The organism is Massilia timonae, from assembly GCF_001866515.1.
GTDB classification, from domain to species: Bacteria; Pseudomonadota; Gammaproteobacteria; order Burkholderiales; family Burkholderiaceae_D; genus Telluria; species Telluria timonae.
Window position 1 is genome coordinate 2,138,107 of record NZ_JRYB01000001.1, and the last position, 55,945, is coordinate 2,194,051.

At 65.7% G+C, this 55,945-nt stretch carries 55 protein-coding genes (2 of these 55 running past the window's edge); 28 read left to right on the forward strand and 27 right to left on the reverse strand.

Features of this window, described 5'->3' with window-relative positions:
- Together LO55_RS09235 and LO55_RS09240 are read left to right on the forward strand one after the other, a co-directional pair.
- Positions 1–341, forward strand: the final stretch of a protein-coding gene (locus LO55_RS09235; protein ID WP_005664935.1) for a DeoR/GlpR family DNA-binding transcription regulator. It extends 436 nt beyond the left edge of the window; only the last 341 of its 777 coding nucleotides appear in the window; its start codon lies off the left edge, out of view; its stop codon occupies positions 339–341.
- Positions 338–1,486, forward strand: a complete 1,149-nt coding sequence (locus tag LO55_RS09240; RefSeq protein ID WP_005664937.1) for an MFS transporter — start codon at positions 338–340, stop codon at positions 1,484–1,486. Before LO55_RS09235 ends, LO55_RS09240 begins: the two co-directional genes overlap by 4 nt.
- Here the strand turns inward: LO55_RS09240 and thpR are convergent.
- The 7 genes from thpR to hda form a co-directional block, all read right to left on the reverse strand.
- A complete protein-coding gene (gene thpR / locus LO55_RS09245; RefSeq protein WP_071363732.1) occupies positions 1,476–1,988 on the reverse strand; it encodes an RNA 2',3'-cyclic phosphodiesterase in 513 nt (170 codons plus the stop codon). The two genes, LO55_RS09240 and thpR, sit on opposite strands and share 11 nt — an antisense overlap.
- Positions 1,989–1,998: 10 nt before the next feature.
- Positions 1,999–2,865, reverse strand: coding sequence for a 3-methyl-2-oxobutanoate hydroxymethyltransferase (gene panB, locus LO55_RS09250; protein ID WP_370659604.1), 867 nt, complete (start codon positions 2,863–2,865; stop codon positions 1,999–2,001).
- A 76-nt stretch (positions 2,866–2,941) separates the two neighbouring features.
- Positions 2,942–3,289 (reverse strand): DMT family protein, encoded by a 348-nt coding sequence (locus tag LO55_RS09255; RefSeq protein WP_005664942.1) that lies wholly within the window; start codon positions 3,287–3,289, stop codon positions 2,942–2,944.
- Positions 3,290–3,301: 12 nt separating this feature from the next.
- Positions 3,302–3,775, reverse strand: a complete 474-nt coding sequence (folK, locus tag LO55_RS09260) for a 2-amino-4-hydroxy-6-hydroxymethyldihydropteridine diphosphokinase (RefSeq protein WP_071361236.1) — start codon at positions 3,773–3,775, stop codon at positions 3,302–3,304.
- Positions 3,772–5,160: a polynucleotide adenylyltransferase PcnB gene (gene pcnB, locus LO55_RS09265; RefSeq protein ID WP_071361237.1), complete on the reverse strand. Its 1,389-nt coding sequence runs from the start codon at positions 5,158–5,160 to the stop codon at positions 3,772–3,774. Before pcnB ends, folK begins: the two co-directional genes overlap by 4 nt.
- On the reverse strand, positions 5,153–5,827 hold the full coding sequence (locus LO55_RS09270) for an HAD family hydrolase (protein ID WP_071361238.1): 675 nt from the start codon (positions 5,825–5,827) through the stop codon (positions 5,153–5,155). The genes pcnB and LO55_RS09270 overlap by 8 nt, the downstream gene beginning before the upstream one ends.
- Positions 5,824–6,507, reverse strand: coding sequence for a DnaA regulatory inactivator Hda (gene hda, locus LO55_RS09275; protein WP_071361239.1), 684 nt, complete (start codon positions 6,505–6,507; stop codon positions 5,824–5,826). The genes LO55_RS09270 and hda overlap by 4 nt, the downstream gene beginning before the upstream one ends.
- A 179-nt stretch (positions 6,508–6,686) precedes the next feature.
- Here hda and purM point away from each other — a divergent pair, with 179 nt between their 5' ends.
- Complete coding sequence (gene purM / locus LO55_RS09280) at positions 6,687–7,730, forward strand: phosphoribosylformylglycinamidine cyclo-ligase (RefSeq protein WP_071361240.1); 1,044 nt, start codon at positions 6,687–6,689, stop codon at positions 7,728–7,730.
- Between the two features lie 60 nt (positions 7,731–7,790).
- On the opposite strand, the gene LO55_RS09285 is transcribed toward purM, so the two are convergent.
- From LO55_RS09285 to LO55_RS09305, 5 genes are all read right to left on the reverse strand, one after another.
- Positions 7,791–9,821, reverse strand: coding sequence for an alpha/beta hydrolase family protein (locus LO55_RS09285; protein WP_071361241.1), 2,031 nt, complete (start codon positions 9,819–9,821; stop codon positions 7,791–7,793).
- A 110-nt stretch (positions 9,822–9,931) separates the two neighbouring features.
- Positions 9,932–11,992: a sodium:solute symporter family protein gene (locus tag LO55_RS09290; RefSeq protein ID WP_071361242.1), complete on the reverse strand. Its 2,061-nt coding sequence runs from the start codon at positions 11,990–11,992 to the stop codon at positions 9,932–9,934.
- Positions 11,989–12,312, reverse strand: coding sequence for a DUF4212 domain-containing protein (locus LO55_RS09295; protein ID WP_071361243.1), 324 nt, complete (start codon positions 12,310–12,312; stop codon positions 11,989–11,991). Before LO55_RS09295 ends, LO55_RS09290 begins: the two co-directional genes overlap by 4 nt.
- Positions 12,290–13,873 carry a sensor histidine kinase gene (locus tag LO55_RS09300; protein WP_083415269.1) on the reverse strand — a complete coding sequence of 528 codons (1,584 nt, stop codon included), beginning with the start codon at positions 13,871–13,873 and terminating at the stop codon, positions 12,290–12,292. The genes LO55_RS09295 and LO55_RS09300 overlap by 23 nt, the downstream gene beginning before the upstream one ends.
- Positions 13,870–14,604 (reverse strand): response regulator transcription factor, encoded by a 735-nt coding sequence (locus LO55_RS09305; protein WP_005664960.1) that lies wholly within the window; start codon positions 14,602–14,604, stop codon positions 13,870–13,872. The genes LO55_RS09300 and LO55_RS09305 overlap by 4 nt, the downstream gene beginning before the upstream one ends.
- A gap of 202 nt (positions 14,605–14,806) precedes the next feature.
- Here LO55_RS09305 and recA point away from each other — a divergent pair, with 202 nt between their 5' ends.
- The 6 genes from recA to LO55_RS27180 all read left to right on the forward strand — a co-directional run bounded on the left by recA (position 14,807) and on the right by LO55_RS27180 (position 20,466).
- Positions 14,807–15,883 (forward strand): recombinase RecA, encoded by a 1,077-nt coding sequence (gene recA, locus LO55_RS09310; protein WP_071361244.1) that lies wholly within the window; start codon positions 14,807–14,809, stop codon positions 15,881–15,883.
- 72 nt (positions 15,884–15,955) lie between these two features.
- A complete protein-coding gene (gene recX / locus LO55_RS09315; RefSeq protein ID WP_071361245.1) occupies positions 15,956–16,417 on the forward strand; it encodes a recombination regulator RecX in 462 nt (153 codons plus the stop codon).
- A 541-nt stretch (positions 16,418–16,958) separates the two neighbouring features.
- Complete coding sequence (locus tag LO55_RS09320) at positions 16,959–17,522, forward strand: DUF2889 domain-containing protein (protein ID WP_005664964.1); 564 nt, start codon at positions 16,959–16,961, stop codon at positions 17,520–17,522.
- A 67-nt stretch (positions 17,523–17,589) separates the two neighbouring features.
- Positions 17,590–18,759: an ADP-forming succinate--CoA ligase subunit beta gene (gene sucC, locus LO55_RS09325; protein WP_005664966.1), complete on the forward strand. Its 1,170-nt coding sequence runs from the start codon at positions 17,590–17,592 to the stop codon at positions 18,757–18,759.
- Positions 18,760–18,777: 18 nt separating this feature from the next.
- A complete protein-coding gene (gene sucD, locus LO55_RS09330; protein WP_005664967.1) occupies positions 18,778–19,659 on the forward strand; it encodes a succinate--CoA ligase subunit alpha in 882 nt (293 codons plus the stop codon).
- Positions 19,660–19,962: 303 nt separating this feature from the next.
- Positions 19,963–20,466 carry a pilin gene (locus tag LO55_RS27180; protein WP_071361246.1) on the forward strand — a complete coding sequence of 168 codons (504 nt, stop codon included), beginning with the start codon at positions 19,963–19,965 and terminating at the stop codon, positions 20,464–20,466.
- 54 nt (positions 20,467–20,520) lie between these two features.
- Here the strand turns inward: LO55_RS27180 and LO55_RS09340 are convergent, their stop codons facing one another.
- Together LO55_RS09340 and LO55_RS09345 are read right to left on the reverse strand one after the other, a co-directional pair.
- Entirely contained in the window at positions 20,521–22,590 is a 2,070-nt protein-coding gene (locus tag LO55_RS09340; RefSeq protein ID WP_071361247.1) for a S9 family peptidase, read from the reverse strand.
- A 136-nt stretch (positions 22,591–22,726) separates the two neighbouring features.
- On the reverse strand, positions 22,727–23,182 hold the full coding sequence (locus LO55_RS09345) for a fasciclin domain-containing protein (protein WP_071361248.1): 456 nt from the start codon (positions 23,180–23,182) through the stop codon (positions 22,727–22,729).
- Positions 23,183–23,488: 306 nt separating this feature from the next.
- Between LO55_RS09345 and LO55_RS09350 the strand changes: the two genes are divergently transcribed.
- The gene (locus tag LO55_RS09350) at positions 23,489–24,418 is read left to right on the forward strand and encodes a MerR family transcriptional regulator (RefSeq protein ID WP_071361249.1); all 930 of its coding nucleotides are present in this window, start codon (positions 23,489–23,491) and stop codon (positions 24,416–24,418) included.
- Here LO55_RS09350 and LO55_RS09355 read toward each other — a convergent pair.
- From LO55_RS09355 to moaC, 4 genes are all read right to left on the reverse strand, one after another.
- A complete protein-coding gene (locus LO55_RS09355; RefSeq protein ID WP_005664975.1) occupies positions 24,415–25,125 on the reverse strand; it encodes a flagellar brake protein in 711 nt (236 codons plus the stop codon). The genes LO55_RS09350 and LO55_RS09355 overlap by 4 nt on opposite strands.
- A gap of 182 nt (positions 25,126–25,307) precedes the next feature.
- The gene (locus tag LO55_RS09360; protein ID WP_071361250.1) at positions 25,308–25,703 is read right to left on the reverse strand and encodes a VOC family protein; all 396 of its coding nucleotides are present in this window, start codon (positions 25,701–25,703) and stop codon (positions 25,308–25,310) included.
- 33 nt (positions 25,704–25,736) lie between these two features.
- Positions 25,737–26,072 carry a hypothetical protein gene (locus tag LO55_RS09365; protein ID WP_071361251.1) on the reverse strand — a complete coding sequence of 112 codons (336 nt, stop codon included), beginning with the start codon at positions 26,070–26,072 and terminating at the stop codon, positions 25,737–25,739.
- A 117-nt stretch (positions 26,073–26,189) separates the two neighbouring features.
- Positions 26,190–26,696 (reverse strand): cyclic pyranopterin monophosphate synthase MoaC, encoded by a 507-nt coding sequence (moaC, locus tag LO55_RS09370; RefSeq protein ID WP_071361252.1) that lies wholly within the window; start codon positions 26,694–26,696, stop codon positions 26,190–26,192.
- A 101-nt stretch (positions 26,697–26,797) separates the two neighbouring features.
- Here moaC and LO55_RS09375 point away from each other — a divergent pair, with 101 nt between their 5' ends.
- Positions 26,798–28,369, forward strand: a complete 1,572-nt coding sequence (locus LO55_RS09375; protein WP_071361253.1) for a M48 family metallopeptidase — start codon at positions 26,798–26,800, stop codon at positions 28,367–28,369.
- A 1-nt stretch (position 28,370) separates the two neighbouring features.
- Here the strand turns inward: LO55_RS09375 and LO55_RS09380 are convergent, their stop codons facing one another.
- Genes LO55_RS09380 through LO55_RS09390 form a run of 3 tightly spaced genes read right to left on the reverse strand, consistent with a single transcriptional unit; the run spans position 28,371 to position 30,171 of the window.
- Positions 28,371–28,958, reverse strand: coding sequence for a DUF2946 family protein (locus tag LO55_RS09380; RefSeq protein WP_071361254.1), 588 nt, complete (start codon positions 28,956–28,958; stop codon positions 28,371–28,373).
- Positions 28,959–29,942 (reverse strand): YheT family hydrolase, encoded by a 984-nt coding sequence (locus LO55_RS09385; RefSeq protein WP_071361255.1) that lies wholly within the window; start codon positions 29,940–29,942, stop codon positions 28,959–28,961. It abuts the gene before it with no gap.
- Between the two features lie 34 nt (positions 29,943–29,976).
- Complete coding sequence (locus LO55_RS09390; RefSeq protein ID WP_005664989.1) at positions 29,977–30,171, reverse strand: zinc-finger domain-containing protein; 195 nt, start codon at positions 30,169–30,171, stop codon at positions 29,977–29,979.
- Between the two features lie 257 nt (positions 30,172–30,428).
- On the opposite strand from LO55_RS09390, the gene LO55_RS09395 reads away from it, so the two are divergent.
- The 11 genes from LO55_RS09395 (at position 30,429) to LO55_RS09445 (ending at position 41,550) form a co-directional block, all read left to right on the forward strand.
- The gene (locus tag LO55_RS09395) at positions 30,429–31,181 is read left to right on the forward strand and encodes an AzlC family ABC transporter permease (RefSeq protein WP_071361256.1); all 753 of its coding nucleotides are present in this window, start codon (positions 30,429–30,431) and stop codon (positions 31,179–31,181) included.
- Complete coding sequence (locus tag LO55_RS09400; protein WP_071361257.1) at positions 31,174–31,518, forward strand: AzlD domain-containing protein; 345 nt, start codon at positions 31,174–31,176, stop codon at positions 31,516–31,518. Before LO55_RS09395 ends, LO55_RS09400 begins: the two co-directional genes overlap by 8 nt.
- A gap of 39 nt (positions 31,519–31,557) precedes the next feature.
- Complete coding sequence (locus tag LO55_RS09405) at positions 31,558–32,760, forward strand: phosphoglycerate kinase (protein ID WP_071361258.1); 1,203 nt, start codon at positions 31,558–31,560, stop codon at positions 32,758–32,760.
- Between the two features lie 59 nt (positions 32,761–32,819).
- The gene (gene pyk, locus LO55_RS09410) at positions 32,820–34,268 is read left to right on the forward strand and encodes a pyruvate kinase (protein WP_071361259.1); all 1,449 of its coding nucleotides are present in this window, start codon (positions 32,820–32,822) and stop codon (positions 34,266–34,268) included.
- Positions 34,269–34,392: 124 nt separating this feature from the next.
- Positions 34,393–35,457, forward strand: a complete 1,065-nt coding sequence (fba, locus tag LO55_RS09415) for a class II fructose-bisphosphate aldolase (RefSeq protein WP_071361260.1) — start codon at positions 34,393–34,395, stop codon at positions 35,455–35,457.
- Between the two features lie 112 nt (positions 35,458–35,569).
- On the forward strand, positions 35,570–36,466 hold the full coding sequence (locus LO55_RS09420) for a phosphoribosylaminoimidazolesuccinocarboxamide synthase (protein WP_071361261.1): 897 nt from the start codon (positions 35,570–35,572) through the stop codon (positions 36,464–36,466).
- A 4-nt stretch (positions 36,467–36,470) separates the two neighbouring features.
- On the forward strand, positions 36,471–36,968 hold the full coding sequence (purE, locus tag LO55_RS09425; RefSeq protein WP_071361262.1) for a 5-(carboxyamino)imidazole ribonucleotide mutase: 498 nt from the start codon (positions 36,471–36,473) through the stop codon (positions 36,966–36,968).
- A gap of 5 nt (positions 36,969–36,973) precedes the next feature.
- A complete protein-coding gene (locus LO55_RS09430) occupies positions 36,974–38,158 on the forward strand; it encodes a 5-(carboxyamino)imidazole ribonucleotide synthase (protein ID WP_071361263.1) in 1,185 nt (394 codons plus the stop codon).
- Between the two features lies 1 nt (position 38,159).
- Positions 38,160–39,191: an L-threonylcarbamoyladenylate synthase gene (locus LO55_RS09435; RefSeq protein ID WP_071361264.1), complete on the forward strand. Its 1,032-nt coding sequence runs from the start codon at positions 38,160–38,162 to the stop codon at positions 39,189–39,191.
- Positions 39,192–39,450: 259 nt separating this feature from the next.
- On the forward strand, positions 39,451–40,812 hold the full coding sequence (locus tag LO55_RS09440; protein ID WP_071361265.1) for an SGNH/GDSL hydrolase family protein: 1,362 nt from the start codon (positions 39,451–39,453) through the stop codon (positions 40,810–40,812).
- Between the two features lie 54 nt (positions 40,813–40,866).
- Complete coding sequence (locus tag LO55_RS09445) at positions 40,867–41,550, forward strand: OmpW/AlkL family protein (protein WP_083415270.1); 684 nt, start codon at positions 40,867–40,869, stop codon at positions 41,548–41,550.
- A gap of 50 nt (positions 41,551–41,600) precedes the next feature.
- Here LO55_RS09445 and LO55_RS09450 read toward each other — a convergent pair whose 3' ends face one another.
- A complete protein-coding gene (locus tag LO55_RS09450; protein WP_229410114.1) occupies positions 41,601–43,706 on the reverse strand; it encodes a putative bifunctional diguanylate cyclase/phosphodiesterase in 2,106 nt (701 codons plus the stop codon).
- A 297-nt stretch (positions 43,707–44,003) separates the two neighbouring features.
- On the opposite strand from LO55_RS09450, the gene LO55_RS09455 reads away from it, so the two are divergent.
- From LO55_RS09455 to LO55_RS09465, 3 genes are all read left to right on the forward strand, one after another.
- Complete coding sequence (locus tag LO55_RS09455; protein ID WP_229410115.1) at positions 44,004–46,262, forward strand: carbohydrate binding family 9 domain-containing protein; 2,259 nt, start codon at positions 44,004–44,006, stop codon at positions 46,260–46,262.
- Positions 46,263–46,414: 152 nt separating this feature from the next.
- Complete coding sequence (locus tag LO55_RS09460; protein ID WP_071361268.1) at positions 46,415–46,849, forward strand: nuclear transport factor 2 family protein; 435 nt, start codon at positions 46,415–46,417, stop codon at positions 46,847–46,849.
- A gap of 35 nt (positions 46,850–46,884) precedes the next feature.
- Entirely contained in the window at positions 46,885–47,232 is a 348-nt protein-coding gene (locus LO55_RS09465) for a hypothetical protein (RefSeq protein ID WP_071361269.1), read from the forward strand.
- A gap of 73 nt (positions 47,233–47,305) precedes the next feature.
- Here LO55_RS09465 and LO55_RS09470 read toward each other — a convergent pair whose 3' ends face one another.
- Complete coding sequence (locus LO55_RS09470; protein WP_071361270.1) at positions 47,306–49,264, reverse strand: phosphatase PAP2 family protein; 1,959 nt, start codon at positions 49,262–49,264, stop codon at positions 47,306–47,308.
- Between the two features lie 127 nt (positions 49,265–49,391).
- Between LO55_RS09470 and LO55_RS09475 the strand changes: the two genes are divergently transcribed.
- Positions 49,392–50,216 (forward strand): oxygenase MpaB family protein, encoded by an 825-nt coding sequence (locus LO55_RS09475; protein WP_229410116.1) that lies wholly within the window; start codon positions 49,392–49,394, stop codon positions 50,214–50,216.
- Here LO55_RS09475 and LO55_RS09480 read toward each other — a convergent pair whose 3' ends face one another.
- Positions 50,217–51,410, reverse strand: coding sequence for an acyl-CoA dehydrogenase (locus LO55_RS09480; protein ID WP_071361272.1), 1,194 nt, complete (start codon positions 51,408–51,410; stop codon positions 50,217–50,219).
- 156 nt (positions 51,411–51,566) lie between these two features.
- Positions 51,567–52,076: a flavin reductase family protein gene (locus tag LO55_RS09485; RefSeq protein ID WP_005665021.1), complete on the reverse strand. Its 510-nt coding sequence runs from the start codon at positions 52,074–52,076 to the stop codon at positions 51,567–51,569.
- A 145-nt stretch (positions 52,077–52,221) separates the two neighbouring features.
- On the opposite strand from LO55_RS09485, the gene msrA reads away from it, so the two are divergent.
- The gene (msrA, locus tag LO55_RS09490; protein ID WP_005665023.1) at positions 52,222–52,764 is read left to right on the forward strand and encodes a peptide-methionine (S)-S-oxide reductase MsrA; all 543 of its coding nucleotides are present in this window, start codon (positions 52,222–52,224) and stop codon (positions 52,762–52,764) included.
- A 39-nt stretch (positions 52,765–52,803) separates the two neighbouring features.
- Here the strand turns inward: msrA and LO55_RS09495 are convergent, their stop codons facing one another.
- Positions 52,804–54,024, reverse strand: coding sequence for a class I SAM-dependent methyltransferase (locus tag LO55_RS09495; RefSeq protein ID WP_005665025.1), 1,221 nt, complete (start codon positions 54,022–54,024; stop codon positions 52,804–52,806).
- Between the two features lie 62 nt (positions 54,025–54,086).
- Positions 54,087–55,298, reverse strand: a complete 1,212-nt coding sequence (pdxH, locus tag LO55_RS25785; RefSeq protein ID WP_083415272.1) for a pyridoxamine 5'-phosphate oxidase — start codon at positions 55,296–55,298, stop codon at positions 54,087–54,089.
- A 111-nt stretch (positions 55,299–55,409) separates the two neighbouring features.
- On the opposite strand from pdxH, the gene tcdA reads away from it, so the two are divergent.
- Positions 55,410–55,945, forward strand: the 5' portion of a protein-coding gene (gene tcdA, locus LO55_RS09505) for a tRNA cyclic N6-threonylcarbamoyladenosine(37) synthase TcdA (protein WP_071361273.1). Its footprint extends 367 nt past the window's final position; the window shows 536 of its 903 coding nt (coding positions 1–536); it begins with the start codon at positions 55,410–55,412; the stop codon falls past the right edge of the window.

Consider the following 55,945-nt stretch of genomic DNA (forward strand, 5'->3'; position numbering starts at 1 on the left):
ACGAGGGCGCGGTGATCGGCGCCGCCACCCTGGCCGAGGTGCAGCGCCTGCGGCCCGACCTGGGCGTGGTGGGCGTGTGCGCGCTCGACCCCGCGCGCGGCCTGGCTGCCTCGAATCCCGAGGAAGCGGCGCTCAAGGGGGCCATGCTGGCCGCGAGTGCGCGGCGCGCGGTCGCCGTCCTCAACGAACGCTTCGACGACCGCGCGCCTTTCCTGTTCGGCGCGCTGGACCAGATCGACCACCTGGTGCTGGAGGCCGATGCGCCGCCTGCCGCCATCGCCTCGCTGCGCGAACGCCATCCCGCGCTCGACATCAAACTCACCGACAAGGCCCCGGCATGACCCACGTCTCCACCATCGAACGACGCAGCATCGAAGCCGGCCGCTGGGCCATCTCGACCGTCTTCCTGCTCAACGGCGCCGGCATCGGCCTGTGGGCCGCCCACGTGCCGACCGTGCAGGCGCGCATGGGCATCGATACCGGCATGCTCAGCCTGGTGCTGCTGACGATTGCCGGCGGCGCCCTGATGGCGATGCCGCTGATGGGCGGCCTGACTGGGCGCTGGGGCACGCGCCGCATGGTGCTGCTGTCGGGCTTCGCCTTCGCCCTGATGACGGCCGTGATCATGAGCATGCCGAACCTGCCACTGCTGTTCGTGGCGGCCTTCCTGTTTGGTGTGTCCAACGGGGCGCTGGACGTGGCCATGAACGCCAACGCCAGCGAGGTCGAGACCGCGCGCGGCCTGCCCACCATGTCGTCGTTCCACGGCTTCTTCAGCCTGGGCGGCCTGTTCGGCGCGAGCCTGGGCGGGGTGCTGGTCGGCCAGGGCCTGGGGCATGGCGAAGGCGCGCTGATGGTGGCGCTGGCGACCGCCGTGGCGCTGGCCCTGACGGCCCCGCGCGTGCTGGGCTTCGCGGCGCACGCGAGCGGCAGCCACTTCATGCTGCCGCGCGGCGCCGCCCTCGGCCTGGGCCTGCTGGCGCTGCTGTGCTTCGCGGTCGAAGGCGCGCTGGTCGACTGGAGCGCGCTGCTGCTGGAGGAGCGCACCGGCGCCTCGCCGGCATCGGCGGCGCTGGGCTACTCGGCGTTCTCGATCGCGATGGCGGCCTGCCGCTTCGCCGGCGACCGCATCATCCTGCGCGTCGGCGCGATGAGGGTGATGGTGATCGGCGGCCTGGCCATGTTCGCCGGCCTGGCGCTGGCGGTCCTCAGCACCAATTTCGTGCTGTCGAGCTGTGGCTTCGCCCTGGTCGGCCTGGGCGCGGCGAACGTGGTGCCGCTGCTGTTCGGCGCCGCCGCGCGCATCCCCGGCATGCATCCCGGCGCGGGCGTGGCGGCGGTGGCCACGCTGGGCTATGGCGGCCTGTTGCTGGCGCCGCCGGTGCTGGGCTGGGTGGCGGTGCACTCGAGCGTGATGGTGGCGCTCGGCGCGCTGTCGCTGTCGGGGATCGTGATCGCGCTGAGCGCGCGAGTGCTCAAGCGCTGATGTACTCGCGCAGCACGGTGTAGACGCCGCCCTGCGATTCGACCAGCGCGTACCTGTCGGCCTGCCAGGCGATCGGCGGACCATCCTGCGGCACGGCGACGCCGCCGGCGCGGCGCGCCATGGTGACGTGCGGCCGATAGCTGCGCTGTTCCGGCTGCAGGCCGAGGCCGACCAGCGCATCCGCCAGCCGCGCGTGCAGTGCCAGCAGTGCGGGTGGCTCTGCGAAGGGTTCGAGCACCGCGATCCCGTGCGGCCACAGCACGGGTTTGCCGAGGTCGAGCCGGAACGGCACGAACGGCACTGAAAATCCATCGAGGAGTTCGGGCAAGCGTTCGGAGGGAACGTCGCCCAGGAAGTGCAGGGTGAGGTGCAGCTTGTCGGCATGGACCGGCGTTGCGCCGCGTGGCCACTGCCAGGCATCGCGCCGCTCGCGCAGCTGCCCGCGTATCGTGGCCGAGGGCCACAGGGCCAGGAACAGACGCGATGTCTTTTGCTGGCCCATGATGCTCACCTTAGAAGCAGTGCTCCGGCGCCGGGAAGCTGCCGTCCTTCACGGCCGCCACATAGGCCATGACCGCCGCGTCGATGCTGGTCTGGCCATCCATGAAGTTCCTTACGAAGCGCGCCTTACGGCCCGGGAACACGCCCAGCAGGTCGTGCATCACCAGCACCTGGCCCGAGCAGTCGGGACCGGCGCCGATGCCGATGGTCGGCACCGACAGCAGCTCGGTGACTTCGCGGCCCAAGGCCGCCGGCACCGCCTCGAGCAGCACCACGGCGGCGCCGGCCGCCTGCAGCGCCAGCGCGTCGTTCTTCAGGCGCTCGGCGCCTTCGCCGGTCTTGCCCTGCACCTTGAAGCCGCCCAGCTGGTGCACGAACTGCGGGGTCAGGCCGATGTGGGCGCACACCGGAATGCCGCGCTCGACCAGCAGGCGCACGGTGTCGGCCAGCCAGGCGCCGCCCTCGATCTTGACCATGTGGGCGCCGGCGCGCATCAGCTGCACCGCGCTGTCGTAGGCCTGCTGCGGGTTGCCGTAGCTGCCGAAGGGCATGTCGGCCAGCACCAGCGCGTTCTTGTTGCCGCGCGCGACCGACGCCGTGTGATAGACCATGTCGGCCACCGTCACCGGCAGGGTCGAATCGTGGCCGGCGCACACCATGCCCAGCGAATCGCCGATCAGGAGGATCTCGACGCCGCAACGGTCCATCAGCGAGGCGAAGCTGGCGTCGTAGCAGGTCAGCATCGCGATCTTGTCGCCGGCAGCGCGCTTGGCGAGCAGCGCGGGAACGGTCACGGCCTTCGGCAACGCGGGCACCGGCGCCGGCGCCGTGGCGGCGCCGGTCGTGGCCATATCGTTACCCTGCAAATAAGAGCTCATACAAATCCTTTGGTAAAACTGGAACGTCCAGATCCGCGTAGTGTAATGCGGCGCCCGCGAACCTGCAGGTAAATGGTCAGGACCGGAAGATGAAATACACCGCGCCGACCAGGCACAGGCCCGCCCAGACGTAGTCCAGCTTGAACGGTTCGTTCATGTAGAACATCGCGAACGGCACGAACACGGTCAGGGTGATCGCCTCCTGCATGATCTTCAGCTGCGCCAGCGAGAACTGGGTGTGGCCGATGCGGTTGGCCGGCACCTGCAGCAGGTATTCGAACAGCGCGATGCCCCAGCTGATCAGGGCCGCCACGTACCAGGCGCGGTGCTGCAGGCCTTTCAGGTGGCCGTACCAGGCGAAGGTCATGAAGACGTTCGACAGGATCAGGAGGCCCGTGGTCTGGGCCCAGACGGGCAGGTTCATGGGTGCGCTTTCCTACGCGAGCTTGGCGATGGTCTGGCCGGCCACCAGCGCCGCGAAATTGCGCGCCGGGCCGTGGCCGGGAATGTCGATGTCGGGGGCGATCTCGAGCAGCGGCTGCAGCACGAAGGCGCGTTCATGCATGCGCGGATGCGGCACCGTCAAGGTCGGGCTGGCGATGACCTCGTCGCCGTACAGCAGCAGGTCGAGGTCGAGCGTGCGCGGCGCGTTGCGGTAGGGCCGCTCGCGGCCATGGGCCTGCTCGATGTCCTGCAGCGCGGCAAGCAGGTCGTGCGCCGCCAGCGTGGTGTCGATGCAGGCCACGGCATTGATGTAGTCGTCGCCGCCCGAATCGACCGGGGCCGTGCGGTACAGGCTCGAGGTGTGCAGCAGCGTGCTGCCGTGGAGCCGCGCCAGGCGCGCCAGCGCGTCGAGCACGTTCGCCTGCGCGTCGCCCAGGTTGGCGCCGATCCCGACCCAGGCCTTCATTCCTCGCTACCACCTGCTGCCGGCGCCGGGGCGCCTTCGCCACTGGATTTGCGCGGGCCACGACGCGGCCGACGCTTCTTCGGCGCGCCATTGGTGGCGCCGCCTTCGCGCTCGCGCGTGTTGGCCGCAGCCACCAGGCGCTCGCGGTCGCCGCCTTCGGCTGCATAGAACTCGGTCCACCATTCGCCCACCTCGGCAGGCAGTTCTCCCGACTGGCAGCGCAGCAGCAGGAAGTCGTAGCCGGCGCGGAAGCGCGGGTGTTCCAGCAGCTTGTACGGCGCGCGGCCGGCGCGGCGCTCGAAGCGCGGCTGCATGGCCCAGATGTCGCGCATATCGGTGGCGATGCGGCGCTGCAGGGCCAGGTTCTCGGTTTGCGTCTCGAGCACGGCGTCGGCCGCCAGGTGCAGCGCGGGAATCGGCGCCTCGCCGGCGGCGCGGTAGGCGGTCCATTTTTCGAGCACCTGGTGCCACAGGAGCGAAGCGAACAGGAAGCCGGGCGAGACGCCCTTGCCGGCCTTGACGCGCGAGTCGGTCGAGTCCAGGGCCAGGGTCACGAACTTCATGCCGATCGGCTGCTCCAGCACCACGTCGAGCAGGGGCAGCAGGCCATGGTGCAGGCCGGCCGAGCGCAGTTCCTTGAGGCAGGCCAGGGCGTGGCCCGACAGCAGCAGCTTGAGCATTTCGTCGAACACGCGCGCCGCCGGCACGTTGTCGATCAGCGGGGCCATCACGGGGATCGGCGCGCGCGTGGTCGGCTCGATCGTGAAGCCCAGCTTGGCCGCGAAGCGCACCACGCGCAGCATGCGCACCGGGTCTTCGCGGTAGCGCGCCTCGGGCATGCCGATGATGCGCAGGGTCTTGGCGCGGATGTCCTCGATGCCGCCGTGGTAGTCCAGCACCGATTGGGTGGCCGGATCGTAGTACATGGCGTTGATGGTGAAGTCGCGCCGCGCGGCGTCTTCATGTTGCGGGCCGAAGCTGTTGTCGCGCAGGACGCGGCCGTGTTCGTCCTTGGGCGCGTTGTCGCTGCCGTTGCCGCGGAAGGTGGTCACCTCCAGCAGGTCCTGACCGAACATCACGTGCACGATCTGGAAACGGCGGCCGATGATGAAGGCGCGCCGGAACAGTTTTTTGACCTGCTCGGGCGTGGCGTCGGTGGCGATGTCGAAGTCCTTGGGCTTCACGCCCAGCAGCAGGTCGCGCACCGCGCCGCCGACGACGAAGGCCTTGAAGCCGGCTTCCTGCAGTGTCTGCGTGACGCGGATCGCGTTGGACGAGACGTTCTTGGGGTCGATGCCGTGTTCGGCCGGGCCGAGGATGGTCGGTTCGGTGGCGTCGCGCTGGTCTTTCACACCCAGGATTTTACGGATGAATTTTTTAATCATTGAATAGTTGGATGGTTGGCCAGCCCTGTTGCTGCGCGTGGCTCGCGAGCGCGGCGCTCGGATTGGTCGCGACCGGATGGGAGACGATGGACAGCAGCGGAATGTCGTTGTGCGAATCGCTGTAGAAATGGCTGCGGCCGAAGCTGCCGAACGGCTGCCCCAGGCGTTCCAGCCAGGCGTGCATGTGCGTGATCTTGCCCGGGCCCGAGGTCGGGGTCCCGGCCAGGCGTCCGGTCAGGTTGCCGGCGGCGTCGCGTTCGGGCATGGCCGCGATATGGTGCTCGACGCCGAAGGCGGCCGCGATCGGCGCCGTGATGTAGTGGTTGGTGGCGGTGATGATCGCCACCAGGTCGCCGGCGTCCTGGTGCTCGCGCACCAGCCTCAATGCCTGCGGCTTGATGGCCGGCTCGATCACTTCGCGCATGTAGCGCGCATGGAGGGATTCAAGCTCCAGGCGGGAAAAGCTCGCCAGGGTGCCGAGCGCGAACTCGAGGTATTCGACCGGGTCGAGCACGCCGGCGTTGTACTGGGCGAAGAAGGCGTCGTTGCGGGCGCGGTAGGCGTCGCCGTCGACCGCGCCGACCCGCGCCAGGAATTCTCCCCATTCGTGGTCCGAATCGAGCGGCAGCAGGGTGTGGTCGAGGTCAAACAGGGCAAGGTTTTTCATTCTTTGGGTTCAAGCGGCAGATTCTCTTGCAACAGCAGGTCGCGCAGCAGGGGCAGCGTGACCGGGCGCTGGGTTTCGAGCGAATACTGGTCCAGCGCGTCCAGCATGGTCGACAGGGAACGCATGTCGCGTTTGAAATGAGACAACAAATAGGGTAACACGCTGGCCGACAAGGTCAAACCGCGCGCCTCGGCGGCGTGCGTCAGCGCTTCGATCTTCTGGTCGTCCGACAGGCCGTGGATCTGGTACACCAGCCCCCAGCCCATGCGGGTGCGCAGGTCTTCGCGCACCCCCAGCACGGCCGGCGGCACCGGACCGGTGCAGACCATGTAGGCGCCGTGCTCGCGGATCTGGTTGAACAGCGCGAAGGCGTCGATCTGGCGTTGCGGGCTGAGGCGGTCGCAATCGTCCAGCAGGTACAGCGTGACCTCGGGCGCGTGCACGAACTGCTCGGCAGGCGCGCTTGCTGCGATGTAGCGCGAGGCCGGGCTGGCTGCCAGCGCCTGCAGCAGGTGGGTCTTGCCGGCGCCGGTATCGCCCCACAGATAGGCGAAGTGCTCGCGCGAGACGCGCTCGGCGAACAGGTGCATCAGGTGCGCCAGTTCGGCATTTTCCCCCACCTGGAAGGTGTCGAGGCTGTGCGCCGGCTCGGCGCCTAAATCGAGCACCAGCTGTTTCATGGCGTTCGTCGGTTCATGCCCGCGGTAAGGGAAAATGGCATGCCAGTAAGGTGATTTCCGCTGCGCTGTTAATCAAATTAGTTCGTCAAACGGTTATGGGGAGAACCGTTTTGCTAAAATAGTGGATTGACCAGTTTTGCCGGTCGCCTCCTATTTTACCGCCTCCGCTGCCAAATACCATGAGCCAACCATCTAATGTTTCTCTCTCTTACCGCGACGCGGGTGTCGATATCGATGCCGGCGACGCCCTGGTCGAAGCGATCAAGCCGCTCGCCAAGCGCACCATGCGCGAAGGCGTGCTGGGCGGGATCGGCGGCTTCGGCGGTCTGTTTGAGATCAGCAAGAAGTTCAAGGAACCGGTCCTGGTCTCGGGCACCGACGGCGTGGGCACCAAGCTCAAGCTGGCGTTCGAGCTGAACCGCCACGACACGGTCGGCATCGACCTGGTCGCCATGAGCGTCAACGACATCCTGGTGCAGGGCGCCGAGCCGCTGTTCTTCCTCGATTACTTTGCGTGCGGCAAGCTGGACGTGGCAACGGCCACCGCCGTGGTCTCGGGCATCGCCAAGGGCTGCGAAGAGTCGGGCTGCGCCCTGCTGGGCGGCGAAACCGCCGAAATGCCGGGCATGTACCCGGACGGCGAATACGACCTGGCCGGCTTCGCCGTCGGCGCGGTCGAAAAGTCGCAGATCATCGACGGCAGCAAGATCGTGCCGGGCGACGTGGTGCTGGGCCTGGCCTCGTCGGGCATCCACTCCAATGGTTACTCGCTGGTGCGCAAGATTATTCAAGTGGCCAAGCCCGACCTCGAGTCAGACTTCCACGGCCGCAAGCTGGCCGACGTGCTGATGGCGCCGACCCGTCTCTACGTCAAGCCGCTGCTGGCCCTGATGGCCTCGATGGAAGTGAAGGGCCTGGTGCACATCACCGGCGGCGGCCTGGTCGAGAACATCCCGCGCGTGCTGCAGGATAACCTCACCGCCGTGCTGGACGCGTCGTCGTGGACCATGCCGCCGCTGTTCAAGTGGCTGCAGCAGCATGGCGGCGTGGCCGACGCCGAGATGCACCGCGTGTTCAACTGCGGCATCGGCATGACCGTGATCGTCTCGAAAGAGAACGCGGATGCGGCGTTTGCCCAGCTGGAAGCGGCCGGCGAGACCGTCTACCGCATCGGCGAGATCCGCGCCCGCGAAGAAGGCCAGGCGCAGACCGTCGTGCTGTAAGCGGCGCATCGTCGCACGCAAGACGGGCGCCCGCGGGCGCCCGTTTTCACATCCGGCCGCTCAGCGCGCCGCGCCGCTGCCGATGTGCTTGTCGAGGAAGGTCTCGACCCGGCCCCAGAAGTCGAGGCGGTTCTTTTCCAGCGACCAGCCATGGCCTTCTTCCGGATACTCGATCCACTCGACGTTCTTGTTGGTGCGCATGACGGCGTTGCGGAACGCAGTGCCGTGGTTGATCGGCACGCGCCGGTCGACCCCGCCATAGGCCAGGATCAATGGCTGGGTGATGCGCGCGGCCTGCTGGATGGGCGAGGTGGCCTTGAACTGGGCCGCGTCCTTGACCGGATCGCCGATCTTTTCCGGCATGCTGTGTTCCTTGGTGTCGCGCGAGACGTCGTCGCTCAGGCTCCAGCCATTGTCGAACAGCAGGCCGATATCGGTCACGCCGACGATATTGATCCCGCACTTGTACAGGTCCGGATCGTTGACCAGGCCCATCAGGGTGGCGTAGCCGCCATAGCTGCCGCCGGCGATGCAGATGCGCTTGGGATCGACGATCCCCTTGTCGATCGCCCAGCGCGCGCCGTCGGCGATATCGTTCTGCATCGCCAGGCCCCATTGCTTGTAGCCGGCGCGCTCATGCTGCGAGCCGAAGCCCTGGCTGCCGCGAAACTCGGGTTCCAGCACCGCATAGCCGCGCGAGGCCAGGAATTGCGACACGGGCGACCAGCCCCAGGAGGCGCCGCGGACGTAGGGGCCGCCATGCACCATGACCACCAGGGGCAGGCCGCTGCGTTGCGCGCCCGGCGGCAGCGTCAGCAGCGCCGGGATGTCCATGCCGTCGCGCGCCTTGTAGCGGAAGAATTGCTGGCGTCCCATCTGCGCCGGCTGCAGACCGGGGCGCGCTTCGCCGATCTTGTTCAGCGCTTTCGTCCTGGTGTCGTACAGGAAGAAGATGGGGGCGACGACGTCGGAATACGCGGTGACCACGGCCAGCGGCGACGTCGCGTGCCCCGGCACCGAGACCAGGTTGACGGTCGTGGGCAGCAGCTTGTCGACGTCCTGCTGGACCTGTTTCATGGAGGGATCGAACCACTCGTTCGACATCGCGTCGGTCCGGAACAGGACCCCGAGCACCTTGTCGCTGTTGACCACGAGGCCGCCGTCGAAATCGTAGCCGGGGGCGGACAGCAACGGCTGCGGATCGCGCTTGCCGGTGGCAACGTCGAGGGTGTGCAGCGCCTTCAGGCCGGTCTTGCCGCGGGCCACGACGAACAGGTTGCCGGTCGGGCCGAAGCCCAGCGGCTCGATGGTGTCGGCGGTTTCCTGGAAAATCGGGGAGCTGGCCAGCGCGCGCCACTCGCCGGTGGCCGGGTCGAGATACTGGATCGTCCTGGTGAGGTCCTTGTGGGTGATCGCCAGGCGCGGCTCCCCCTTGTGGTCGAGCAGCCAGCCAAAGGTATTGCCCGGGCGCGGCACGGTGCTGTACTGGCCGGTGACGGTGTTGACGCGCAGCAGGTCGACGTGACTCATCTCTCCCTTCATGTTGCCGACCGCCGACGCCACATAGGTGTAGTCCGAGCCTTCCCACGGCATATTGCCGGCGATCCGGCTCTGGACCGGCAGCAGCTTGCGCGCCGTGCGCGACCCCTCGTTGGCCGACCTGCCGGTGCGGCTGGCCAGTTCGACGAAGCGTCCGCCGTCGTGGTCCACCGCATACAGGCCGGGCGCGAAACGCTGGTCGCCCGGCCCCACGCCTTTTTCGTGGGTGTCGAAGACCAGGCGCGTGTCGTTGATCCAGTAAAAGCCGTTGACGTCGGCATCGCTGTAGCTGGCGATGATCTTGCCGGCCTTGGTGTCCAGGTCGATCACCATCAGGAAGTCGCGCTGGCCGGGCGCGCTGGCGCGCACGGCCAGGTAGCGGGCCGTGGGCGAGAGCTTGGCGTCGCCGAATGGGGAGTTGCCGAAGAAAGCGGAGAGGGGAGGCGGTGCGGCGGACGTGGTGGCCGGGGCCGGGGCCTGGGCCTGGGCCGCGCCGCACAGCACCAGCGCCGCCAGCGAGGCGGCGCGCAATGCGCGGGTCAATGCAGTCATGGTTTTCCGTCTGAGATCGTTATTGTCGTAGCGGCCGCGGCGAGGCGACCTGCACGAATCACGATATCATCCGGAGCCCGGCCGGAATCTACTCAATTCTCACCTTGAAGTCACTCCGGCGCCCGGATGTAGTCGACCATGCCCTCGCTGCCGCGGCTGGGCGGCGCGGTGAGCAGGCTGACCGCCACCACCGTCAGCATCCCGGCCGGCACCCCGAACACGCCGGCCGCCATCGGCAGGATGCCGAACCAGGCATCGCCCAGGTTGCCGCCCAGCGCCGGACTCGCGCGCAGCATGTAGTACAGGCAGACCGCGAACCCGACCAGCATCCCGGCGATCGCCCCCTGGTGGTTGGCGCGCTTCCAGAACACGCCCAGCACCAGCACCGGAAAGAGCGTCGAACCAGCAAGTGAGAACGCCGCGGCGACAAGTGACAGGATGTCGGCCGGCTTTTGCGAGGCCACGTAGGCGGCGATGAAGGCCACCCCCAGCAGCAGCAGCTTGGAAATCGTCACCCGCTTCTGGGTCGAGGCGCCCGGGTTGACCATCTTGTAGTAGACGTCGTGCGACAGCGCGTTGGAGATCGCCAGCAGCAGGCCGTCGGCGGTCGACAGCGCCGCCGCCAGGCCGCCGGCCGCGACCAGGCCCGCGATCACGTAGGGCAGGCCGCCGATCTCGGGCGTGGCCAGCACCAGCACGTCGGCGTCGATCGCGAATTCGGCCAGCTGCACGATGCCGTCGCCGTTGATGTCGGCCACGCTCACCAGGGGATTGGCCTTGTCCACGTTGGCCCAGTAAGAGATCCAGGTGGGCAGCGCCGAGAAGTCGCTGCCGACCAGCGAGGTATAGATGTCGTACTTGGCCAGCACCGCCAGCGCCGGAATCGTCAGGTACACCAGCAGGATGAAGAACAGGGTCCAGAACACCGAGACCCGGGTATCGTTCACCGACGGCGTGGTGTAGGCCCGCATCAGGATGTGGGGTAGCGCCGCGGTGCCGAACATCAGGCAGAACACCACCGCCAGGAAGTTGTTGCGGCGCCCGTCCGATTCTTCCTTCGTGGCGCCGGGGAAGGGCTCGGCATGCGGCTCGGGCGGCCGGGCGCGCGCCAGGTTGGCGTCGCGCCGCTCGCTCCATTGCGAGCGCGCCTCGTCCACCGAGTTGGGATAGGTGGCCAGCGCGCGCTCGGCCTGGCGCACCTCGGTCAGCGAGGCGTTGCGCGCGCGCGCCGCCGCCAGCTGGCGCTGGGCGTCCAGCTTGCCGGTCTCCCACGATTCGGGCAGCGCCTCCAGCCGCGCCGCGTATTCATCGGCCCTGCGGCGGAACTCGGCGCGCACCTGTTCTTCGCGCGGGTCGCGCGCCAGTTCGGCTTCGCGCGCGGTCAGCTTGGGCAGCAGCGAGCCATACGCCACCGCGGGGATCGGATTGTCGGCGTGCTTGGCCGACAGCCACATGGTCGGAATCAGGAAGGCGACCAGCAGGATGATGTACTGCGCCACCTGGGTCCAGGTGATGGCGCGCATCCCGCCCAGGAACGAGCACACCAGGATGCTCGCCAGGCCCAGGAAGATTCCGACCGAGAAGTCGACGCCGGTGAAGCGCGAGGCGATCAGGCCGACCGCGTAGATCTGCGCCACCACGTAGGTGAACGAGACCAGGATGGTGGCGCCGACCGCCAGCGCGCGCACCGGGGCGCCGCGGCCTCCGCCTTTGTCCCCACTTCCACCGCCGTAGCGCGCCGCCAAAAAGTCGGGCACGGTGTACTGCGCGAACTTGCGCAGGTAGGGCGCGATGAGCAGCGCGACCAGCACGAAGCCGCCGGTCCAGCCCATGATGAAGGCCAGGCCGTCGAAGCCCTGCAGATACAGGCCCCCGGCCAGGCTGATGAAGCTGGCCGCCGAGATCCAGTCGGCGGCGGTGGCCATGCCGTTGAACATGGCCGGCACGCGCCGCCCGGCGACGTAGTATTCGGTGACGCTCGAGGTGCGGCAGATCACGCCGATGATCGCGTACAGGGCGATGGTGGCGAACATGAACAGGTGGCCGATCCACAGGCGCGGCATGCCTTCCTGCTCGAGCAGGGCGACGGCGACCAGGAACAGCGCGAAGCAGCCGGTGTACCACAGGTAGTAGCGCGCCAGCTTGCTGAAATAAGGCAGCTTGCCGCTCATCGTGGCGCATCCCCGGCGCCCGCCGCAGTATTGGCCGCAGCGTCGCGGTCGAGCCGGCGCATGCGCCAGGCATAGAAGCCGATGATGGCCAGCGACACCAGCGAGGCGCCTTGCGCCGCCATGTAGAACGACAGCGGCCAGCCGAACACCTCGAAGCGCGCCAGTTCGCGCGCGAAGAACACGGTGCCGAAGCCGGTCGCCAGCCACAGCGCCAGCAGCAGCAGGGTCATCTTGCGGGTGCGCTCCCAGTGCATGGCGTTGGCGCAGCGGCGCCGCGCCGCGGCGTCATGGTGGGGGTCAAGGGGCGGCGTCGGGTTCATGGAGCGGAGGAGGGAAGGTCAGGCGGAACAGGCTGCCCGGGAAGCGCGCGGAGTGGCTGCGCGGGTTGTTGAAGATGTCGATCTCGGCGCCGTGCTGCCGCGCGATCTCGCGCACGATCGCCAGGCCCAGGCCGCTGCCCTGGGTATTGCTGCCCAGGATGCGGTAGAAGCGCTCGAACACGCGTTCGCGCTCGCTCGGGGCGATGCCGGGGCCGGTGTCCTCGACCTCGAGCAGGGCCGGTCCGCCGGCGCCGTCGCGCCGCACGCGCACCGTGACGCTGCCGCCGGCCGGCGTGTAGCGCAGCGCATTGTCGATCAGGTTCGACAGCAGTTCGCGCAGCATCAGCGGCTGGCCGGCGATGACGACCGGGCCTTCGTCGGCGGTGGGCGGCTCGAAGCCCAGGTCGATCTCGCCCGCGAACGAGGCCTGCACCCAGTCCTGCACCGTCTCGCGGGCCAGGCGCGGCAGGTCGATCTCGGCGAAGGCCAGGCCGGCCTGCGGCTGGTTTTCGGCGCGCGCCAGCGCCAGCAGCTGGTTCACCAGGCGCGTGGCCGACTCCGAACTCTTGGCCAGCTGTTCCAGCGAGCGGTGGATCTCGGCCGGGTCGAGCTGGCGCAGGGCCAGCTCGGACTGCATGCGCATGCCGGCCAACGGGGTCTTCATCTGGTGCGCGGCGTCGGCGATGAAGCGCTTCTGCATCGCCACCGATTCGCCCAGGCGCTCGAGCATGTCGTTGAAGGAGCCGACCAGCGGCGAGATTTCTTCGGGCACCTGGCGTGGATCGATCGGCGACAGGTCGTCCTGGGGCCGCGCCCGGATGCGCTGCTGCAGCTCGGCCAGCGGGGTCAGGCCGCGCGACAGCGCGAACCAGACCAGCGCCAGGATCACCGGCAGGATGATGAACTGGGGCAGGATCACGCCTTTGATGATCTCGCCCGCCAGGTGCGCGCGCTTGTCGAGCGTCTCGGCCACCTGCACCAGGGCCAGCGGCGGTTCGAGCGGCGGCTGCGGGGAACGCTCGTGCAATGGGTCGAGGTTGATGTAGGTGTAGGCGACCCGGATCGGCGTGCCGTGGATGCTGTCGTTGCGGAACTCGACCGCGCCGCTGCGCGCATGCTCGTCGTCGGCGTTCATCCGCGGACGCGGCAGGTCGCGGTCGCCGTCCAGCAGCTCGCCGTCGGGCCCGGCCAGCAGGTAATAGACGCTGTCGACGTCGTCGGCGCGCAGGATGTCGCGGCCGGACGGATGCAGCTGGCCGGCGGCCTTGCCGGCCACGCTGCGGATCTGCTGGCCCAGCACCGTGACCCGGTCTTCGAGCGCGTCGTCGAAAGGCTGGTTGGCGATCGACTTGGCGACGAGATAGGTGATGGCGATGCTCATCGGCCACAGCAGCAGCAGCGGGGCCAGCATCCAGTCGAGGATTTCGCCGAACAGCGAATGGCGGATGTTTTCGTCCGGCTCGGGATTCGGCGGGACGTAGGTCGGCTCGGCCGGCGCAGCCGGGGCAGAAGCCGACCCGTGCTCAGGCCAGGGCGTCAAGCCGGCGTCGCGTTCGTTCACCTGTCGGCGACGGTTGCCGTTGCGGTTGCTGCGCTGCGCTCGGCGGAGGCGCTGGCGGCGGCCTCGGAGAATTTCTCGAGGCAGTAGCCCAGGCCGCGCACGGTGGCGATGCGCACGCCGCCGACTTCGATCTTCTTGCGCAGGCGGTGCACGTAGACCTCGATCGCGTTGTTCGAGACTTCTTCGCCCCATTCGCACAAGTGGTCAACCAATTGTTCTTTGGATACCAGACGACCGGTGCGCGCCAGCAGCACTTCGAGCAGGCCGAGCTCGCGCGCCGAGAGGTCGAGCATCTGGTCGTTGATGTAGGCGCTGCGGCCGACCTGGTCGTAGACCAGCGGGCCGTGGCGCACCACGGTCGGGCCGCCGCCGGCGCCGCGGCGGGTGAGGGCGCGCACCCGCGCCTCGAGTTCGGACAGGGCGAACGGCTTGGCCATGTAGTCGTCGGCGCCCAGGTCGAGGCCCTCCACGCGCTGCTCGACGGAATCGGCGGCGGTGAGGATCAGGACCGGCAGCAGCGAGGCGCGGGCGCGCAGGCGGCGCAGCACCTCGAGCCCCGACATCTTCGGCAGGCCGAGGTCGAGGATGAGCAGGTCGAACTCCTGGGTGGAAAGGGCGGTGTCGGCATCCTGGCCGTTCTTGACGTAATCGATGGCATAGCCGGACTGGCGCAAGGATCGCGTCAGGCCGTCGGCAAGTACGCTATCATCTTCAGCGAGCAGAATTCGCATAATGGCACCTCGGTTATCGCGTTAGACAAACTCAGACCCGTATTGTGTTTGATTTGTCGCAACAATGCGAGCCTGGCCCCATTTCTTGACAAGATGGCCACGTATTAGTGCTTGCAAAAACCACTGGATTTTTATACAGTAGTGGCTCTTGAAGTGCGCGTGCGCGCCCACACCTTGCCTACTCCACGATTGAAAGTACACCATGGACGACAAAAAATCCGCATTGAACGCCTCTGAAAAAGGCAAGGCGCTGGCAGCCGCCCTGGCGCAAATCGAAAAGCAGTTCGGCAAGGGCTCGGTCATGCGCATGGACACCAGCGCACCGGTCGAGGAAGTGCAGACTGTTTCCACCGGCTCGCTGGGCCTCGACATCGCACTGGGCGTCGGCGGCCTGCCGCGCGGCCGTATCGTCGAGATCTACGGCCCTGAATCGTCGGGTAAAACCACCCTGACCTTGCAGACCATCGCCCAGATGCAGAAACTGGGCGGCACCTGCGCCTTCATCGACGCCGAGCACGCGCTCGACGTGACCTATGCCCAAAAATTGGGCATCAACCTGGGCGACCTGCTGATCTCGCAGCCGGATACCGGCGAACAGGCGCTCGAAATCACCGACGCACTGGTGCGTTCGGGCAGCGTCGACCTGGTGGTCATCGACTCGGTGGCGGCACTGACCCCGCGCGCCGAGATCGAAGGCGACATGGGCGATTCGCTGCCGGGCCTGCAGGCGCGCCTGATGTCGCAAGCGCTGCGCAAGCTGACCGGTTCGATCAACCGCACCAACACGCTGGTGATCTTCATTAACCAGATCCGTATGAAGATCGGCGTCATGTTCGGCAGCCCCGAGACCACCACCGGCGGTAACGCACTGAAGTTCTACGCCTCCGTGCGCATGGACATCCGTCGTACCGGTTCGATCAAGTCGGGCGACGAAGTGATCGGTAACGAAACCAAGGTCAAGGTCGTCAAGAACAAGATCGCGCCACCGTTCAAGGAAGCCCACTTCGACATCCTGTACGGAGAAGGCACCTCGCGCGAAGGCGAAATCCTGGACTTGGGCGCCGACAACAAGATCGTCGAGAAGTCGGGCTCGTGGTACAGCTATAACGGCGAGCGCATCGGCCAGGGCAAGGACAATGCCCGTCAGTTCCTGAAGGATCGCCCGGCCCTGGCGCGTGAGATCGAAAACAAGGTCCGCGCCGCCCTGGGCGTGCGCGAACTGCCGCCGGTGGCAGCCGGTGGCGACGACAAGCCAAAGCTGCAGGCTGTTGGTGAGTAATCGTCTGGCGAGGGCGGCGCGGCAGGGTAGCGCCGTGGCTGTTCGCGCCATGTTGTCGACGATGGTGTTGCCATGCCAGCACCCGTACTGAGCCTCAAGGCGCGCGCGCTGCGCTATCTGTCGCAGCGCGAGCACAGCCGGTTCGAGTTGCGGCGCAAGCTGGCCAAGTATGCCCAGGAAGACGAAGACGTCGACGCCCTCCTGGATTTCCTTGAAAAGAATAACTGGCTGTCGCAAGAACGTTTTGCCGAGTCCCTGATCAACCGTAAGGCTAGCCGCTACGGCAACAGCCGCGTAGTGGCGGAGTTGCAAAGCCATGGCGTTACCGGCGATGCGCTGGTCGAGATCAAGGCCGGGCTGTCCGACAGCGAGACCGCGCGTGCCATCGAAGTCTGGCAGCGCAAGTTCGGCACCGTCGCCACCGACGCGGCGATGCGGGCCAAGCAAATGCGCTTCCTGCTGCAACGCGGCTTTTCCCAGCGCGCGGCGCGGGTGGCAATGCAAGGTAGCCCTGCGGACGACGAGTTGTCGTAGGGTGGACGGATTTTCCGTCCACGCGTTCAACTACAATATGCGTCGTTACAGCGTGCCTTTGACTAAGATGTACGTCACTACAGCGTGCCTCGAAGGACTTCATGTCCGTGACGCTGATCTGGCGGCCATACCTCTCCAGGCGCCAGCGTGGAGCGCCATCTCCCGATATGCCTAGGGCATATTCCTCAACGGGCGATGGCGCTGCACGCTGGCGCTTTGTTACGCCTGACCGTCCGATCACTGACTGATCCTATCCCAACTACATATCGTTCATTCACGCCGTGAATGGCTTGGCGACTCGCATTAAAGACGGGCGAATAATATAAGCGGCAAACGCGCCGTCATATTCCCCCGAAGTCCCTTCATCTCCTCGTAGTATCCCTTACCAACCTTTCTTTCCCATGCGCCGCTGTGGACGCTGTGCTAAACTTTGCGGGTTTAAGCAGCGCCGCATGAGCGGTTGTTGTCGCAGAAGCTGCGGCAACGTGCACGAAGCACACCGGCTGCATCACTAACCGCCGTCTCGACGGCACTGGTATTTATGCCTTTGTCACCTCCCGTATCGCGCTCGCTCCGGCATACGCGCGCCATCACAGTCGAAGCGTTCGCGCGCGACGATGGCTTGTGGGACCTCGATGCCAGCATCCGCGATGTGAAGACGCGTACTGTCGCGCTTGCTTCCGGCGAACGTCCCGGCGGCACGCCGGTGCACGACCTCAAGCTGCGCGTGACCATCGACCGCGACCTGAACATCGTCGATGCCGAAGCCGCATCCGATGCCGTCCCGTATCCGGGCTATTGCGATACCATCGGCCCTGCCTACAAGAAGTTGATCGGGCTCTCGCTCGTGAACCATTTCCGGTTGCATCTGAAAGACCGCCTATCCGGCGTGCTCGGCTGCACCCATTTGACCGAATTGGCCCAGGTGCTGCCAACCGCAGCCCTGCAAGCCTTTGCTGACGACAATGTCGATGCCCCAGGCGGGCTCGGCGGCTCGTCAACCGACCGTCCATTTGAGCTCGACCGTTGCCACGCCCTGCGCAGCGACGGCCCTGCCGTGGCCAAATACTACCCACGCTGGTCGATCAAGGCCGTCTCGGGTTAGCGTTCGTCGTTTTATTTTTGTAGTTCAACCGTATTTCTAATTCAGTAATAGAAGAAGGGAAGCCAGCATGAAGATCCATGAGTACCAGGGCAAAGAGATCCTCCGAAAATTCGGGGTGACCGTTCCGCGCGGCATTCCGTGCATGTCGGTGGAAGAGGCTGTCAAGGCAGCTGAAGAACTGGGCGGTCCGGTCTGGGTGGTCAAGGCCCAGATCCACGCTGGTGGCCGTGGCAAGGGCGGTGGCGTCAAGGTCGCCAAGTCGATTGAACAAGTCAAGGAATACGCTGACCAGATCATGGGCATGCAGCTGGTGACCCACCAGACCGGCCCTGAAGGCCAGAAAGTGCGTCGCCTGATGATCGAAGAAGGCGCCGACATCAAGCAGGAACTGTACGTCTCGCTGGTCACCGACCGCGTGACCCAGAAGGTCGTGCTGATGGCCTCGTCGGAAGGCGGCATGGACATCGAAGAAGTCGCGCACAGCAACCCTGAAAAAATCCACAACGTCGTGATCGACCCGGCCGTCGGCCTGACCGACGCCGACGCCGACGAAGTCGCCGCCAAGATCGGCGTGCCGGCCGGCTCGATCGCCGACGCCCGCGCCAACCTGCAAGGCCTGTACAAAGCCTACTGGGAAACCGACGCATCGCTGGCAGAAATCAACCCGCTGATCGTGACCGGCTCGGGCAAGATCATCGCCCTGGACGCGAAATTCAACTTCGACGCCAACGCGCTGTTCCGTCACCCAGAGATCGTCGCCTACCGCGACCTGGACGAAGAAGATCCAGCCGAAGTCGAAGCATCGAAGTTCGACCTGGCTTACATCTCGCTGGACGGCAACATCGGCTGCCTGGTGAACGGCGCCGGCCTGGCCATGGCCACCATGGACACCATCAAGCTGTTCGGCGGCGAGCCGGCCAACTTCCTGGACGTCGGCGGTGGCGCCACGGCCGAGAAAGTGACCGAAGCCTTCAAGATCATGCTGAAGAACCCGGAACTGAAGGCCATCCTGGTCAACATCTTCGGCGGCATCATGCGTTGCGACGTCATCGCCGAAGGCGTGATCACCGCATCGAAAGCCGTGTCGCTGCAAGTGCCGCTGGTCGTGCGCATGAAGGGCACCAACGAAGACCTGGGCAAGAAGATGCTGGCTGACTCGGGTCTGCCAATCATCGCCGCAGACACGATGGAAGACGCAGCGAAGTCGGTCGTCGCCGCCGCCGCTGGTAAAGCCTAATTCGCTAAGGAAATAAAAATGTCGATTCTGATCAACAAAGACACCAAAGTCATCACCCAGGGCATCACCGGCAAGACCGGCCAATTCCACACCCGTATGTGCCGCGACTACGCGAACGGCAAGGAAGCTTTCGTCGCAGGCGTGAACCCGAAGAAAGCCGGTGAAGATTTCGAAGGCATTCCAATCTACGCATCGGTCAAGGAAGCCAAGTCGGAAACCGGCGCCACCGTGTCGGTCATCTACGTCCCACCGGCAGGCGCAGCCGCCGCCATCTGGGAAGCCGTCGAAGCCGAGCTGGACCTGGCAATCTGCATCACCGAAGGCATCCCTGTCCGCGACATGATGGAAATCAAGGATCGCATGGCCAAAGCCGGTTCCAAGACCCTGCTGCTGGGCCCGAACTGCCCAGGCCTGATCACCCCTGACGAAATCAAGATCGGCATCATGCCGGGCCACATCCACAAGAAGGGCCGTATCGGCGTCGTGTCGCGTTCGGGCACCCTGACCTATGAAGCAGTCGGCCAGCTGACCGCGCTGGGCCTGGGCCAATCGTCGGCAGTCGGCATCGGCGGCGACCCGATCAACGGCCTGAAGCACATCGACGTGATGCGCATGTTCAACGACGATCCTGACACCGACGCGGTCATCATGATCGGCGAAATCGGCGGTCCTGACGAAGCGAACGCTGCTCACTGGATCAAGGACAACATGAAGAAGCCAGTGGTTGGCTTCATCGCTGGCGTCACCGCGCCTCCGGGCAAGCGCATGGGCCACGCCGGCGCGCTGATCTCGGGCGGCGCCGACACCGCGCAAGCCAAGCTGGAAATCATGGAAGCCTGCGGCATCAAGGTCACCAAGAACCCGTCGGAAATGGCGCGTCTGCTGAAGGCGATGCTGTAATTCTGGCGATCTCTTGATCGAAAGCTAAACGGGGAGCTTCGGCTCCCCGTTTCTATTTGCGGTTCTATTTTTCGTCGCCAATCTTCGTCGCCTGACAAAAATTGCCGTACGGCACTGACAAATTTTGTCACCTGAGCCGTCAAATTTTGTCGCGCCACAGGGTTTTGTTATCTCCTTGTTCATAAAATCGACCGTTTCTTGCTGCTTTTGAGCTGGCACGCGGCTTGCGTATAGGAAAGCGTAGCAGCTGAGCAGTACAAGATACGTCGTCCTACTTTTGAAATATCACTCCTGGAGAGAAAAATGAACTTCAAGCAAATGCCAAGCAAAAACGCCCAAGGCGGCTTCACTCTGATCGAACTGATGATCGTCGTTGCGATCATCGGTATCCTGGCTGCTGTCGCTATCCCGCAATACAGCAATTACACCATTCGTTCGAAAATCGCCGCAGCGATGGGTTCTGTCGCTTCGCTGAAGACTGCGGTTGGTCTCTGCATCCAGGAAGCCGGCGGTACTAAAGATGGCTGCGATACCACTGCAGAGGATGCCGCGACCGGCATCCCGGCGTTCACCCCGACCAAAGAACTGGCTGCAGTTAGCGTGACCGATGGCGAAATCAGCCTGACCTTCGCTGAAGGTATCGCCACCGGCGTTGACGGTCTGGTTGCTTCGATGGATGCTGAAGTAGCAGGTCCAAACATCAACTGGCGTAACAACGCAGGTACTGTCACGAACGAAATCGCTGTGGCTGAACTGACCAAGAATAATCCACCGGCTGCTGAGGAAGAAGGCGAATCTGGCGGCTAACCCTAATACGCCGAACAAAAAGCCCGCTTCACAGCGGGCTTTTTGCTTTCCAACTTACTTCGCAGCAGGCTGTGTCTTCAGGTACTGATCCAACCATCCCACCACAGTGTGATGCCACTGCACCGAGTTCGCCGGCTTGAGCACCCAATGGTTCTCATCCGGGAACACCAGCAGCTTGCTCTCGACACCCATGCGTTGCAGCGCGGTAAACGTCCCCAGCGCCTGCGCGGTAGGAATGCGGAAGTCCAGATCGCCCTGGATCACCAGCATCGGCGTCTTCCACTTGTTCACGTGATGAACCGGATTGAAGCGCTCATGGTTCTCCGGCACCTTGAAGTAAGGCCCGCCGCTCTCCCAATCCGTAAACCACTGTTCCTCGGTCGAATACGCCATGCCGCGCGTATCGAACACGCCGTCGTGGTTGACGATGCACTTGAACTCATCCGACCAGTTACCCGCGATCCAGTTCATCATGTAGCCGCCGTACGACGCGCCCAGTGCGCAGTCGCGTGAACGATCGAGCCATGGGAATTTCTGCACCGCCGCGTCATACCCTTTCTGCAGGTCGACCAGCGGCTTGCCGCCCCAGTCATTGCTGATCGAATCGGTGAACTTCTGGCCGTAGCCGGTCGAGCCGTGGAAATCGATGAACACGGCCGCATACCCCGCGCCCGCATACACCTGCGGATTCCAGCGATAGCTCCAGCTGTTGCCGAAGCTGCCCTGCGGGCCGCCGTGGACGATGAAGGCGACCGGATACTTCTGGCCCGGCTGCGCATTCCACGGCTTCATCACGTAGCCGTACACGGTCTCGCCATTGGCGCCGGCAAACGAGAACTGCTCCGATTCGCCAAAGCGCACGTCCTTCAAACGTTCCGTGTTCACATCGGTCAGCTGCTTCGGCTTGCCGCCCAGCTTCATCGAGAACAGCTGCGCGCCCGATTGCAGGTTGGCGTGGGTGTACGCCAGCGTGTCGCGCCGCAGGTCATACGCGCCGACCGCGCCCTTGTCGGTCAGCGGCGTCACCTTGCCGCTGGCGACGTCGATCGAGAACAGGCGGTGCTGGCCGATGTCTTCGGCATCGACGATCAGCGCCTTGCCGTCCGCACGCCACACCAGGTTGCCGGCCGAGCGGTCCCAGTCGGCCGCCAGCTTGCGCTTCTGGCCGGTGGCCACGTCCATCAGCATGACCTGGTAGCGGTCGGCCTCGAAGCCGGGACGCGCCATCGCGAGATAGGCCAGGGTGCGGCCATCCGGCGAGAAGGTGCCCTTGGTATCCCAGGCTGGATTGTCCTGGGTCAGGTTGCGCGGCGCCGCGCCGCCCGCGGCCGGCACGCTGTACAGGTCGAAGTTGGTCGACCAGGCTTCGGTCTTGCCGGCGATGCGCGCCGAGAACACGATGGTCTTGCCGTCCGGGCTGAAGCGGTACTCCTCGCGGTCGCCGAACGGCTTCGACGGCACGTCGCCGTCGAGCGAGCCGGACAGGCTGACCGGTTCGCCGCCGATCTTGCCGTCCGCACCCAGCGGCGCCGAGAACAGCACGGCGTTGCGGTGGTCGTTCCAGGTATCCCAGTGACGCACGAACAGGCGGTCATAGACCTTGCCGGTGGCCTTGTCCTTCTCCCTGGCATCCAGGCGCGATTTGGTGCAGGCCAGGTCGGTGCAGTCGCGGAACACGGCCAGGCTGAACGCCAGGCGGTCGCCGCCTGGCGCGAGGCGGAAGTTGTCGACGTCCAGCGGCAGGTTCGTCACCTGCACCGCCTCGCCGCCGGCGACCGGCTGGCGCCATACCTGCGACGATCCCGAGCGCGCCGACAGGAAGTAGACGGCGTCGCCCGAGGGCGACCATTCCGGGTCGCTGCTGCTGGACGCGTGCTGGCTCAGGCGCTGCGGCGCGGGCTTGGCGGCGCGCAGGTCGACCATCCACAGTTGGGTATTGCCGCGGTTCTTTTCCATGTCCGTGCTGCGCACGGTATAGATCACGCGCGTGGCGTCCGGCGACACGGCCGGGCTGCCTACCCGTTCCATATTGACCAGGTCTTCCACGGTAAAGCCGCGCGGCGCGGCCATTGCGGTGGTGGCGGCCAGCAGGGCCGCCGCCATCGTCAGCAAGCGAAATGTCATTCCATCCTCGTCGATCAGTGCCGCGGCAGGGTGCCGCAGGCAAGCCGGCAATTTACCACGATGTCATCGAGTATGAAGCTGACATCCTCCCCTTCACTGGTGTGACCAGGACGGGGAGCGCTGCTTGGCAAGGCGTTTATTTCGGCATGATGACGGTATCGATCACATGGATCACGCCGTTGTCGGCTGCGATGTCGGTCTTGGTGACGGTGGCCTTATCGACCATGACCTTGCCACCAGTGACTTTTACTGCGAACGCACTGCCCTCGACGGTCTTGACGTCGCCAGGTTTGACGTCGGCAGCCATGACCTTGCCAGGCACCACGTGATAGGTGAGTACTTTGGAGAGTGCTGCTTTGTCTTTCAGCAGGGCATCCAGCTTGGCTTTGGGGATTTTGGCAAATGCCGCATCGGTCGGGGCAAAGACGGTGAATGGACCCGGGCCCTTCAGGGTATCGGTCAGACCAGCGGCCTGAACCGCGGTGATGAGGGTATTGAACGTGCCAGCCGATTTCGCGGTATCCACAATATCCGCCGCCTGAACGGAAGCAAAGGCAAATGCGAGGGGCAAAGCAATCAAGATCTTTTTCATGTTGGCTCCAGAAGTCGGGGGTTAAAGGTTCAATATGAACCGTTCTGAAGCGAATTTACGCGGATTCACTGACGCGGTCTAATGTGCGAAGCGATGTTGTCCTATAAAATAGGTTCAAACGTGGTTCGCTTATGCGAATGTAAGATAGGAACGGTATTGCGTATGCGACAACAGCCGTCCTGCAGCATATTGTTGAGCATATAACTGTAGGCCTTTTCATTTCGTGACAGCATTCATTTTCAAATATTTAGTTCAATTTGGGGTGTTTAACTCATGGATTCATTCAAAACGGGACAAGAGCGGATCATGTACCGCACCGGCGCAGCCGCAAGGTTGGCAGGCCTGCCAGTTGAAACGCTGCGTGTATGGGAGCGTCGCTACAGTCTGTCGGATGCCCAGCGCTCCGAGCGTGGCCAGCGCCTCTACTCGGCCGAACAGGTCGCGCGGCTCGGCCTGCTCAAGCAGCTGGTCGATCAAGGACACTCGATCGGCGTGCTGGCAGGCCTGAGCCGGGACCAGTTGCAATCGATGCTGGGTTTGGATGGACAGGCACGGGCGCTCCAGGCCGCTCCAGTGCGTGTGCTGCTGGTGGGCGCCATGCTGGCGCGCCGCGTTGCCGCCATGGGGCAGAGCGCCCTTGGACTGGATGTGCGCGGCCACAGCGCTGGCCTTGCGATGGCGCAGGAGTTACCGCGTGATACAGGCGCCGACGTGCTGGTGATCGAGCAGTCCGAACTCGATGAACGGGTGATGCCGGCCATTGCCGCCGCGCGCGAGGCAAGCGGCGTGGCTGCGGTCGTTGTGCTGTACCGCTTTTGCTCCAGCGCCACTATCCGCACCCTGCGTGCGCAAGGCTGCCTGGTCGCGCGTATTCCCGCCGATCTGAATGAACTGGCCCTGCTATGCCATTCGGCCCTGACCGGCCACCGTCCGCCGCTGCAGGAGCCGGTTGCCGCCGCCGTCGCCCCACCGCGTTTCGCCGACGAAGACCTGGCCAATATTGCGGCCGCCGGCAACCGCCTGACCTGCGAATGCCCGCGTCACTTGACCGAATTGCTGATGATGGTCGGCAGCTTTGAGCGCTACAGCCAGCATTGCGCATCGCGTAATCCTGAAGACGCGGCGCTGCACGCCGAGCTGGCGCTGGCCTCGGGCCGCGCGCGGGTGGTGCTGGAGGCAGCGATGGAAAGGCTGGCGATCGAGGAAGGATTGCCGTTGCCGAAAGGCTGGGCCTAGACGATCTTGCCGCGGTCGGCCAGCAGCGCCTCGTAAGTCATGTTCTGCAGCAGCGTGTAGTGGACCGGATCGAGATCGATGAACTGCACGCCATAGCTGTACATCTCGGCCTGGCCGTCCGCCGGCTTGCCGACCGCCAGGTTCCGGATGCTGGCCCGGGTGCGCACCTGGGTTTCCCGGTTGTCGGGCGGGACCATCAGCGCGAACCGCAGATCCACGATGTCTTCATCGGGCGGCAAGGGCTGTGACGAATCGATGCGGGCGCCCGTCACCGACACGTTCGCCAGCTGGCAATCCATCGGCGCCGCGACCTTCATGCCGGCCACCCGCACCGGCAGGTCGGCGCGCACCCGCATCGCGCCGCGCAGGCTGGTGCCCTGGATCGAGGTCGGGAATGAAAGATGGACGTAGAACAGGGGCCGGCTGAAAACGCGCTCGACCGTGGAGGCGAACGAACACACGTTCACGCCCGAAAACACCCGGATCGTCACGCGCTCGCCTTCGGTCAGTCCGATCGGCACGCCGTCCTCGAAGGGAATCTTGAGGATGAGGTACTCGTCCCTGACGTAGCCGATGAGGCTGGAAAAATGCGCGACCGGCTTGAGCCGCCGGTGCGTGATGAGCTGCAGGCGGACGCCGACCTGCATGTTCAGCGTTTCGAATTCGTATTCCTGGGGCTTCAGCTCATGGGCTTGGGCGCTGTTCATATCGGTAAAACAAGCGGGCGGCCATTGCCGCAGAGAAAAGCCGGCATGATAGCAGCAGCTTTACCTCTGGAATGTATCTTAATGTCACTGCTTGCTTCCGACAGCTGGTAGCAATAAGTCAATGGCGGCCGCATTCGCCTGCCGGCTCCGATGACCAGCGAAGAAAAACGAGCCCCCTCGAGTCAGGTCAGGTTGAGCTGCCATGAAACGCCAAAGCGGTCGTTCAGCCAGCCGAACTTGCGGCTGAACCCATAATTGTCCGGCGGCATCAGCAGCTTGCCGCCGTCCGCCAGCCGGGCGAAGGCGGTGTCGAACTCGGCCTCATCCTGGCACTCCACGAACAGCGACATGGATGGCGTGAAGGTAAACGCGTGCCTGGCCGGACTGTCGATGCAGATCACGGGCTGGCCGGCGAGGGAGAAATCAGCCCGCTTGACGGTCCCTTCGGGGTCCATTTCGCCGCTCTTGTAGTGCTCGATCTGCTGGATTTCGGAGCGGGCGAACAGCGAGACATAGAAACGCATCGCTTCCTCGGCCGAACCTTCGAACATCAGAAATGGAGTGATGCTGCTTGCCATGGTCGTCTCCTGTTGAGTAATGGAGCGCGGCGCTCAGCGCGCCGTTTTCCAGCCGCCCGCCATGGCGTCGGCAAAGCTCTGCCCCATGATCTCGACCGCCTTCTGGTTGGCGCTGATGAGCCGGCCGAATGACTGCTGCTGGACCGACACGGCATTCCTGGTCAAGGCTTCGGCGCACGACTGCGAAGCGGCGATGAAGGCCTTCATCGTCTCTTCCATGACGATCTTGGACGAGCTGATCCAGAGCTGCTCCAGGCTGGCGCGGGTCGAATCCGCGTAGACATTGGCGATCTTCAGGAATGCATCTTGATAGGGCAGGGCGTTCAGCTGGGCGGTCGCTGCGGTGAACTGCGGGTATGCGGTCGTCATGACACATCCTCTCGGGCAGATAGCAGGTTGGAGTGGGGAAAGACGCTTTGGGCGTCGCCCATCAGTATAGGCCGAGTATGGACGTTGTCTACAGCATTGGGCAAGTTGTCGAACCGGTCAGGCGTCGATATCGGCGGTCCAGTCCCCGCTCTTGCCCCCGTGCTTCTCCATGACCCGCACATCCGTCATCACCATCCCCCGATCCACCGCCTTGCACATGTCGTACACGGTCAGCAGGCCAACCTGCACCGCAGTGAGTGCTTCCATCTCGACCCCGGTCTTGCCGATGGTTTCCACCTGCGCCCGGCAATGCACGCTGTCGGCCGCCTCGTCGATCTCGAAATCCACCGTCACGCGCGTGATCGGCAGCGGATGGCACAGCGGCACCAGGTCGCTGGTGCGCTTGGACGCCATGATCGCCGCGATGCGGGCGATGCCGATCACGTCGCCCTTCTTGGCGTTGCCCGACGTGATCAGGGCCAGCGTCTCCGGCTTCATGCGGATGGTCCCGGCCGCCACCGCGGTGCGGTGCGTGTCCTGTTTCGCGCCGACGTCGACCATATGGGCCTGGCCGGTGGCGTCGAAGTGGGTCAAATGGTCTGCGGTCGGGATCGGATTCGTCATTACTCGGTTAATACGTTCTGGTTACAAAATGGTTCGCTGAGCAGCAAGATGTGCGCGGATGCAGGTATGATAGCACCGTGAAATCCGTCGTCCGTCCAGCAATGACGCGCCGCTGGCGCTCCTCCCTGTCCGTCATGGCCTTGTGCATGGCGACCGCCTTCCCCGTTGCAGCGCAGTCCGACGTGTTCAGGCGGCCCGATTCGACCCGCCTGCCCACGCTCGGCGACACCGCGCGCGGCGACCTGTCGCCCGTCGTCGAGCGCAAGCTGGGCGAGGAATTCATGCGCGACGTCCGGCGCGATCGCGATTACCTCGACGACGAGCCGATCTCCGAATACCTGAACAATTTCGGCAATGGCCTGGTCGCCGCCGTGCCCGGCGCGCGCGGCGAGACCAATGCCGACTTTCACTTCTTCGCCGTGCGCGATCCCGCCCTGAACGCGTTCGCGATGCCGGGCGGCTTCATCGGCGCCCACTCGGGCCTGATCATCGCGGCCCAGACCGAATCGGAACTGGCCGGCGTGATGGCGCACGAGATCGGCCACGTCACCCAGCGCCATATCGCGCGCCGGCTGGGCCAGCAGCGCCAGGACGTCCTGCTGCCGCTGGCGTCGATGATCCTGGCGGCGCTGGCGGCCCGGGCCAGCTCGGATGCGGCTATGGGCGTGCTGATGGGAGGCCAGGGCCTGGCCGTGCAGCGCCAGCTGAACTTCAGCCGCGACGCCGAGCGCGAGGCCGACCGCGTCGGCTTCCAGATCATGGAGGCGGGCGGCTACGATACCACCGGCATCGTCGCTTTCTTCCGGCGCCTGCAGGCCGCCTCCAGGCTGTATGGCGACCTGCCTCCCGGCCTGGCCAGCCTGAGCAGCCACCCGCTGACCCAGGATCGGATCACCGACATGCAGGCGCGTATCCGCGAGATTCCCAAGAAGCAGCGCATCGACAGCCTCGATTTTCATCTGGTGCGCGCGCGCACCCGCGTGCTGCAGGACGGGAGCGAGCAGGGCCGGCGCGACACGCGCACCGCCTTCGAGACCCAGCTCAAGGAGCAGCCCCACCGCCAGTGGCAGGCCGGAGCCCAGTATGGCCTGGCCTATCTGGCGCTCAAGGAGAACGACCTGGCCGGCGCGCAGCGCTGGCTCGACAAGGCGCTCGAGACGATGAAGCCGCGCGAAGGGGTGCTGTCGGTGGCGCCGTCGAATGTGGGCGATGGCGCGACCATGTTCGCCGGGCTGGCGCTGGAGATCAAGATGGCGCCGGGCCAGCCGAGGTCCGTGCTGGAAGAAGCGGTCAAGGACGCCGATGCGGCGCGCCAGCGCTTCCCGCTGTCGCGTTCGCTCGCGCACCAGTACGCGCAGGCCCTGATCGCGACCGAACGTTTCGATGAGGCGGCGTTGTTCCTGCGCGACCAGGCCCAGCAGTATCGGGAGGAACGCAAGCTGCACGACATGCTGGCCAGGACCTATGCCAAGCAGGGCAAGATCGCGCTGCAGCACATGGCGCTGGCGGAATCGTACGTGCTGGCCGGCGCCGTGCCGGCGGCGATGGCCCAGCTCGAACTGGCGCGCAAGGCCAGCGATGCGTCGTTCTACGACCAGGCGGTCATCGATGCGCGCGTGCGCGAGCTGCAGGAGAAACAGAAGAAAGCGAAGGAAGAGGCCGAAGAGGAGTGATTCAAGGCATCGGCGTCCGGTTGAAGCCGAACCTGGACGCGATGTCGTCGGCCGCCATCCGTTCGACCTCGTGCTGCCTGCCGTTCCATGGCAGCACCAGGCGACCGTCGCCATTTTGCAGCCACGCCATCACCGCCTCGTCCGGGGCCGCGGCGCCGTCGAGCTCGAGCAGGCCCAGCACCTGGGCCACGTCGCGGTCGTCCAGCTGCGCCACCGTCTCGCCCGCCACGAACACCAGCGCGCCGGCATCGCTCAGACAAACCCGCTCGACATCGGCCAGCGCCTGCCCGGTCTGCAGCACCAGCCCTTGCTGCGGATCGGTGCGCGCGATGAAGGGCGTGGCCTCCAGGTTCACGTACACGCGCTGCGGCCCGTTCTGGAAATACCAGTTGCCGCGCTCGTCGTGCAGGTAATTGCGGTTGATGAAACCCAGCAGCGCAGGATTGTTCAAGCGATCGCCCGCCGCGTTGGCGCGCTGGGCCGCTTCGTCGCGCATGCGCCAGCCGCCGCGCGCGTCGAGCGCGAGCCAGCCGTAGCAGTGGGGCACGTTCGGCCACTTGGCCATTGCCTGTTTTACGATATCGTCCATTCAGGCAGCATCGCATGGTTCGGCCGGCGCCAGCGCGCGCATGCCATTGACGGAATCAAAGTGGTGCAGGATACGCCGCGGCAGCCAGTCGATCCGTCCCGGGAACGGGCCGACGGCAAAGCCGACGTGTCCACCCTGCGCCGGATACTCGAGCGTCACCGCGTTCGACGCCGACGTCGGCAGGTGAATGCCCGGCAAGAAGGGGTCGTTGCGGGCGTTGAGCACCAGCGTCGGCACCGTGATGTCGTGCAGCACGTGGCGGGCGCTGGCGCGGTGCCAGTAGTCGTCGGTGTCGCGGTAGCCGTGCAGCGGCGCCGTGACGACATTGTCGAAGGCATACAGGTCGCGCGCGGCCAGCAGGGCGGCGCGGTCGAACAGGCCGGGAAATTGCTCCAGCTTGGCCAGGCACTTCGGCTTGAGGGTCTGCAGGAACATCCGGGTGTACAGCATATTGAAGCCGGACGACAGCGCTTCGCCCCCGCGCGCCAGGTCGAGCGGGGCCGACACGGCGCAGGCTGCATCGACGATCTCGGCGCCATGGCCCGATTCGCCCAGCCAGCGCAGCAGCGCATTGCCGCCCAGCGAGACGCCGGCCGCGTACAGCGCGCCTTGGTGGGAGGCGCGCAGCTTGCGCACGATCCAGTCGACTTCGCTTGCGTCGCCCGAGTGATAGAAGCGCGGCGCCAGGTTGGCTTCGCCGGAGCAGCCGCGAAAATGCGGCACCACGCCCGACCAGCCGCGCGCGGCCAGCGCCGCCATCAGGCCGCGCGCGTAATGGCTGTTCGAACTGCCTTCCAGGCCATGGAACAGCACCACCAGCGGCTGGCCGGGCCGGCCGTCCACGAAGTCGAGGTCGACGAAGTCGCCATCCGCGCTGTGCCAGCGTTCGCGGCGGTAGGCGACCGGCGGCTTGGCGATGCAGGTCGCCGGATAGATGGTCTGCAGGTGGCCGCCGGGCAGCCACGAAGGAGCGGGGTAGCGCATGAAAAAGAGGCACTTGCGTGCCTCTGGAGAGAAATCAGTGGTGCTTGAGCACGGTGCCCGGCGCCAGGCGGTACTGGGTGCCGCAGTAGGGGCACTTGGCCTCGCCGTGGTGGTCGAAGTCGAGGAAGACGCGCGGGTGCGAGGACCACAGCGGCATTGCCGGGTTGGGGCAATAGGCCGGCAGGTCCTTGGCCGTGAGCTCCACCACAGGCATCGTCTTTTGATTCATCTGTTTCTCTCCGTCAGGCAAGTTGGGCAAAGACTGGATTTTAACGGATTCGCTCTATTGTCGAAATGACCGTAAAATAATGCGTTCAGCATAAAGAGCATGATCGACGCCTGTTATATTGAGCGTCCAACCATGCCACATCCATACATGCGTTTCATGCCCGACCGTTTCAAGCCTTCCGCCTTCGCCGACATCCCCGTCCGCCGTTGCAAGAATGCCACAGATATGTCTGTGCTGAACGCGCCGCGGTCTGTTGCATGAGCGCGGCCGACGATCCGGGCCAGCCTCCCGCCTCCATCGGCGACGCGCCGAACCGCGACGCCTGGAACGAAGGTTTCAAGACCGGCCTGCCGACCCTGTTCGGCATCGCCGCCTGGGGCCTGGTGGTCGGCATCGCCATGGTCAAGAGCGGCCTGTCGGTGCCGCAGTCGCTGGGCATGACCTTGTTGGTGTTCGCCGGCTCCGCCCAACTGGCCTCGCTGCCGCTGATCGCCGCCCAGGCCCCGATCTGGGTCATCTTCGCCACCGCCCTGGTGGTCAACCTGCGCTTCGTGATCTTTTCGGCGCTGCTGGGGCCGCATTTCGCCCACCTGCCATGGAAGCAACGCTTTTATCTTGGTTATATCTCGGGCGACCTGACCGTCGCGCTCTTCTTGCAGCGCTATCCGACCCTGGCGCCGGTGGCGGGCAAGCTGTCCTACCTGAAGGGGCTGATGTATCCGAACTGGTTCGCCTGGCAGATCGGCTCCATCCTCGGCATCTTCCTCGGCAGCGCGGTGCCGGCCGAATGGGGCCTCGGCTTTGCCGGCACCCTGGCCATCCTGTGCATCATGGTGCCGCTGATGATCAATAACGCTGCCCTGTGCGGCGTGCTGGTGGCGGGGGCGATCTCGGTGCTGGCCTACGACTTGCCGTACAAGCTGGGGCTGCTGCTGGCGGTACTGGTGGGAATGGTCACCGCGATGGTGATCGAAGAAACGTTTGCGAAAGCGAAGGTGCGCCGTGGCTGACTGGGAAATCTGGGTCGTGATCGGCGTGCTGTGCGTGGCCACCGCCGCCACCCGCAGTTCGTTCTGGATGATCGGCCACCGCGTGACGATCCCGCCGCGGGTACAGGAAATGCTGCGCTACGCCCCGGCCTGCGCGCTGGCGGCCATCATCGGGCCCGACTTCCTGATCGATGCGCAAGGCGACGTGCAGCTCACGCTGGCGAACCCGAAACTGCTGGCCGGCCTTGCCGCCTTCGTCTTTTATATGTGGCGCCGTAACATGTTGCTAACGATTTTATTCGGCATGCTTGTCTTTACGCTGTTGCGTGTACTGCACGTTTTCGGTCCCGTCAGCTAATGTACAATGACGTTTTTTCACTATTGCCACGCCGACCAAATGGACGCTCTCCGTTTCACCCGCCTGCAAGACCTGATCGATCAACAAGCGCTGCAAGGCAAGCGCGTCTTTATCCGCGCTGACCTGAACGTCCCTCAAGATGACGCTGGCAATATCACCGAAGACACGCGCATCCGCGCTTCGGTGCCGGCGATCCAGGCCGCCGTCAAGGCCGGCGCGGCGGTGATGGTGACGTCCCACCTGGGCCGTCCGACCGAAGGTGAATTCAAGCCGGAAGACAGTCTGGCGCCGGTCGCCAGGCGCCTGTCCGAGCTGCTGGGCCAGCCCGTCGAACTGAAACAGGATTGGGTCGATGGCGTCGACGTCGCGCCGGGTTCGGTCGTGCTGCTCGAGAACTGCCGCGTCAACAAGGGCGAGAAGAAAAACAGCGACGAGCTGGCGCAGAAAATGGCCAAGCTGTGCGACGTGTATGTGAACGATGCCTTCGGCACCGCCCACCGCGCCGAAGCGACCACCCACGGCATCGCCAAGTTCGCGCCGATCGTGGCCGCCGGCCCGCTGCTGGCCGCCGAACTGGACGCCCTGGGCAAAGCCCTGGGCCAGCCGCAGCGTCCGCTGCTGGCGATCGTCGCCGGCTCAAAGGTATCCAGCAAGCTGACCATCCTGCAAAGCCTGGCCGACAAGGTCGACAACCTGGTCGTCGGCGGCGGCATCGCCAATACCTTCATGAAGGCCGTCGGCCTGAACATCGGCAAGTCGCTGGTCGAGAACGACCTGGTCGATGAAGCCAAGGCCATCATCGAGAAAATGTCCGCGCGCGGCGCGCAGGTGCCGATTCCCGTCGACGTCGTGTGCGCGAAAGAGTTCGCACCGACCGCCGCCGCCACCGTCAAGGACGTCGCCGATGTGGCGGACGATGACATGATCCTCGACATCGGCCCGAAAACCGCCGCCATGCTGGCCGGGCAGGTCGCCAAGGCCGGCACCATCGTCTGGAACGGTCCGGTCGGTGTCTTCGAATTCGACCAGTTCGCCGAGGGCACCAAGACCCTGGCGCTGGCCATCGCCCAGTCCCAGGGCTTCTCGATCGCCGGTGGCGGCGATACCCTGGCCGCGATTGCAAAATACAAGATCGCCGACCAGATCGGCTACATTTCGACCGGCGGCGGCGCTTTCCTGGAATTCTTGGAAGGAAAAACCCTGCCAGCGGTCGACATCCTGCTGCAACGCAGCGTCCACTAGAACTAGCCTGAGACCCTAGCGCAGCCAGTCTGCGCTTTGTTTTTATACAAGGACAATCCATGTACCGTGGCACCAAGATCGTCGCAACCATCGGCCCTGCTTCGACCGACTTCGATATTCTCGTCAAAATGATCCGCGCCGGCGTCGACGTCGTGCGCCTGAACTTCTCGCACGGGAAGGCGCAGGACCATATCGATCGTGCTGCGCTGATCCGGCGCGCCGCCGAGGAGTGCGGCCGCGAAGTGGCGATCATGGCCGATATGCAGGGTCCGAAGATCCGCGTCGGTAAGTTTGAAGAAGGTAAGATCTTCTTGAACAATGGTGACCGCTTCATCCTGGATGCCAAGTGGGGCGATAACGGCGAGCTGGGCAACCAGGAGCGCGTCGGCCTGGACTACAAGGCGCTGCCGCGCGACGTCAAGCCGGGCGACAAGCTGCTGCTGAACGACGGCCTGATCGTCCTGATCGTCGACCGTGTCGTGGGCCACGAGATCTATACCACGGTCAAGGTTGGCGGTGAACTATCGAACAACAAGGGCATCAACCGCCAGGGCGGCGGCCTGACCGCGCCGGCGCTGACCTCGAAGGACATGGAAGACATCAAGACCGCGATGACCTTCCAGGCCGACTACCTCGCCATCTCGTTCCCGAAGAGCGCGACCGATATGGAAATGGCGCGCCAGCTGGCGAACATCGCCGGCGAGCCGTACGGCCACAAGCCGATGATGATCGCCAAGATCGAGCGCGCCGAAGCGATTCCGCTGCTGCAAGAGATCCTGGACGCGTCGGACGGCATCATGGTCGCCCGCGGCGACCTGGCGGTCGAAGTCGGCAACGCCGCCGTGCCGGCGCTGCAGAAGCGCATGATCCGCATGGCGCGCGACTCGAACAAGCTGGCGATTACCGCGACCCAGATGATGGAGTCGATGATCGTCAACGCCGTGCCGACCCGCGCCGAAGTGTCGGACGTGGCCAACGCCGTGCTGGACGGCACCGACGCCGTCATGACCTCGGCCGAGACCGCATCGGGCAAGTACCCGATCGAGACCGTCGAGATGATGGCCGCGATCTGCGTCGAAGCCGAGCAGTCCGAATACAACAAGATCGACGTCGACTTCCTGAACAAGCAGTTCACCCGCATCGACCAGACCATTGCCTATGGCACGCTGTTCACCGCCCACCACCTGGCCGTGAAGGCGATCGTGGCGCTGACCGAGTCGGGCTCGACCGCGCTGTGGATGAGCCGTCACAGCATCGACACCCCGATCTTCGCCCTGACCCCGCTGCAGGCGACGCAGCGCAAGGCGTCGCTGTACCGCAACGTGCGAGCATTCAATCTGCCGCAGGAAGGCGGCAGCCACGCGGTGCTGCGCAAGGCCGAGGAACTCTTGATGAAAGAAGGGTTCGTACGCAAGGGCGACCTGATCGTCGTCACCTGGGGCTCGCCGATGGGGCAGGCCGGTGGCACCAATGCGCTCAAGATCGTGCGCGTTGGCGAGTTTGATTAAAGGGAATCAACGAGTAGCCTGAGGCGCGACGGCGGCATCCGCCCGGCGCCGTCCAGGACGGATGGCGCCGCGCTCGGCATTCGAGATTCCCGGACAAGTTTCTTTATTGTTTTGGAGTACAACCATGGCACTCGTATCATTGCGTCAATTGCTGGACCACGCCGCCGAAAACGGTTACGGCCTGCCGGCATTCAACGTCAACAACCTGGAGCAGGTGCAGGCCATCATGGCCGCCGCCGACGCTGCCAACAGCCCGGTCATCATGCAAGCCTCGGCCGGCGCACGCAAGTACGCGGGCGAAGCCTTCCTGCGTCACCTGATCGACGCCGCCGTCGAAGCCTACCCGCACATCCCGGTCGTCATGCACCAGGACCACGGGCAGTCGCCGGCCGTCTGCATGGCCGCGATCCGTTCGGGCTTCTCGTCGGTGATGATGGACGGTTCGCTCGAGGCCGACGGCAAGAGCGTCGCCAGCTACGAATACAACGTCGAAGTGTCGAAAGAAGTGGTCAAGTTCGCGCACTCGATCGGCGTGACCGTCGAAGCCGAGCTGGGCGTGCTGGGTTCGCTGGAAACCATGAAGGGCGACAAGGAAGACGGCCACGGCGCGGACGGCACCATGACCCGCGAACAGCTGCTGACCGACGTCGACCAGGCGGCCGACTTCGTCAAGCGTACCCAGTGCGACGCTTTGGCCATCGCAATCGGCACCTCTCACGGCGCCTATAAATTCACGCGCAAGCCGACCGGCGACATCCTGGCGATCGACCGCATCAAGGAAATCCACGCCCGCATCCCGAACACCCACCTGGTGATGCACGGCTCGTCGTCGGTGCCGCAGGAACTGCTGGCCATCATCCGCGAATTCGGCGGCGACATGAAGGAAACCTATGGCGTGCCGGTCGAAGAGATTCAAGAGGGCATCAAGCACGGCGTCCGCAAGATCAATATCGACACCGACATCCGCCTGGCGATGACGGCCGCGATCCGCAAGTACATGTTCCAGAACCCGTCGAAGTTCGACCCGCGCGACTACCTGAAGCCGGCGCGCGAAGCGGCGATGGAAGTGTGCAAGGCGCGCTTCCTGGCGTTCGGCTGCGAAGGCCAGGCGAGCAAGATCAAGCCGATCCCGCTGGACAAGATGGCCGAGCGTTACAAGGCCGGCGAACTGGCCCAGATCGTCCAATAAGTCGGAATGCCGGCTTTTTGACGTAAAATATCGCATTGCACAGGCCTATACGGCCTGACTTTCTCAACCGGCGGCCTTTGTCGCCGGTTTCCGCTTTCCTGATAGCCCATCTATGAACAGCCTTTACCAATCCTCCATCCAGTCCCTGCCACTGCTCGGTCACGGCAAGGTGCGCGATAACTACGCCGTCGGCGACGACAAGATCCTGATCGTCACCACCGACCGCCTGTCGGCCTTCGACGTGGTCATGAACGAGCCGATCCCGGGCAAGGGCATGGTGCTGAACCAGATGAGCGATTTCTGGTTCGAGAAGCTCGGCCACATCGTGCCGAACCACCTGACCGGCGTGGCGCCGGAAAGCGTGGTCGCCGAGAACGAGGTGGAGCAGGTGCGCGGCCGCGCCGTCGTGGCCAAGCGCCTCAAGCCGATCATGGTCGAAGCCGTCGTGCGCGGCTACATCATCGGCTCGGGCTGGAAGGACTATCAGCAAAGCGGCGCGATCTGCGGCATCCAGCTGCCGGCCGGCCTGCGCCAGGCTGACAAGCTGCCGGAACCGCTGTTCACCCCGGCCGCCAAGGCCGAACTCGGCGAGCACGACGAGAACATCTCGTTCGCCGAGATGGAACAGCGCATCGGCGCCGAGTTGGCCGCCAAGATGCGCGACGTCAGCATCAAGCTGTACACCGCCGCCGCCGAATACGCCGCTACCCGCGGCATCATCATCGCCGACACCAAGTTCGAATTCGGCCTCGATGAAAATGGCGTGATGCACCTGATGGACGAAGTCCTGACCGCCGACTCGTCGCGCTTCTGGCCGGCCGATTCGTACGCGCCGGGCATGTCGCCGCCGTCGTTCGACAAGCAGTTCGTGCGCGACTACCTGGAAACCCTGACCGACTGGGGCAAGACCGCACCGGCGCCCGCGCTGCCGGCGGACGTCATCGAGAAAACCCAGGCCAAGTATTTCGAAGCCATCGAACGCCTGACCGGCGAGAAGCTGAAGGCGTAACAGGATGACCGAGCAAGCAAAACCTCTGGTAGGTGTGATCATGGGCTCGTCCTCGGACTGGGACGTGATGCAGAACGCCGTGGCCATCCTGAAGCAGTTCGGCGTGCCGTTCGAAGCGCAGGTGATCTCGGCCCACCGCATGCCGGACGAGATGTTCACCTATGCCGAACAGGCGCGTAGCCGCGGCCTGCGCGCCATCATCGCCGGCGCCGGCGGCGCGGCCCACCTGCCTGGCATGGTGGCCGCCAAGACCATCGTGCCGGTGCTGGGCGTGCCGGTGCCGTCGAAATACCTGCGCGGCGAGGATTCGCTGCTGTCGATCGTGCAGATGCCGAAGGGCGTGCCGGTGTCGACCTTCGCCATCGGCGAAGCCGGCGCCGCCAACGCGGCCCTGACCGCGGTGGCGATCATCGCCGCGGGCGACGACGCGCTGGCCGACAAGCTGGAGCAATTCCGCCGCGACCAGACCGCCGCCGCCCAGGCCATGACTCTTCCCGTGTAAGTTCGATGAATAATCCGTTTCTCCCTTCCGCCGATCCGTCGACCTGGCTTGGCGTGATGGGCGGCGGCCAGCTCGGCCGCATGTTCGCCCACGCCGCCCAGGCGATGGGCTACAAGGTCGCCGTGCTCGAGCCGAGCGCCGATTGCCCGGCCGGCCAGGTGGCCGACCGCACCGTCGAAGGCGACTACACCAATGGCGGCGCGCTGAGCGAGCTGGCGGCATTGTGCTCGGCCGTCACCACCGAATTCGAGAACGTCCCGGCCGACAGCCTGGCGCTGCTCGCCGCCGATAGTTTCGTCGCACCCGCAAGCTCCTGCGTCCAGATCGCGCAAGACCGCATCCTCGAAAAGAAGTTCTTCGTCGACTGCGCGCCGGCCTCGAAGGTGATGCCGGCCCCGCACAAGACCATCGCCTCGCATGCCGACATCGACGCCATTGACGACGACCTGCTGCCGGGCATCCTCAAGACCGTGCGCATGGGGTACGACGGCAAGGGCCAGGTCCGCGTGCGCTCGCGCGAGGACGTGCGCGCCGCTTTCGACAGCATGGGTGGCGTGACCTGCCTGCTCGAAAAAATGCTGCCGCTGGCCTACGAGGTGTCGGTGCTGACCGCGCGCGGCCACGACGGCGAGTCCGTCGTGTACCCGATCGCCGAGAACGTGCACCGCGACGGCATCCTGTTCACCACCACCGTGCCGGGGCCGAACGTGTCCGCGGCCTGCGCGCAGCAGGCCCAGGACGCGGCGCGCGCCATCGTCGCCCAGCTGGGTTACGTGGGCGTGCTGTGCATCGAGTTCTTCGTGCTGGAGGACGGCGCCCTGGTCGTCAACGAGATGGCGCCGCGTCCGCACAACAGCGGCCACTACACGATGGATGCCTGCATCACCAGCCAGTTCGCGCAGCAGGTGCGTGCGATGGCGCGCCTGCCGCTGGGCGACGTGCGCCAGCATTCGCCCGCCGTCATGCTCAACATCCTGGGCGATGCATGGTTCGAAGGCGAGAGCGACGATGCGCGCGAACCGGCCTGGGACCGGGTGCTGGCGCTGCCTGGCGCCAACCTGCACCTGTACGGCAAGAACGACCCGCGCCGCGGCCGCAAGATGGGCCATGTGACCTTCGTGGCGCCGACGCTCGCCGCGGCGCAGGACAGCCTGCGCGCCGCCTGCGCCATCCTGGGAATCGAGCCGTAAGATGGACACGCAGCAGTTCGACCCGGCGGCGATCGACGCCGCCGCCCGCGCGCTGGAGGCCGGCCAGCTGGTCGCCTTCCCGACCGAGACCGTGTACGGCCTGGGCGCCGACGCCGAGAACCCGGCGGCGGTCGCCGCCATCTACGCCGCCAAGGGCCGCCCGCAAGACCACCCGGTGATCGTGCATCTCGCTCCCGACGCGCCGCTCGACTACTGGGCCTGCGACATCCCGCCGCAGGCGCATGCGCTGGCCGACGCCTTCTGGCCCGGTCCGCTGACCATGATCCTCAAGCGCGCCCCGAACATCCCGGACGCCGTCAGCGGCGGCCAGGACACGGTCGGCCTGCGCTGTCCGGCGCACCCGGTGGCGCTGGCGCTGCTGCGCGCCTTCAAGGGAGGAAAGGGCGGCGTCGCGGCGCCGTCGGCGAATAAATTCGGTCATGTGAGCCCGACCCTGGCCGAGCATGTGCGCGATGAATTCGGGGCGGACGGCAGCGTGGCGATGGTGCTCGACGGCGGCCCCTCGCAGGTCGGCATCGAATCGACCATCGTCGATTTGTCGCGCCTGGAGTCGCACGGCCCCGTGCTGCTGCGTCCCGGCCAGATCTCTGCCGAGGCGATCGCCGCCGTGATCGACCAGTTGCCGGCCGCGCCGGACGCTGCCGCGCCGCGCGCCTCGGGCACGCTTGAATCGCATTACGCGCCGCACACGCCGGTGGCGATGCAGGAGCACGCGACCCTGCTCGATAGCCTGGCCGCGCTGCATGGCGCCGGCCGCAAGGTGGCTTTGATCCACATGAGCGACATGCCGGCGACCCACGCCGCACTGCGCCTGCCGGCGGCGCCCGACGGCTTCGCCTACGCGCTGTACGCCGCGCTGCGCGCGATGGACGGGCAGGGCGCCGACGTGATCCTGGTCGAAGCGCCGCCGCAGGGTGGCGACTGGCTGGGTGTGAACGACCGCCTGCGCCGCGCGGCGCACGGTTCGACGGGCATTGTGCACGGCCTGCTCAACGCGCAGGCGAAAGTTTAATTTATATCAATCAAGCAAATGACGGGGCGCAAACGCCCCGCATTTCGTTCTCGTCCGTTACAAATTCGTCTCTTTCTGCATAGAAAACGCTGGTTATAATCCGATCCCGCAAGCGACCCCATCTCTTTTAATAGGTGTGGTAGCCAAATGCCTACGCGCAATGGAATTTGCTATACAAGCGGTTTGAACGCTGGCATAGTGTTCATGATGCGAATAGCACGGGCGTTCGTTTCACAATAATTTCTATCCAGGAGACACAATGCGTCATACCAAATTCGCGCTGGCCGTTCTGACGGCCGCGCTCCTGACCGCATGCGGCGGCGGCACCAGCCCTGCCGGCGGCGACCAGACCACCAAGCTCACTTTCACCAATATGGTGTCGTTCGGCGACAGCCTGTCGGACGTGGGCACCTACCGTGTCGGCGCCGTGGCGGCGGCCGGCGGCGGCAAGTTCACCATCAATGGCGACAGCAGCGCCAAGAATGTCGACCTGAACGGCAAGATCTGGCTCGACTTCATGGCCGCCCAGCTCAAGCTGCCGGCCCCGTGCGCCGCCCAGACCGGCCTGCAGGGCGATGCCTCGCTCGGCTTCAACGTGCCGATCGTGAACCATCCGAATTGCTTCAACTATGCGCAGGGCGGTTCGCGCGTGATCAATCCGGTCGGTCCGGGCAATGCCGCGACCGGCTCGCCGATCGGCGAAATGACCACCCCGATGGTCACCCAGATCGCGAATCACCTGGCCAAGACCGGCAACAAGTTCAGCGGCACCGAACTGGTGACCGTGCTGTCGGGCGGCAATGACGTACTGATGCAGCTGGCCGCCGTGACCAATGCCGGCACCGCCGCCGGCGCGCAAGCCTTCGCCACCGCCCTGGCCACCCGCCTCGCGGCCGGCGCGACCAGCCCGCAAGCCGCGGCGCAAGCCATCGGCGCGGCGATCGCCACCGAGAACGCACGTCCAGGCAAGACCGACCAGACCGTGGTGCAGGCAGCCGTCCGCGCCGCCGCAATGCAGCCGGGTAACCAGGCCGTCGCCCAGCCGGCCGTGTATGGTCCGATCGTGGCCGCCGCCCAGGCCGACGGCACCGCCGCCGGCAACACCGCGGCCGGCGCCTACGCCAGCGCCAACGCGACCGCCATGGTCACCGCGCTCGGCACCGCCGGCGCGCAGATGGCGGGCCTGGTCAAGAACGAACTGCTGGCCAAGGGCGCCAAGTACGTCATCGTCGCCAACCTGCCGGACGTTGCCAGCACCCCGACCGCCAAGTCGCGTCCTGTGGCGATTCAGCAACTGGTGACCGCCATGGTCAACGCCTTCAACACCCAGCTGAAAGCCGGCCTGGGCGCCGACGACGCGCGCGTGCTGTACACCGACCTGTACACCGTCAGCAACGACCAGGTGAAGAACCCCGGCCCATACGGCCTGACCAATACCAGCGCTCCGGCCTGCGCCGAAAACGCGCTGGGCACGACCTCGCTGATCTGCACCGCGAACAACACGGTCGCTGGTGATGTGAGCCGCTACATGTTCGCCGACGGGATCCACCCGACCCCGTTCGAGAACGACCTCATCGCCCGCTACGTCTTCAAGGACATGGCCATCAAGGGCTGGCTGTAAGCAGCGGCAGGCCCGCCTCGATGGCGGGCCTCATCACACACATCAGGAGATAGCATGAATATTCGTTTCAACAGCATGATCAAGGTGCTGGGTGTGGCTGCCGGGCTGGCATTCGCGTCCGGCGCATACGCGCAATCGGCCGGCCAGATCACGGCCAAGGTCGGTTTCAACCGCTTGATGCCGAAGGTCGAGAGCGGCGACATCAGCGCGCCGGCGCTGCCGGGCACCAAGGCCGACGTCGGCAACGACATGCAGCCGGTGCTGATCCTGTCGTACAGCCTGACCGACAATATTTCGGTCGAAGGCGCGCTCGGCACGCCGTACAAGCACAGCATCTACGGCGCCGGCGCGATCCAGGGCACCGGCAAGCTGGGCGAGGTCGAGGCGCTGCCGCCGACCGCCTTCGTGCAATACCGCTTTGGCGCGCCGACCTCGAGCTTCCGTCCCTTCATCGGCGTCGGCCCGACCTATGCCTATTTCATGAAGGAGCGCGGCTCGGCCAAGATGACCGCGATCACCAACCCGGGCAGCGACGTGCCGACCACCTTCAAGATCGACAACAAGCTGACCTATAGCGCGCAAGTCGGCGTGGCGATGAACTTCGACGAGCGCTGGTTCGCCGACGCCACCGTCATCAAGACCCGCCTGCGCACCGACGTGCACTTCTCGACCGGCCAGACCCAGTTCATGAAGCTGGATCCGGTGGCCATCGTGCTGGCGGTGGGCTACAAGTTCTGAACGCGGCGTTTGCCACGTGACCGGAGCCCGCCGCGTGCGGGCTTTTTCAATTAGTGGATTCCGCGCGCGTACTGCGTGAAATGCTCGGCGCTGAGCGCGTGCTGGTACAGGAAACCCTGGTAGAGATAGCAGCCGGCATCCGACAGGAACTGCCGCTGCCCCGGCGTCTCCACCCCCTCGGCAATCACCTGCAATCCCAGGCTGTCGCCCAGCGCGATGATGGAGCGCACGATCGAGGCGTCGTTCTGGTCGGTCAGCACGTCGCGCATGAAGGAATGGTCGATCTTGAGCTGGTCGAGCGGCAGCTTGCGCAGGGTGGCCAGCGATGAATATCCGGTGCCAAAGTCGTCCAGCGAAAAGCTCAGGCCGCGCCGCTTGAGCGTGGCCATGGTGTGCGCGGTCTGGGTGAAGTCGGTGATGACCAGGCTTTCGGTCAGCTCCAGTTTCAGGCTCGAGGGCTGCACCCCGCTGTACTCGAAGATCCCCTGCAGCATGGGCACGAAATCCGGCTGGTTGAACTGGCGCGCGCTGACGTTGACCGACAAGGTCAGGCCGGCCGTCTCGGGCACGCGCTGCCAGCGCGCCAGCTCGGCGCAGGCGGTGCGCAGCACCCATTTGCCGATCTCGACGATGATTCCGCTTTCCTCGGCGGCGCGGATGAACTCGCCCGGATAGAGCACCCGGCCATTGGGCAGGCGCCAGCGCAGCAGCGCCTCGGCCCCGAGCACCCGGCCCGAGCGGTCGAGCTGGGGCTGGTAGTGCAGCACGAACTCGTCGTGCTGCAGCGCGCGCCGCAGGCTGCCTTCGAGCTCGGCGCGCGCCGACCAGGCGGCCTGCGCCGCCGGATCGTGGAAGCGGAAGGTGTTGCGGCCCGCGGCCTTGGCCTGGTACATCGCGGCGTCGGCCTGGCGCAGGGTCGACTCCACCGTGTCGTGGACGCCGCACAGCGTGACCACGCCGATGCTGACCGACACCGAGTAACTCAGCTCGCCCAGCTGGAACGGCGCGGCCAGGGCCGCCACGACCTTGGCGGCGACGATTTCGGCCTGGTTCGCGGCCAGTTCGCGCGCGTCTTCCACCGGCTGGATCAGCACCACGAACTCGTCGCCGCCCAGGCGCGCCACCATGTCGGCCTCGCGCACGCAGTGCTCGAGACGGCGCGCCACCGCCTGCAGCAGCTGGTCGCCGGCCGCGTGGCCCTGGCTGTCGTTGAGGAACTTGAAGTTGTCGAGGTCGCAGAACATCAGCGCTCCCCACTTGCGCGTGCGGGTGCTGGTGAGCAGGGCGCGGCGCAGGTGGTCGAGCAGGTTGGCGCGGTTGGGCAGGTCGGTCAGGTGGTCGAAGAATGCCAGGTGGAAGATCCTGGCTTCGTTGCTCTTGCGCTCGCTGATGTCGGTGCCGATCACCAGGATCTTCTGGCAGGCGTCCAGGGCCTGGTCCGGGCCCAGCAAGGTCCAGCTGGTATCGGTGTCGATCGTCGAGCCGTCGCGCCGGATATGGGCCAGTTCGCCCGCCCATTCGCCCGACTCGAGCGTGTGCCTGAAGGCGGCCTCGTAGAGCGCGGGCTTGTCGCACAACAGGTCGCAGAAGCGCTTGCCCAGCGCTTCCCGGGCGCTCCAGCCATACAGGCGCTCGGCGCCATGGTTCCAGTAGCTGATCACGGAATGCATGTCCATCGCGATGATGGCGTCGCGCGCCCGCTGCAGGAACGAAGCCTGCTCCTGCACCTTGAGGTCGGCCTTCTTCAGGCGCGTGAAGTCGGAGAGAAACCCTTCCAGCATGCCGGGCGGGCCGCTGGAGAGGTTGAGCGAGCCCTGTTCGCAGATCCAGCGCACGTCGCCGCTCGCGGTGCGGATCCGGTAAGTCACCTGGTAGGCGCGGCCCTGGGCCAGCGCCAGCGCGACCGCGCCATCGACCAGCACGCGGTCTTCGGGAAGAATGATGGAGCCGAACGGCAGGCCGGGCCGCGCGGTGAAGGCGGCCGGAGAGTAGCCGGTCAGCTTTTCGACGCCGTCGCTGATGAATTCGATGGTCCAGTCAGGGTCGTTATGACAGCGATAGACCGCGCCCGGCAAGTTACTCAGCAGCAGGTCGAGCGACAGGGCGCCCGCCTGCTCGGGCAGGGAAGGATCGGGCGGGGGCTGCGTCGTACTCATCTGCGCACTCATCTGTTCTCACGCTCAAGAAGGAGAGACCGGCACGATCATCATGCATCGCGCATTGATGGTAGCGTAAATATCCACGCGCACAGAGTGGACGCGAGGCCGATAGCGCTAAAGATTGTCAAATGAGAACGCCATACCACGGAATGTGACATGGCTAATAATCACTTTCACACTCGCAACCCAATGTGCATGGACTGTCGGTTGCATTTTCTTTTTAACAACCCGCATGCTAGACTGCCCGGCCCCCATCCCGAGCGATTCCCTTACGTGATCCTGCGCCGATTTCTTGTGCTGCTCCCCGTCCTCCTTGCTGCCGGCATCGCGCATGCTTCCGCCGACCGCGACGGCTTGCGCGCGCTGCGTATCGCCGCGCCTGAGGCGCCGGCCATCGACGGCGTGCTCGACGAGGCGGTCTGGCAGCGCGCGCCGCGGTACGACGAGTTCCACAAGCATGTGCCGCGCGACGGGCAGCCTGTTCCGACGGGCTTGCGCACCACGGTGCAGTTGCTGGTCGACGATGGCGCGCTGGTGTTCGGCATCCGCGCCTGGGACCCGGCGCCCGAGCTGCGCCGCGGCCAGCTGGCACGGCGCGACAAGGTCGCCCTCGACCAGGACTTCATCGGCATCTGGATCGACCCGGCCGGCCACGGCCGCTCGGCCCAGTTCGTGCGCATCAATACTCTGGGCGTGGTCAGCGACGGCATGCACCGCGCCGACGACGACGAATCCGACCTGGGCCCGGACTTCCCGGTCGAGACCGCCGTCAGGATCCTGCCCGACGGCTACAGCATGGAAGTGCGCTGGCCGCTGTCGAACCTGCGCTTCCCGTATGCGGACGGACGCAACTGGCGCATGATGGTCGAGCGCAGCGTCCCGCACGCCGGCGGCGCCCTGCTGGTGACGGCGCCGTTCCGGATCGACGCGCTGAGCCACCTCAGCTTCCTGCAAGAGATCGCGGGCATGGACGCCACCGTCGAAACGGTGCGCGACCGCGGCTTCGTCGAGCTGCGTCCCGAGCTGACCGTGCGCAGCGAACGCGCGGCGACACCGGGCCAGCGCTTGCGCGGCCAGCAGGCCGAGCTGGGCCTGGAGATCAATGCCCGGCCGCGCGCCGACTGGGTGTTCAACGCCACCATCAATCCCGATTTTTCCCAGGTCGAGATCGACGAGCCGTTGTCGCAGGGCGCCAGCAACGTGGCGCTCAGCCTGCCCGAGAAGCGCGGCTTCTTCCTGGAGAGCGCCGACGTGCTGGGACTGCCACTGCCGGCCTTTTATTCACGCACCGTGAACGATCCCGAATATGGCCTGCGCGCGACCTGGCGCGGCGCGCACATGGACGCCACCGCGATGAGCCTGCGCGACGAGCCGGGCGGCCTGGTGCTGCGCGGGCGTCCTTATGAAACGCTGGAATACGCACAGACCCGGCGTACGATGGCCAGCCTGGCGCGTGCGCGCTGGCACCAGGAAGGCCTGCTGCTGGGCGCCTTCGTCTCGCAGCGCGACTACCACCGCTTCGGCAGCAACGAGGTGCTGGGCGTCGACGCGCAATGGCGCGGCGAGACCGACGGCGGCGTGCAGCACCAGCTGTCCGGGGTGGCGATGGCCTCGCGCACCACGGCCGGCTTCACGGAAGACGACTTGCCAGCGCAGGTGGAGGAGCGCTCCGGCGGCTACCTGTGGGGCAAGTACCTGCACAAGACGGCGCGCTGGTGGCACGAGGCCGAGGTGGAAGCGATCGCGCCCGGCTTCGTCAACGACAACGGCTTCGTGCCGCAGGCCGGCATCGCCCGCATCACGGGCTCGATGAACCGCATCCTGGGTCCGCAGTCCCTCGGCTCGCTCGAGCTGTACGAGTTCGAGACCTATCTGATCGTGCACGAGATGCGCACCCTGGCCGACGCCACGACCGGCCAGCGCGGCGGCGAGACCGTCGAGCGCAAGCTCCGTCCCGGCGTGTGGATGGCGGCGCCGCTGCAGACCGGCCTGTGGGTCGAACTGGGCTTCGACCGCCAGCGCGCCGGGCCGGGCGGGCGCCTGCACGACACCCGGGTCGTCAACTTCGGCGTCGAGACCACGCCGGCGCCATGGATCTCGAAGATCGCGCTGGAGGCCGCGCTGGGGCGCCAGCTCGACGTCGACGCCGACCGCGTGGGGCCGGGCGGCAACGTGATCCTGGACGTGGGGCTGCGCTTTCCCTTGCGCCGCGGCTGGTCGCTGGAGCTGGACCATCACGTGAACCGGGCCTGGGTGCAGGGCACGCTGGGCCAGCCGGCATTTTCGGACACCGCCTGGCGCTGGCTGGCGATGCTGCATTTCAGCTCGCGCGATTCGCTGCGCCTGCTGGCCCAGAACACCTGGGCCGCGCGGCGCGACGACGGCGTGACCCAGCTCGAGGCGTGGAACGATCGCCAGGTGCACCGTTCGCTGCTGTATCGCTACCAGTGGCGGGTGGGCAGGACGGTGTCGCTCGGCATCGTGGACGACAAGCTGCCGCTGGTGGATGAGAGGAACAGGTCGCTGACGTTCAAGCTGCAATGGGAAGTCTGAGCATCGCCCGTTCATCGGGCTACGCAGCCATTCGACCCCGCGCCTCGTCGTTCCATCGGAACCGCCAGGCGCTTCGCAGTTCCGGCTGGCATAGTGCACTCATCCAGGGAGCGGGGGTGAACATGAACAAGGGATGGATTACGGCATGTCTGATGGCGGCAAGCGCCATGGCGGTGGGCGCCGACGAGAGCCCGGACCGGGCGCGCCTGGCGGCCGAGATCACGGCCGCCGACGCGCGCCTGTTCGGCGGCCTGAACGCGCGTGATATCGGGCCGATGAAGGAAGGCTTCAGCCGGCGCCTCGAGTTCTATCACGATCGCGGCGGCGTGACCGGCTACGACGAGAATATCGCCGTCTTCGAAAGGAATTTCGCGGCGCCGAACCGGATCCGGCGCGAAGCCTTGCTCGACACCTTCGAGGTCTTCCCGTCCGGGCCGGAGCATGCCATGCATATCGGCAAGCACCGCTTCTGCAACAAGCCCTCTCCCAGCGAGCCCGAAAGCTGCAGCGTCTACCGCTTCTCGATGGTCTGGGCGCGCGAAGAGGGCGCGTGGAAGCTGCTGCGCGTGCTCAGTTACGATCACTGACGCCGCGCCCTGCGCGCCGGTGATATGCTGGCGCCATGACTACCGAATCCGATATCGAACTGTCCGGCGCCTTCCAGGCCAAGGATGGGCAAGGCCGTACCCTCGACGTGAAGAACATCACCATCTTCGACGAGGGCTACGGGATCATTGACGTGTACGTGAAGTTCGCGGCCAAGCTCGAACCGGGCGCCTACAAGGACACGGTCCTGGTGCGCCAGATCGTCGACCGCCTGCGCGCGGTCGGCTACAAGGGGCCGGACTTCGGCCACAGCGATCCGGGCCTGCAGGAAAGCCGCCTGATCGTGCTCGAAGCGCCCGAGGAATTCGCGGCCTTCGCCAAGAGCCGCGGCTGGAAGAACCTGGCCGAAGACTTCGACGAATAAGCCAGACTGAAAAGGGCCGGGATCGCTCCCGGCCCTTTCTACATCGGCGTCACGATCTCACGCGCCCACGCCATCATGCGCCCAGGCGCAGTTCCAGCCCGGTGTCGGTATAGGTCGGCGTCACCGTGTAGCCCTCGACGGTGATGGTCTCGAACTTGCCCTTCAGGCTACCCGCGGTGATGACCTTCAGCGTCGCGCCGGCCGCCGGCTTGTAGCCGTTCTGGAACACGATGCGCAGCGTGCCGCCGCCGATCGTCACCGCGCCGCTGACGCTCAGGTGGCCGTGGGTCACCGCGCCGACGCGCATTTCGAGCGCGGCGCCCGCGAGCTGGGTGTATCCCTTCGCCAGCGCCAGCGTGCCCGCCGTATTGTTGACCACCGTGGCGCCGCCGGCGACATACACCTCGCCGGTGCCCAAGGCGGTCATCGACAGCGCTTCGAGCGTGCCGCCCTCGACCTGGGCGCCGCCGCTCCAGCTGTTCCTGCCGCCCAGCTTCAGCACGCCGCTGCCTTGCTTGACCAGCTTGCCGCTGCCCGAGATGTCGTTGCGCCAGCGGTCGACGGCATGGAAGCCGCCCTTGCTTGCGTCCATGTTCACCACCACGTTGCCGGTGAAGACGGCATAACCCTCGGCTGCGGCAAACAGATTGAGGCGGCCCCAGCCTTCAGGATCGTCCAGCACCGGGTAGCCGGAAGGGATCGCCGTCGTCTTGAGCACCACCCGGCGCTGCGCCTCGCTCAGGTACGGCAGGCGGGTTTCCAGCATCACCTCGGCGCCTTTCGGCACCACCGCCGGCGCGGTGGCCGATCCGATCTGCGGCAGGCCATAGGTCATGCGGCGCAGGTAATTGGCCTTGCTGGTCGCGTAGTCGGCGAAGCGGTCATTGGCAGGTAGGCCCGAGGCGGCGTAGTTCGCGAAGGTGGCCGGCGTCGTGCTGGTCAGCTTCATCAGCGTCGTTTGCGCCTGGGCGCGGGCGGCGGCGCGGGTGGTGGCGCCGGCGGCGATCAGGTTGGCCGCGGCGACGGCCTGAGCCTGCACGCGGCCGCTGATCACGTCCAGCGGCGAATGCATGCCGGCCAGGATGCGGCTTTCGCCGAGCTCCAGGCCGCGGCCGACCAGTTCCTGGAAGCGTTCCGGCACCACATAGGCCATGGCCACGGCGTTGCGGGTCGCTTCCGCCGAGTGGCCGCTGGTGAAGCCGCCGTCGGTGCCCGGCGTCGAACTCTTGGCCGGCTCCAGCTGCGGCACCACCTGCACCGCGCTGCTCCAGCGGTACGGCCGCGCGTACTTGTAGAAGCGCTTGGCCGGCTCGGTCGAGCCGTTGGCGCCCATCGCGTTGACCAGGTCGATCACCTTGCCGAACTCGGGATTGGCGTCGCCGCCGACGCCGTTGTTGTTGCCGCCGTCCTCGTACTTGACGGTGATGGCGTCCTGCGGCATGTCGTTGATGGTGGTGGTCTGGCGCGCGGCGCTGCGCCAGGCGTCGGTGAGTGGGCCCATGCCGCTGGCGGTGCTGTAGCCCTTGCCGCGCCGGTCGTCGAGGTAGGCCAGCAAGGTCTGCTCGGGCGTGCGGCTCGCGGTGGCCCTGACCACGTAGTCGATGTTCGCGTTGTGGACTTGTGCGTTGACGACCGTGCCGCCGGGCGTGCCGTCGTTCGGCAAGCCGGTCCAGCTCGAGGCGACGACGGCAGGGAAGCCTTCCACGGCCGGGGCGGCCTGGCCGGCGTCGACGATTTCCGTGAGTGGCTTCCAGACGTCGAGCATGCCGCCAAGCACGCGCACGCCGGCATTCGTGCCCAGGGTGGCGTAGCGGGCGTCGCCGCGCTGGTTGGTGGCGACGGTGTCCACGAAGGCCGTGACGGCCGGGACCGGCGCGGTATCGGCCGCGCCCTGGTCGGCCGGCGCCGATGGAAGGACGACGACGACGTCGGCATCGTCATGGTGATCGGAACCGCCGCAGGCGCTCAGGGCGAGGATGGCGCCGATGGCGATGGCGAGCGGAAGGCGGCGCAGTGGACTGGCGTAATGCATGGGCTAACCCTTCAATGGATTGTGAGGCAGAAAAAGTGAAGGGATGATATGAATGCCTTGTGACGTCTTCGTGACGAACCTGGGCATCAGAGGAGAGGCAGCGATGTTGAATGCGGTACGGGACTTGATGCAAGCGCCTGCGGGCATGGCCTGCGATTTCAGCCAGCCCGCGGGCGAGCCGGCGCTGGCGCCGCATGACGGCATTGCGTGGCAGGTCTTCGCCAACCCGGTCGCCCTGTTCGTGGGCGGGATGACGGCGGTGCTGCTCGAACTGGCCGAGCCGTCGGTGCGCTCGGGCGTATGGGACCACAGCAGCTTCCAGCGCGATCCGGGCACGCGCCTGCGCCGTACCGGCTTCGCGGCGATGATGACGGTGTATGGCCCCCGCTCAGAGGCCGAGAAGATGATCGCGCGCGTGGTGCGCATGCACGGGCGGGTCGAGGGCCGCACGCCCGACGGCCGCGCCTACCACGCCAACGATCCGCGCCTGCTCGACTGGGTGCAGGCGACCGCCTCGTTCGGGTTCACCGAGGCCTATCACCGCTACGTCCGGCCGCTGTCCGCTGTCGAGAAGGACGCCGCCTTCGCCGAATCGGAGCCGGCAGCGCGCCTGTATGGCGCGACCGGCGCACCGCGTTCATGGCTGGAATGGGAGACGATGCTCGCGCAGGCCGCGCCAGGGCTGGAAGGATCAGGCATCCTCGCGGATTTCATGCGGATCATGGGCGCGGCCCCCATCGTGCCGGCGCCTTTGCGTCCATTGCAGCGCCTGCTGGTGCGCGCCGCGGTGGAGATCACGCCCGAGCCGGTGCGCTCGCTGCCGCAGCTGCGCGGGCGGGGACTGCGTTTCGGCGAAGCGGCGCTGGTGCGCGCCCTGGCGCGGGGCGCCGCGCTGGCGCCGCTGGGCGACACGCCGCAGGCCCAGGCCGCGCGGCGCGTCGCCCAACGTTGATCAGAACGCCGCGATGCCGGTCTGGGCGCGGCCCAGGATCAGGGCGTGGATGTCGTGCGTGCCTTCATAGGTGTTGACCACCTCGAGGTTGACCATGTGGCGGATGATGCCGAACTCGTCCGAGATGCCGTTACCGCCCAGCATGTCGCGCGCGACGCGGGCGATGTCCAGCGCCTTGCCGCACGAGTTGCGCTTCATGATCGAGGTGATCTCGACCGCCGCCGTGCCTTCGTCCTTCATGCGGCCCAGGCGCAGGCACCCTTGCAGGCCGAGGGTGATCTCGGTCTGCATGTCGGCCAGCTTCTTCTGCACCAGCTGGTTCGCCGCCAGGGGTTTGCCGAACTGGGTGCGGTCCATCGTGTACCGGCGCGCGGTGTGCCAGCAGTCTTCGGCCGCGCCCAGCGCGCCCCAGGCGATGCCGTAGCGCGCCGAGTTCAGGCAGGTGAACGGGCCCTTCAGGCCGCGCACCTCCGGGAAGGCGTTTTCTTCCGGGCAGAACACATTGTCCATGACGATTTCGCCGGTGACCGAGGCGCGCAGGCCGAACTTGCCGTGGATCGCCGGCGCCGACAGGCCTTTCCAGCCCTTCTCGAGCACGAAGCCGCGGATCGCGCCTTCGTCGTCCTTGGCCCACACCACGAACACGTCGGCGACCGGCGAGTTGGTGATCCACATCTTGCTGCCGGTGAGGCTGTAACCGCCGTCCACCTTGCGTGCGCGGGTGACCATCGAGGCCGGGTCCGAGCCGTGGTTGGGTTCGGTCAGGCCGAAGCAGCCGATCCATTCGCCGGTGGCCAGCTTCGGCAGGTATTTCTGGCGCGTTTCCTCATTGCCGAATTCAAAGATCGGCACCATCACCAGCGAGGATTGCACGCTCATCATCGAGCGGTAGCCGGAGTCGACGCGCTCGACTTCGCGCGCGATCAGGCCATAGGCGACGTAGTTGAGGCCGGGGCCGCCGTACTGCTCGGGAATGGTCGGGCCCAGCAGGCCCAGCTCGCCCATTTCGCGGAAGATCGAGACGTCCATGGTCTCGTGGCGGAAGGCCTCGAGAATGCGCGGCTGCAGCTTGTCCTGGCAATAGGCCGCCGCCGCGTCGCGCACCATGCGCTCGTCGTCAGTCAGCTGGCTGTTCAGCAGCAGCGGGTCATCCCAGTGGAAAGAAGCTTTCTTGGACGAGTCGGTACGGGTCATCGCAAAATCCTGTCTCTAAGTTCTAGTTTGGTCGGTAGCACGCGCGGCGCGCCTGAACATTATAGAAACGTGCCGCACCCGCATCTTTTGAAACTGCGACAGGCATTTTCATTTTTTATCGATGCATCCTGCCGTGCTGACGGCAAGCTGACAAGGTCAGCGCGGCGCCGTGCTGCCGAACTTGCCGCCGTGGAAGATCAGCGCCGATTGCGGATGGACTTGGCACTCCTCGACCTCGCCGACGAAGATGACATGGTCGCCTTCGGGATAGCGGCTGCGGTTGTGGCATTCGAACCACGCCGACACGCCTTTCAGGATCGGCAGGCCGGTGCGCGACAGTTCGTACTCGACGCCCTCGAACGGATTCTCGGTGCGGCGCGAGAAGCGCAGCGCCAGTTCTTGCTGGCCGGCCGACAGCACATTGATCACGTAGTGCGAGTTGCCGCTGAAAATGGGCAGGCTGTTGGCGCCGGCGCCCAGGCTCCACAACACCAGCGGTGGGTCGAGCGAGACCGAATTGAAGGAGCTGGCGGTCAGGCCGCGGAAGCTGCCGTCGGCCAGGCGCGTGGTAATGACGGTCACGCCGGTCGCGAATTGCGACAGGGCATGGCGGAAATGTGTTGTATCGAAGCCGCGCGTCGTGGCGCGGGCGGAAAGTGTATTCATGCGATTCCTGAACGTTGGCGCTCATTATGCCATCGTCGGGGGAGTCCTTGCCGCGAGCTGGCCGCTATGCAGGCAGTTCGATGCAGGATGGGGCACTTTGCGCTACATTAAAGGATATCTAATCTGACAAATGCCAAGGTGAACTATGAGTGAGCAAAAAGCAGCCGAAGTCGCCATCCTCGGCGGAGGATGCTTCTGGTGCGTCGAAGCGGTTTACCTCGAGGCGCGCGGCGTCACCCGCGTCGAATCCGGCTATATGGGCGGCCAGGTCGACCATCCGACCTATGAGGCGGTGTGCGGCGGCGCCACCGGCCACGCCGAGGTGGTGCGTCTCGAATTCGATCCTGCCGTGATCAGCTACCGCGACATCCTCGAGATCTTTTTCACCATCCACGACCCGACCACCCTGAACCGCCAGGGCAATGACGTCGGCACGCAGTACCGCTCGGTGATCTTTACCACCTCGCCGGAACAGGCCGAGATCGCGCACAAGGTGATCGGCGAGATGGGCCTGGTGTGGGATGCGCCGATCGTCACCGAGGTCAAGCCCCAGGAAACCTGGTACAAGGCCGAGGACTATCACCAGAACTATTTCGCCCAGCACCCGCTGCAGGGCTATTGCGCCTTCGTGGTGGCGCCGAAGGTGGCCAAGTTCCGCAAGACCTTCACGGATCGCCTGAAGGCCTGATGGTCGGGCAGGGACTCAGGCAGACATTCAGGCAGACATTCAGGCATACATATACCTCCTCGACCACGGCAGCTGCGCCACGTCGCTTCCCGTCTTGCCGCACACGATCTGGTACAGGCTGATCCGGTCGTGGGCGAAGGCGTAGGCGCAGCCGGCCAGGTACACGTGCCAGATGCGGAAGCGCTTCGGATCGGTCAGGGTGCGGATGTGGGCCGCATTGCTCTCGAAATTGTCGGTCCAGAGCGCGCAGGTATGGGCGTAGTGGCGGCGCAGGTTTTCCACGTCGCGCACTTCCAGGCCGCCTTCCTGCATCGCCCGCACCACGGTGGCCAGGTGCGCCAATTCTCCCTGCGGGAACACGTATTCGTCGATGAACTGGCCACCGCCGTAGGGCGTCGCGCCATTGTCGACGTCGGTGGTGGTGATCCCGTGATTCATTGCCACGCCGCCAGGGGCCAGCAGGTCGGCGACCCGCGCGAAATAATCCTTCAGGTGCTGCACGCCGACGTGCTCGAACATGCCCACGCTGGTGATGCGCTCGAAGCGGCCGTCGACGTCGCGGTAGTCCTGCAGCCGGATCTCGATCCGGTCTTGCAGCCCGGCTTTTGCTACCCGTTCGCGCGCCAGCGCGGCCTGGTTTTCGGACAGCGTGATGCCCACGCAGCGCGCGCCGAATTTTTCGGCCGCGCGCAGCGCCAGCGCCCCCCAGCCGCAGCCGATGTCGAGCAGGGTCTGGCCGGGACGCAGGTCGATCTTGCGCAGGATGTGGTCGATCTTCTTGACCTGCGCGGTGGCCAGGTCTTCGTCGCCTCCCTCGAAGTAGGCGCAGGAATACACCATGCCGGGATCGAGCCAGGCGGCGTAGAACTCGTTGGAGACGTCGTAGTGGTAGCGGATCGCGTCGCGGTCGGATTCGCGCGTGTGGTTTTTCCGGAAGCCCAGCGCATCGGCCAGGCGGCCGCGCCTCGTGTCGGCCGCGCCGGACGCCGCCAGCGCATTGCCGATGGCGATGATGTCGGCCGCACGCCCCATCACCTCGATCGCGCCTTCGACGTAGGCGCGGCCCAGGCTGTACAGGGAAGGGGAGCGCAGGTAGCGCAGCGCGGCGGGGCCGGGGATGCGGATGGTGACCCGTGGCGGATCGGGCGACAGGTCGATGCGTTCACCGTTCCACAGCTCCACGCGCAGCGGCAGTGACAGTTGCGGCAATTTGCCGCGCAGGCCTGCTTGCCAGGCCGACAGCTTGATCTGATCGAACACGGTCCACCCCTTTTTATCAAAGGCGTAGCCGGCCGCGGCTCCTGGCCGGTTACGGTTGCAAACTACGGTTGCAAACGCTGGCGCGTCCAGCCGCCGTCTTCCCGCCGCTCGTAGACGATGCGGTCATGGAAGCGCGAACGCCGGCCTTGCCAGAATTCGATACGGTCGGGGATCAGGCGGTAGCCGCCCCAGTTGTCGGGACGCGCCGGATCCTCGCCGGCCCCCTGCGCCACGACGTCGTAGTTCTGTTCGAGTTGCGCACGGCTGGCGATCGGCGCGCTCTGATGCGAGGCGATCGCCGACAGCCGGCTCTTGAGCGGACGGCTGCGGAAATAACGGTCGCTTTCGTCAGGCGTCGTGCGCTCCACACGACCTTCGATGCGTACCTGGCGTTCGAGTTCGCTCCAGAAGAACAGCAATGCGGCGACACTGTTTTCGCGCAAATCCGAACCCTTCTTGCTGTCGTAATTCGTGTACCACGAGAAGCCGCGCGCATCGAATTGCTTGACCAGCACGATGCGCGAGCTCGGGCGGCCATTGGCGGCCACGGTGGACAGCGACATTGCGTTGGGTTCGTTGACCTCGGCCTTCAGGGCCTGCTCGAACCACGCCGTGAACTGGTCGATCGGGTCGTCCAGCACGTCGGCTTCGTCGAGGCTGGCCTGGCCGTAGTCCTTGCGCAGATCGGCCACGGCCTGGCCCAGGGCCGGTGACAGCGGCGTAGTCGCAGGTGTTCCCGATGCGGCGATGCCGCGCCGCAGCTGCATGGCCTGGCCCAGGCGCGCCATCTGCTCCGGCGAGAACAGGCGCAGCGCCATCGGCGCAATATTGCTTTCCTCGCGCTCCATATGGGAGGTATAGCTGGCCACGAAGCGCCGCACCTGGCTTTCCGACAGCACCGTGCCCGTGCCTTCGGCAATGGCGGTCAGCTGCTCGTGCAGGTCTTGCCACAGCGCGTCCATATCCTTGTGGTCTTGCAGGATGGTCGGCGCCAGCGCCTGCAGGATGGCGGCGTCGTCGCCCTGGGCGGTGGCGCGCAGCATCGGGATCAGGTCTTGCTCTTCGTCGTCGTGGTGCAGGTGGGCGGCCTTGTCGAAATAGCGCAGCACCGCGCCCGCCGCTTCGCGCGCCTGGTCGTCGGCGCCGTGCTGGGGCAGGTGCGCCAGCAGCTTTTCTAGGGTCGCGAGCTGCTTGCGGATGCGTCCGTGGCAATGCTTGAGCACGGCGATCGGTTGATCGAAATCGGGGGCGGTGTCGGGCAGCAGCGAGCTCATGGCAATCCAGTGGCATTTTAGTGACACGCGACAAGTTTGGCGCACCACTATTTGGTTATCTAAGAGGTATTTTAGTGCAGATGCGAAAGTGCTGTCCGCTACAATATTGGGATGAACCAGATCAACACTCAGCTCTTTTCGGCAACGTTGGACGAAGAAGTCGACTTTGCGCGCCGCTTCGGCGGCATCGCACGCCTGTACGGTGAGCGTGCGCTGGAACGTTTCCGCGCGGCGCACGTCTGCGTGATCGGCGTCGGCGGCGTCGGCTCGTGGGTGGTCGAGGCGCTGGCGCGCAGCGCGGTCGGCCACCTGACCCTGATCGACCTCGACAATGTGGCCGAGTCGAACATCAACCGCCAGATCCAGGCGCTGTCGTCGACCGTCGGCATGGCCAAGATCGAGGCGCTCAAGCAACGCATCGCCCAGATCAATCCGTTCTGCCAGGTCACGCTGGTCGAGGATTTTATCGACGTCGAGAATATCCCGGCAATGATCGCCGACAAGAATTTCGATTATGTCGTCGACGCGATCGACAGCGTGAAACCGAAGGCGGCCCTGATCGCCTGGTGCAGCGCCAACAAGATGCCGCTGGTGGTGGTGGGCGGCGCGGGCGGCCAGATCGATCCGACCAAGGTCGAGATCCGCGA

Bases quoted from the DNA above. Each gene is read 5' to 3' on its own strand.
- LO55_RS09430 (WP_071361263.1), top strand. From the start codon at position 36,974: ATGAATAATCCGTTTCTCCCTTCCGCCGATCCGTCGACCTGGCTTGGC.
- LO55_RS09460 (WP_071361268.1), top strand. From the start codon at position 46,415: ATGGCGGCAAGCGCCATGGCGGTGGGCGCCGACGAGAGCCCGGACCGG.
- LO55_RS09270 (WP_071361238.1), bottom strand. From the start codon at position 5,827: ATGAAAAACCTTGCCCTGTTTGACCTCGACCACACCCTGCTGCCGCTC.
- LO55_RS09295 (WP_071361243.1), bottom strand. From the start codon at position 12,312: ATGAACCCGACGCCGCCCCTTGACCCCCACCATGACGCCGCGGCGCGG.
- pdxH (WP_083415272.1), bottom strand. From the start codon at position 55,298: ATGAGCTCGCTGCTGCCCGACACCGCCCCCGATTTCGATCAACCGATC.
- LO55_RS27180 (WP_071361246.1), top strand. From the start codon at position 19,963: ATGAACTTCAAGCAAATGCCAAGCAAAAACGCCCAAGGCGGCTTCACT.
- LO55_RS09350 (WP_071361249.1), top strand. From the start codon at position 23,489: ATGTACCGCACCGGCGCAGCCGCAAGGTTGGCAGGCCTGCCAGTTGAA.
- LO55_RS09385 (WP_071361255.1), bottom strand. From the start codon at position 29,942: ATGCGCTACCCCGCTCCTTCGTGGCTGCCCGGCGGCCACCTGCAGACC.
- LO55_RS09380 (WP_071361254.1), bottom strand. From the start codon at position 28,958: ATGGACGATATCGTAAAACAGGCAATGGCCAAGTGGCCGAACGTGCCC.
- fba (WP_071361260.1), top strand. From the start codon at position 34,393: ATGGCACTCGTATCATTGCGTCAATTGCTGGACCACGCCGCCGAAAAC.
- thpR (WP_071363732.1), bottom strand. From the start codon at position 1,988: ATGGGCCAGCAAAAGACATCGCGTCTGTTCCTGGCCCTGTGGCCCTCG.
- LO55_RS09395 (WP_071361256.1), top strand. From the start codon at position 30,429: ATGAGCGCGGCCGACGATCCGGGCCAGCCTCCCGCCTCCATCGGCGAC.
- sucC (WP_005664966.1), top strand. From the start codon at position 17,590: ATGAAGATCCATGAGTACCAGGGCAAAGAGATCCTCCGAAAATTCGGG.
- recX (WP_071361245.1), top strand. From the start codon at position 15,956: ATGCCAGCACCCGTACTGAGCCTCAAGGCGCGCGCGCTGCGCTATCTG.
- moaC (WP_071361252.1), bottom strand. From the start codon at position 26,696: ATGACGAATCCGATCCCGACCGCAGACCATTTGACCCACTTCGACGCC.
- LO55_RS09320 (WP_005664964.1), top strand. From the start codon at position 16,959: ATGCCTTTGTCACCTCCCGTATCGCGCTCGCTCCGGCATACGCGCGCC.
- LO55_RS09480 (WP_071361272.1), bottom strand. From the start codon at position 51,410: ATGACCCGTACCGACTCGTCCAAGAAAGCTTCTTTCCACTGGGATGAC.
- purE (WP_071361262.1), top strand. From the start codon at position 36,471: ATGACCGAGCAAGCAAAACCTCTGGTAGGTGTGATCATGGGCTCGTCC.
- purM (WP_071361240.1), top strand. From the start codon at position 6,687: ATGAGCCAACCATCTAATGTTTCTCTCTCTTACCGCGACGCGGGTGTC.
- LO55_RS09345 (WP_071361248.1), bottom strand. From the start codon at position 23,182: ATGAAAAAGATCTTGATTGCTTTGCCCCTCGCATTTGCCTTTGCTTCC.
- LO55_RS09240 (WP_005664937.1), top strand. From the start codon at position 338: ATGACCCACGTCTCCACCATCGAACGACGCAGCATCGAAGCCGGCCGC.
- LO55_RS09285 (WP_071361241.1), bottom strand. From the start codon at position 9,821: ATGACTGCATTGACCCGCGCATTGCGCGCCGCCTCGCTGGCGGCGCTG.
- LO55_RS09340 (WP_071361247.1), bottom strand. From the start codon at position 22,590: ATGACATTTCGCTTGCTGACGATGGCGGCGGCCCTGCTGGCCGCCACC.
- LO55_RS09375 (WP_071361253.1), top strand. From the start codon at position 26,798: ATGACGCGCCGCTGGCGCTCCTCCCTGTCCGTCATGGCCTTGTGCATG.
- LO55_RS09470 (WP_071361270.1), bottom strand. From the start codon at position 49,264: ATGCATTACGCCAGTCCACTGCGCCGCCTTCCGCTCGCCATCGCCATC.
- LO55_RS09435 (WP_071361264.1), top strand. From the start codon at position 38,160: ATGGACACGCAGCAGTTCGACCCGGCGGCGATCGACGCCGCCGCCCGC.
- LO55_RS09255 (WP_005664942.1), bottom strand. From the start codon at position 3,289: ATGAACCTGCCCGTCTGGGCCCAGACCACGGGCCTCCTGATCCTGTCG.
- hda (WP_071361239.1), bottom strand. From the start codon at position 6,507: ATGAAACAGCTGGTGCTCGATTTAGGCGCCGAGCCGGCGCACAGCCTC.
- recA (WP_071361244.1), top strand. From the start codon at position 14,807: ATGGACGACAAAAAATCCGCATTGAACGCCTCTGAAAAAGGCAAGGCG.
- LO55_RS09355 (WP_005664975.1), bottom strand. From the start codon at position 25,125: ATGAACAGCGCCCAAGCCCATGAGCTGAAGCCCCAGGAATACGAATTC.
- LO55_RS09485 (WP_005665021.1), bottom strand. From the start codon at position 52,076: ATGAATACACTTTCCGCCCGCGCCACGACGCGCGGCTTCGATACAACA.
- panB (WP_370659604.1), bottom strand. From the start codon at position 2,865: ATGAGCTCTTATTTGCAGGGTAACGATATGGCCACGACCGGCGCCGCC.
- LO55_RS09290 (WP_071361242.1), bottom strand. From the start codon at position 11,992: ATGAGCGGCAAGCTGCCTTATTTCAGCAAGCTGGCGCGCTACTACCTG.
- LO55_RS09390 (WP_005664989.1), bottom strand. From the start codon at position 30,171: ATGAATCAAAAGACGATGCCTGTGGTGGAGCTCACGGCCAAGGACCTG.
- LO55_RS09465 (WP_071361269.1), top strand. From the start codon at position 46,885: ATGACTACCGAATCCGATATCGAACTGTCCGGCGCCTTCCAGGCCAAG.
- pyk (WP_071361259.1), top strand. From the start codon at position 32,820: ATGTACCGTGGCACCAAGATCGTCGCAACCATCGGCCCTGCTTCGACC.
- LO55_RS09305 (WP_005664960.1), bottom strand. From the start codon at position 14,604: ATGCGAATTCTGCTCGCTGAAGATGATAGCGTACTTGCCGACGGCCTG.
- LO55_RS09405 (WP_071361258.1), top strand. From the start codon at position 31,558: ATGGACGCTCTCCGTTTCACCCGCCTGCAAGACCTGATCGATCAACAA.
- LO55_RS09360 (WP_071361250.1), bottom strand. From the start codon at position 25,703: ATGGCAAGCAGCATCACTCCATTTCTGATGTTCGAAGGTTCGGCCGAG.
- sucD (WP_005664967.1), top strand. From the start codon at position 18,778: ATGTCGATTCTGATCAACAAAGACACCAAAGTCATCACCCAGGGCATC.
- msrA (WP_005665023.1), top strand. From the start codon at position 52,222: ATGAGTGAGCAAAAAGCAGCCGAAGTCGCCATCCTCGGCGGAGGATGC.
- LO55_RS09475 (WP_229410116.1), top strand. From the start codon at position 49,392: ATGCAAGCGCCTGCGGGCATGGCCTGCGATTTCAGCCAGCCCGCGGGC.
- LO55_RS09450 (WP_229410114.1), bottom strand. From the start codon at position 43,706: ATGAGTACGACGCAGCCCCCGCCCGATCCTTCCCTGCCCGAGCAGGCG.
- LO55_RS09445 (WP_083415270.1), top strand. From the start codon at position 40,867: ATGAATATTCGTTTCAACAGCATGATCAAGGTGCTGGGTGTGGCTGCC.
- pcnB (WP_071361237.1), bottom strand. From the start codon at position 5,160: ATGATTAAAAAATTCATCCGTAAAATCCTGGGTGTGAAAGACCAGCGC.
- LO55_RS09440 (WP_071361265.1), top strand. From the start codon at position 39,451: ATGCGTCATACCAAATTCGCGCTGGCCGTTCTGACGGCCGCGCTCCTG.
- folK (WP_071361236.1), bottom strand. From the start codon at position 3,775: ATGAAGGCCTGGGTCGGGATCGGCGCCAACCTGGGCGACGCGCAGGCG.
- LO55_RS09420 (WP_071361261.1), top strand. From the start codon at position 35,570: ATGAACAGCCTTTACCAATCCTCCATCCAGTCCCTGCCACTGCTCGGT.
- LO55_RS09365 (WP_071361251.1), bottom strand. From the start codon at position 26,072: ATGACGACCGCATACCCGCAGTTCACCGCAGCGACCGCCCAGCTGAAC.